The organism is Mycoplasmopsis canis PG 14, from assembly GCF_001553195.1.
Lineage (GTDB): Bacteria > Bacillota_I > Bacilli_A > Mycoplasmatales > Metamycoplasmataceae > Mycoplasmopsis > Mycoplasmopsis canis.
In genome coordinates, this window is sequence record NZ_CP014281.1 from 749,730 (window position 1) to 807,400 (window position 57,671).

A 57,671-nucleotide genomic window follows, 5' to 3' on the forward strand; every position below is an offset into this window, starting at 1 on the left:
CAACATCATATCCTTGTTGTTTTAATAAGTAGGCCGCAACTGAAGAATCAACCCCTCCACTCATACCTATAACTACTCTTTTTTTCTTTGTTTCCATTTCAACCTCACAAGCATAAAAACTTAATAATACTTAAGTTATAAAAAATTATATTGAATTTTTTTATTTTTTTATTTAATTATGCTAAAATTTATTTGCGTGGTCGCGTAGCTCAGCTGGATAGAGCACGAGCCTTCTAAGCTTGTGGTCAGAGGTTCGAATCCTCTCGTGATCGCCATTTTTTTATTGCCTTTTTTTCGAAAAATAATGTAAAATTTCTATAAATTTATACAAAAAAATATTTCATAAATATAGGAGGAAATTATGATAAAAATGTTTAGTATTTTGCCTACTAAAATCAAACTTCATTTTTTATTAGGTATTTTAATTTTAGTTGTAAATGTAGGATTAATCATGCTTACCCCTATTTTTATTTCGCAATTTCTACCACTCTTAATTAACGCAAAAAGCGAATATCAAATAGAAATATTTAAAATAGCTATATACACAACTGATAATTTTAGCAATGCTTTAACTATTTTGATATCTAGCACAGTAGGATTAATTATTGGGGGTGCTATAACATCCTTTTTAAGCCTAGTTATAATAATATGAGCAGGTGAAAATGCATCTAATTTTTACCGCGATGCACTATACATAAAATATCAAAAATTAAGTTTAAAGGATATTTCTCATTTTAGTATAGAAAGTTTAATGACAAGAATAAATGATGATGTTGCTGTTTTTTGAGATTTTCTAGTTGGTGCCACAACAGCTTTAATTAAAGCTCCACTTTTCATTGTTTTCGGTTTAACATTTGCTTTATTAACTGATCTAACTTTAACTTGAGCAATTGTTGCAATTGTTCCTCTTATAATAGGTTCAATTATTTATATATTAATAAAAGTAATGCCATTAATTATTAAAGGTAGAACAATTATTGATGCTAACACTAAGTCAGTTAATGAAATAATTCACGGAGCAAGATTAATAAAAGCTTACAACCTGCAAGATTATCAATTTGAAAAATTTGATCAAACAAACAAAAATTGATTAAGTAATGGAATAAAGATATTTAATTTATTTTCTATTAGTTTACCTTTTTTCTTTTTTGCTGTTAATTTAGTTGTTGTTTTTATTTTTGTTGGTGGATATAAACTTTTAGCAGATAACCCAAGCCAAGATGTTGCGAATTTGATAGCTAAATTAAATACCTTTATTGAATATGAATTTATGATGGCATTGGGTATATCAATGTTAGGTCAATTTTTAGGAACATTTTTTAGAGCAAGAGTTTCTTCGAAAAGAATAATCGAAGTTCTTGATGCTAAATATGATGATTTACAAGTAGAGCATGGTGAGTCATTACCTTTAAACGCCTCAGAATATAACATTGAATTTAAAAATTTTTCATACAAATATTACGAATCTTCCGAAAGTTATGCACTTGAAAATATTAACTTTGAAATTGGTGCCGGTAAAACTCTCGGAATTATTGGGCCAACTGGTTCAGGTAAATCTACTTTAGCAAATATATTAGTAAACAATATGAAATATAACATTGGAAATGTAAAAATAGCAAATAAAGAGGTGAACCAAATTAACTCTAATGAATTACACAAACAAGTGGGTATCGTATTCCAAGAAGCTTCTTTATATTCAGGAACTATAAAATCTAATTTATTATTCGCAAAAGATGATGCAAGCAATGAGGAAATAGAAAAAGCTGTCGAAACAGCTTGTGCTAAAGAATTTATAAATAGCTTTAGTGATAAATATGAACATATTGTTGAACAAAGAGGCAAAAACTTATCTGGCGGCCAAAAACAAAGGTTATCTATAGCTAGAACACTTCTAACTGACCCAAAAATCTTAATTCTAGACGATACAACAAGTGCTTTAGATAACATTACAGCTAAGAAAGTTATTAAAAATATTTCAAAAAATTATAACTGTACCACAGTAATAATTTCTCAAAAAATTAATTCAATTAGACATGCTGATAAAATTCTAGTTTTAAATAACGGAAAAATAATTGATTCCGGAACACACGAAAAATTGTTAGAAACATGTGAATGATATAAAGATGTATACCACAATCAATTAGAACAATAGAAAGGAAAAATATGAAAAAAACAGATAAAGTTTCATCATGACAAGCAATTAAATTGTTATTTTCTTTCGCAAAAGATTTTAAGAGCACAATAATATGAGGAACTATTTTTTCATTAATAAATGCAGTTGCTTATATTGCCGGAAGTTTTTTAATTGGTGCAATAGTTTCAATATTTTTCCAACCAATCGCAGAAAATCAACAAAGATTTGAAGATTTTGATATGACTAAATTCATTATATTCTTAAGTTCTTTAGCAGGTTGCTATATCATTTATGGAATATTTAGATATTTAGAAACTAGATTTTTCGTTAAAGTTAGTTTTGGTGCTGCTGCAAATATTAGAAAAAAATTAATTTCTAAAATGCTTAAATTAAATATTGGATTTTATGACAAAAATAAAGCTGGTGACTTGATTTCAACAATTATTGTTGATGTTACTAATATTGCTTTTTCATTAAATCAAGTTTTTTCCGCTGTTGTTAATGCCGCAATTAATATTTTTCTAGCAGTAATTATTATGTTTTTAGTTTCTGCTAAATTAACTTTAATTGTTATACCACTAACATTAATTATGTTTTCTGGTGTTATTTTATTAATCAAAAAATCACAACCACACTTTGTGCAGGTTAGAAATGCTTTTGGAAAATTAAATTCATTTGTTGAAGAAACATTATCTAACACAAAAATAACAAATTCTTTCGAAAAACAAAAACCATTATTGAATCAACTACAATCAATAACAAAGGAAATTAGAGATACTGCTTTTAAAAGTGACTTAATCTCAAGGAGTTTCGAAACCATTTATAATGTGATGTCAAACTCTATTATCCTTATAATTACAGGTATAGCAACATTATTTTTCTTTAACAAAGAACCAATTTGAGGCATACCAGGAATAATTGGTGACTCTACTTCAATAGCGACTCCAGGATTAATAGTTACATACATATCATTGAATTGAAACTTTTTAGGACCTTTTCAAAATGCATTAGGAACTATTTTTGGAGCTCAAACAGGTGTTGCTTCAACTACACGTGTTGCAAAATTACTAGAAGAAAAAGAACCTATAATTAAGAATCAGAAAATTAAAATTGTAAAAGTCGCTTTTAACGAAGAAACAAATGAATTTATAGAAACGAATAATGAAGATTTATTTGGATTTTATACATGAAAATTTTTTAACAATGAAACAAATAAATATGAATTAAAATCAGTTAAAGGAACTGTTGAGTTTGAAAACGTTTATTTTAAATACTTAGAAGAATCAGAAAAATATCAATTAAATAATGCTTCTTTCAAAGCTGAAAGAGGCCAAAAAATTGCTATAGTTGGCCCTACAGGAGCGGGTAAAACTACAATAATTAACTTGCTTTCAAAATATTATGATTACAATAAAGGTAGCATAAAAATTGATGGGTTTGAACTAAATGAAATAGACACAAATAATTTAAGAGACATCATGACAATTGTTCTGCAAGATTCGTTTTTATTTAATGAAACAATTATTGATAATTTGAAAGTATCAAATCCAAATGCTACAGAAGAAGAAATTATAAAAGCAGCTAAAATGACAAAAGCTCATGACTTTATTCTAGGAATGGAAAATGGTTATAGAACCCTTATAGAAAATAACGGAGCAAATATTTCGCAAGGGCAAAGGCAACTTTTATCATTAACTAGAGCTATTTTATCAAATAGAAATATTCTCATCTTAGACGAAGCAACCTCGAATATAGACTCAAGCACAGAAATGTTTGTTCAAGAATCTATGCTTCATTTAATGGAATATAAGACCTCATTCATAATAGCGCATAGACTAAGCACAATAAAAAATGCCGACGTTATTATAGTTATTGATAATGGAGAAATAATAGAACAAGGAAACCATCAATCACTAATAGATCAAAAAGGTTTTTATTATAATTTATACCAATCACAATTCGAAGGAAATAAAGATTAGCAGTGTAAACTGCTTTTTTTATATGGAAAATGTGGAATCGTTACCTCAAAATTAGTATTAGTACATAAAAGCGTATAATAATAAGGCATAAAAAATATAAAAAGGAATAAAAATATGAAAAAAAGACACTTATGAAACCTTATTAGTGGTGGTTTAATTTTATCTTCACTACCTTTATCAGTAATATCTTGTTCAAATCAAGATTCAGAACAACAAAAAGACTCATCAATTAGTAATTTTGTAGAAAAAAATGATCGAATATCAGTTATTGAAACTAATTCATCATTAAATTATGATGCTATAAAAGATAAAAAAGGAATAAAAATTGCTTTAATTAATGGTTCTGGAAATACATTAGATAAATCATTTAACCAATCTCATTGAGAAGCTTTAATCAAATTATCTGAAGACACTAGAAAAGATGATAAAAATCAAATAGAAATTACAGATATAAATCCTGGAACAACGGAATTAACTGAAGTTTATAATAATGCATTAGAAGAAAACCAAAAAGTATGAGTTCTCGCTGGGTATAATCACTCTGAAAAAATTAAAGCTTATTTAAAAAATGAAGAAAATGTTAAAAAACTAAACGAAAAAGGTGTAATAATAATTGCTGTAGATTTTCAGGTAGGACTTGAAAGTACAAGCAATTTTAAAAATTTATACGAAGTTACTTTCAATATTAATGAAGCTGCATATATAGTTGGAAACGCTTTATCAAAAGCATTTGCTAAAACATTCCCTGGGCAAAATAATTCAGACTCAAGAAAATCTGGAGTATATGGTGGAGGAAGTGGTTCTGATGTTGTAAGTTTTATATCTGGATATTTAAAAGGTATACTTAAGCACAATAAATCAAGTGAAACAACAAATAAAATTAACCAAATTGATCAAATTGCATTAAATGCTGGATATGAAGCTGGTGACCCGAATATGAATCAAGTAACAATCGGAATGATTGATAAAAAACCTAAATTCGTTTTACCTGTTGTCGCAGGTGGTGTTGCAATTATTCTAGATGAAATACAAAAAAGAAATCTTAATATGTATGTAATAGGTGTTGATGTTGATCAATCAAAAGCTTATCCACAACATAAAGGTAAATTTGCTACTTCAATTCAAAAGAATATTGGTCAAGCAGTATATGATGTAATAAATGAGTTTGTTTTTGGTATAAAAAACAAATCACTTGAATCAAAAGCCTCATCAACTGAATATGGATCAAAACATCTACATGGTAATTTTAGTGATAAATGGGTAGCTTATGCTCCTTCTACAGCATCAAACGAAAAACTTAGACTAGCAATTAATAATGAACTCGAGAAAACAGAAAAAGAGTTTCTAAAATTAAGTCAAGATGAAAAAGATTTCATAAGCAATTTCAAGGATTCTTCAAATAAGGAATATTCAGAAGAAAGTCTTAGCGAGTTAGTTGAAGCATTAGTAAAAGAAATCAATAAATAAAAAATGTGGAAAATGTGGAAATTTTAATGATTTTCACATTTTAATTTATAATTATTAAGATTTTATTCAATTACTTTTCAAATAAAATACGAATAAAATTTTAGAAAACTCAAAAAATATTTAGGAGAAAAAATGAAATTCAAAAAATACTTACTTTCTATGGCCGGAATAAGCTCAATCGCTTTACCTTTGGCTGCAATTTCTTGTGGAGAACCAACAAGTGATTCAGGATACCACAAACGTGAAGAAGAATACATTCAACCAAGCGAAAGAGTTGCTGTTATCCAAAGAAACACAAGTCTTACAATGGATTTAGCTACTTCAGAAAAAATTAAAGCTAAAAAATTAAAATTTGCTTTAATTACAGATACAGGAAAAGTTACAGATAAATCATTTAACCAATCTGCATGAGAAGCTTTAAACACCATTGCAGACCAAACACAAAAATCAGCTGATGAACAACTATTTGAATTCGTCGCAGTTGAGCCAACAGGTGATTCATATGATCAATCATATAATGCTGCAATTGATAACGGTGCAAATGTTATTGTTCTTCCTGGGTTCACACATGGTGATCACATTAAAACATTTATTAAAGCAAATATTGAAAAATTAAGAGCTAAAAAAGTTATCATTATCGGTATTGACTTTACATTAAAAGATGTTTCATACGAAAACTTCTATGCATTAAACTTTGACGTTAGCCAAGCCTCATGACAATTAGGGTACGCTCTTTCAAAATATCTTTCAGCACAATACTCTGATAATCAAGAAAATAGAAAATTAGCTTCATTAGGTGGAGGAGCATTCTTTGGAGTTACAGACTTTATTACAGGTTATTTAAAAGGAATTAAAGCATTTAATGATGCAAATCCAACATTAAAAACTAAACATGCTGATACTATTGATTTAAATGCTGGATTTAAACCAGATAACACACAAACAGCTGCAGTTACAAATATGTTAGGAACAGAAGCAAAAATTGTTTATCCTGTTGCAGGACCAGCTACATTAACTACTGTTGATCAAATTACTAAAAACGAAAAATACAAGGATAGATTAGTTGTTGGTGTTGACGTTGATCAATCAAAAGCTTTACCAGCTAATAAAGGTTACTTTGCTACATCAGTTCTTAAAAATGTTGCTCAAGCTACATATGATATTATTTTAGCTAAAGCATTTGAAATTTCAGAAGTTGAAACCAAAATAGCTCACATCAAACAAGGTGACACAAATAATTTCTATGGTGGATATGATGCAGGTTGAGTTGCTTTAGCTGAATCTACAATTGGTGATACAGCAAAAAGAGAAGCAATGAATAGCGCTATTAATGAAGCAAAAGAAAAATTTGTTGCTTTATCAACAGATGAAAAGGCATTTGTTAGTGCTCCAAAAGCAAGAAAAGAAGACACAAACAAAAATCAAAATGAAATTAAAACAGTTGTTGATGATTTAATTAAAATAGTAAATAATTAATAATTCTTTGTTAAAAAAATCGCTTTTTTGCGGTTTTTTTTCGCTAGACAAAAACAAAAAATTTTATATAATTTAAAATAGTTATTTATAACTATTTAGAAAAAACTGAAAGGGAGCATTATGAAAAAAATTAATGCAATAGAATTTGTTAATATTTCTAAATCTTTCGGTTCAATCAAAGCAAACCAAGACATTAGTTTTGAGGTTGAAAAAGGGACTATACATGCACTTATTGGAGAAAATGGTGCTGGTAAAAGTACACTTATGTCAATCCTTTTTGGTTTATATGAACCTGATAAAGGGACAATAAAAGTTAATAACAACGAAGTATTAATCAAAGGTCCAAACGATGCTAATGCTTTAGGTATTGGTATGGTTCATCAGCACTTCAAACTTGTTGATGTATACACAAACTTAGAGAACATCGTTTTAGGAGCTGAGGACATTAATAGAACTACTAAAGTTATTGATTTTGGTCCAGCAATTAGAAAGATAAAAACAATTCAAAATAAATTTAATTTACACTTTGACTTAAATAAACAAACAGGTAAAGAAACTGTTGCAACTCAACAAAAAGTCGAAATAATGAAAATGTTGTATAGAGATTCAGAAATTCTTATTTTTGATGAACCAACAGCGGTTTTAACAGATCAAGAAATTCAAGGTCTTTTAAATACTTTTAAATTATTTAGAGAACAAGGTAAAACAATACTTTTTATTTCACATAAATTAGGAGAAATAAAAGAAGTAGCAAATAACGCTACAATGCTAAGACACGGTAGAATAACAGGTAATTTTGCTGTTAAAGATGTTTCTATTGAAGAAATGGCCAACAGAATGGTAGGTGGCGAAGTAGAAAACGCTAGAAATGAATATTCTGACACATCTAAAAACAAAGTTATCCTTGATATTCAAAATGTTTCGACTGAAGGTGAAAAACCTTTAAAAAATGTTTCGCTTCAAATTAAGAGTGGTGAAATAGTTGCTATTGCCGGAGTTGAAGGTAATGGACAAACAGACTTAGAATATGTTGTAAGTGGTATGAAAAAACCTACAACAGGTTCAATTAAATTAGCTAGAACAGAATTAATTAATGAAAAAATTAATTTAATTAACAAAAAAAATAGAACTAAAAGTATTGTAAATTTTGTTTTATTTACTATGCTATTTATTTTAGCGACAGTTTTAATCGTCGCTACTCCTGAAGCCAAAGATATTAATGTTATTTATAAAATTATCGGAGGATTCGTATACTTATTAGCAGCATTATTTTTCTTTGCTTCTATTAATAAAGAAATAAAAACTAACAAAAATATTGAATCAATTGCTTTTGATGGTGTTGGTTCAAAAACAAAGAGATGAATCTATCTTGCAAAATCAAGCTTTGTAGTTACTTCAATTTTCTTAATAATTACACTTGTTGTCGGATTAGTTCTCTTAAATACAACATTTTTAGCTCCATTAGGATTAGCTATTATGTTTATTAACGCAGTTGCTTTAGCATGATTTGTAATTTTTATTTATAGAGCATTGACAAAATCTGTTTGAAAAAATGATGTTAAAAAGAATTGATGACACAGTGCAATTTCGGTTCTTATCACCTTAGGATATACTGTTGCATTCATTTTATTGGCTATAGTTGCTTTAGTAAGCCACTTTAATTTATTTTCACACGTTAATGTTTTAGTGTTTTACGTTGTTACATTAGCTCTTATGATATTTGTTTTTGCAATAACTGTTGTATATTTCTACATTTTAGAAAAACAATTTAAAGTTCTTGTTAAAGCAAAAGAAGATGATATTAATTTAGAAAACTTATCAGTATACGAAATTTCTAAATTAGGTCTTTCATTTATACCGAGCGATAGACATAAACATGGTTTAGTATTAGACTACAATATTAAATACAATACAGTTTTACGTAGATTATGAGATAGTAAATATGTAAGATTTGGTATATTTAAAGAAAAAGCTATTAAAGAAGAAACAAAAAACATTATTAGTAAATATGATGTTAGAGGTGCTAGAAATGGTATCTCTCAATCACGTCAACTTTCAGGTGGTAACCAACAAAAATTCATAGTTGGACGTGAAATGAATTCTCCTCATGATTTTATTTTAATAGTTCAACCAACACGTGGTCTTGATGTTGGTGCTATTAAAAACATCCATGAACAAATTCTTGAGGAAAAGAAAAACGGGAAAGCTATATTGCTTATTTCGTATGAATTAGATGAAGTTTTAGCATTAGCTGACAAAATCGCTGTTATAAATACAGGTGAAATTTTAGCAGTTAAGGAAGCTAAAGATCTAACTAGAACAGAAATAGGTATATACATGGCACACAAAAACGACGAGAAAGGAGCGAATTAATGAAAAAAGGATTATATTCTAATAATGCTTTGATTAACTTTGGTGAAAAATCAAGAAGATTTTTTATGTTCGAAGATAAAGCAAGCAGTAGAAGAAAAATTTTCGCTTCTGTTTGAGCAGTTTTCTTTGGTATTTTAGCCGCTTCTATTATTTATTGAATAATAGGAAGTACAGGTACCAATCCTCAAAAAACAACTATTTTTACATTCGTTCAATACATATTTCAAATTTCAACAAGAGAATCTAATAAAATAACATTTATTCTTTACTTTTTATTCTTTGCATTCTCAGGGTTAGCAATTTCAATAGGATTTAAATCTGGACTATTTAATATTGGGGTATCAGGACAAATGACATTCCCCGCTATTATATTCTTTACAATTGTAATTGCTTTAAAGTTAGATATAAATAAAATATCTACAGAATTCTTAGCAGGTATGTTTATAGTATTCATTATCATGGGTATGTTTATAGGACTTATTTCAGGAGTTTTAAAAGCATTCTTTAATGTTCATGAAGTTATTTCTACAATTTTCTTAAACTGAATATTAACATACGTTGCAAAATTCTTATTCACACAAGGAAACCAAGTTTTTGGTAAAGAAGCCTTTTCTTATTTTGACCCTATTAGCGGTACTCAAAAATTAGTTATTACAAGTAATCAACAAACAACTTTTATTTACTTCGGAATTGCTCTTTTAGCATTATTAGTATTCGCTATATGATTTATTTATAGTAAGACAGCTATCGGGTACAAAATTAAAATGGTTGGTCTAAATAAAACAAATGCTAAATATGTTGGGGTTAATGAAAAACTTCTAACAGTTACAATTATGGGTATTTCAGGAGCATTATCAGGTATTGCAGGATTTTTCTTAATTATTCTAAAAAATAATAGAATTGAGGCCGGACCCGCTCCTATGAATATAGGTTTTGAGGCAATAGCTATTGCTTTAATAGCCTTAAACAGCCCTATTGGTGTAGTATTCACATCAATTATATATTCATTAATTAACACTTCACAAATTGGATTTAGTTTCTTTAGAGTTAGCGAAAAAGTTACTGGTGACTTCTTCCCAATCATTACAGGTATTATTATTTTCATGTCTGCATTGGCAATAATATTCTATAAATTTAGAGTTATAAGATCGATTGTAAAATACCTTTACTTATTATTTAATAAAAACTATTGATACAATCTCAAGGTGTATCATGTAAGTAAATGGAAATACATTATCCCAGAAAGAATTAAATTATTTAAATTATACTTTTCTAATTTTAAAGCGCATATCGCATTTAGAAAGACTCAAAAAGAATACGAAGACTCAATCTATAAACAAATTAAATCTTCTAAGAAAATGGAGCAAGAAGAATTATTATCTCTTTACTCAAAACTTTCTAAAGAAAAATTTGCTCACCAAGAAAAAAGAAATAAAGCTGGTTTAAATAATTATAGAGATGAAAAAAACAAATACAAAAACCAAGTAAAAAATAGAAAACAATCATTTAAATTGGTTAAAGAAAGTTTATTCTTAGAATTCAATAAAAAAGTTCTCGAAAAATACAAGAGAGCATTTAAAATTCATGAACCTGCGGAAGGAGAAATTTAATATGGAATTAATTTTAGGTTATACATTTTTCTTCTTCACACTTTTACTTTTAGGTACTATTTCTGGTATTTTCTCAGAAAGAGCAGGTATTGTTAATATTGCCATAAACGGGTTTATGGTATTCGGTGCAGCAATATACTCAGTATTCAGTGTTATATTTACCGACTTCTTAAATATAACAAGCATGTGATCACAAATTCCTTTAACGATTCTTACAGGACTTGTTACTTTATTGTTTGGTATGCTATTTGGTCTAGCTACAGTTAAATTTAAATCAGATCAAACTATTTCAGGTTTTGCTATAAACATTTTAGCAGCAGGTATTGCAGCTATGGTAATCCTATTCTTAACTACACGTGTTCAAAAAGCAGGTTCTGTTATTGTTTTAGGTGGAAGGGAAGAATTAGCTCTTTCTTCTTCAATAGGAACATACAAAAACATAGTTTCTTTAAAACTAGTTATTGTTGTTATAGTAGCATTAGGATCATGATTTGCATTAAGAAAAACAAGATGAGGATTAAGATTTAGATCAGTTGGTGAAAACCCACAAGCAGCTGACGTTGCCGGAATTAATGTTAATAAAATAAAATGACAAGCATTAGCTATTGCAGGTTTTATAGCAGGTATTGCAGGTTCAATATTCGCACAAAGCCAAATTAACTTCTTCTCTTTAACTAAAGATGTTCAAGGGTTCGGGTTCATTGCTTTAGCAATTATGATTACTTCAAGATGAAAAATTACTTACTCAGTTATTATTTCATTATTCTTCTCATTCTTATTAGCATTCTCATTCTACGGTGTAAATGTACTAGGAGAATCACTATCAAGATACAGAGATCTATTAGCTATGATCCCTTACGTTATTACTCTTATTATCATGATTGCATCAAGTAAGAACTCATATGGTCCTGCTGCCGCTGGTATTCCATATGATAAAACAAAAAGATAATAAAAAACCACTTTCGTGGTTTTTTATTATCTTTTATTTAATTAATTTTGAGAATTGTCAAATTCATTTATCAAATGAAAGCATTAATTCATCTATAATTGGTTGTACTCTTTTGCTTCAATCAAGAACTTCTACTTTGGTTAAAATAAATGTCAAATCTTCAACAATAACTGTTGTAGCTTCTTTAAAATCAAATTCTTTTGATGGAAGCTCTTTGATTGTGCTCATTTTAAGCATTTCATCATAGCTTCCTAAAGCTAAATCACCTTTCATTACAATTTTTTCAGCGATTTCATCAACAAAATTAAGAACATCACCTCTTAATTTATCTACCTCTTCGTGAATTTCAAAAAATTCTAATCCTTTTATATTTCAATGAATATTGCTTAATTTTTGATACATTATTTGCAAGTTAGCTTGCAGATATTTTAAGTCTTTTGCTTCTTTCATGATCCCTCTTTTTTTAAATTTAAAAAATAGCTATAAAAATAATTATTACGACGGCAATGATCAAGATTGTTAAAAAAAGTATATAGAAAAATTTTTGCTTTGTTTTTTCCGCTGTTCTTCTTTTTATAAGTTTATTATTTGTTTCATTTCTAACTTCTCTTTCAAATAAAATTGTGTTATTTTTTTTAAAATTAATTAATTCTCCAAAAAGAATTTCTTCACTAAGTAACTCAATTTCTTTAATTAAATTTAATAAAATACTTTTTTCTATTTTAGTAAATTTATTACCTTCTATAATATTAGTTTTTCTATTATATCGAATATATTCGTTTACTATATTATTGAAAAAACCTCTAGAATTCACAAAATTAAAATTAATTCAAAAATATTTTCTTCAATTATTTTGCTTAATTAATTCTAAGGTTTCTTTGTATTCAGTAAAGGTACTTTTCAAATAATTAAAATTTAAAAACATATTTAAAACTTTTTCGTTATTAGTTATTCTAGCTCCGTTAAGAGTATGAGCTAATATGATAACTTCAAATTGATTAAGTCCATAAATATCTGCTTTATATTTTCTTATATATTCAGATTCAATTTTTTTTAGAGTTTCCTCTTCTATGTCATTGTATTCTTCTAAAATAAAATACTCAACCTCTTTTTTGTACACAGAAATTGCGTTACCCATTTTTGAGTACAAATGTTTGCCGTCTCAATTTCTAGTCCTAAACACTTCCTCAAATGAGCCATATGTTTCTAAATCTGATTTATATTTTCTTAAATTTGAATTATGCGTATAAAACCTTGAAATAAATCCTTTTTTAGAATTTGTTTTGCCAATATAAAACACTTCTCCAATAACAATTAAATAAATACCTTTTTTATATTTATTCAAACTCGTTACAGGTTTGGCTATACTCATTAATTCTTCAAGATTCTTTTTACTTGTTAAAAAATTTAAACTTGAGTTTGTCATTAAACTAATTCTTTTCCTTTTACTTCTAAATAAAGATCTTCAAGTTGATCGACACCGACATTCGATGGTGCTCCGGTAAATACATCTTCGTTCTTAGAATTTTTAGGGAAAGCTATAACATCTCTAATAGTTGAATGACCAGCTAAAAGCATAACTATTCTATCAATTCCTAACCCTATTCCACAGTGTGGTGGAACACCATATTCAAAAGCTTTTAAGAAGAAGCCAAATTTACTTTTTTGTGACTCTTCGTCAAGCCCAATTAAATTAAACACTGTTTTTTGTGTTTCTTGATCAAATATTCTGGCAGATCCTGAACCAAGTTCAAAACCGTTCATAACCAAGTCATAACTTCTAGCTTTAATTTCAGATTTATCTAATTTTTTGATCTCATCTAATGAATGATCGAATTGGGTAAATGGATGATGAGCTGCTGATCATGTGTTAGTTTCTTCATCGTGCTCAAACATTGGAAATCTTGTGATTCACTTAAAATTAAACTCATCTTTAGCTCATTTATATCATGAGTTTAATTCGACTCTTAGCGCTCCTAAAGCTTGAGAAGCTTTCTCATACTTATTAGCAGTAATTAAATATGTACCATCTTTTTCTTCCTGTTTGCTTACTACTTTTTTAACTCCAATTTCTGCTTTTGAAGCAAAATTAGAATGTGATATTTCACCGTTTTCTACAACAAAGTAAAACAAAGCATTTACACCATTTTTCTTAGCAATTTCTTCTAATGTTTTAAATTCTTTTTTAGATATTTTTTCAGCAATCTTTAATAATCTAATGCTTGGCGCTTTTTTAATGATATCAAAATCTGTTTCGTCAAAATATCCATTAATATCTCTAATCTCATTCCCGAATCTAAAATCAGGTTTATCACTACCATATTTTGAAATAGCTGTATCATATTCAACTCTTTCAAATGGTATTTTTATATCGACATTCATAACCTTTTTCATAACATGTTGAAACATTCTTTCGATAAAACTTTGAAATGATTCTACATCATTAAAACTAACTTCAACATCAAGTTGCGTGAATTCAGGTTGTCTATCTTTTCTTGAATCTTCATCACGAAAACATCTAGCTATTTGGAAGTATCTTTCAAATCCGGAAATCATTAATAATTGTTTAAATAATTGCGGACTTTGTGGTAATGCATAAAATGAATTTTCTTTTCTAGTAGGAACTAAAAAGTCTCTAGCACCTTCAGGAGTGGCTTTTGATAAAATTGGTGTTTCTATTTCTAAGAAATCTTCATTTTGAAAAAATTCTCTCATTGCAAAAATTACTTTATTACGTAATGCAATTGTTTTTTGCATTATAGGTCTTCTTAAATCTAAAAATCTATTTTGCAATCTTAATTCTTCTTTTACTTCTATATCATCTCTAATTTGAAAAGGCAGTTCATTTGCCGCCATTGAAAGTACTTTATACTCTTTTACTAATACTTCAATTTCACCTGTTGGTAAATCACTATTTATATCTTTACGTAAAACAACTTCTCCTTTAACTTCAAGAACTGACTCTTTTGTAAAATTAATTGGTTGGTTGAAAACAATTTGTGTAATTCCGTATTTGTCTCTTAAATCCACAAAGTTAATTTCACCAAATTTTCTCTTATTTGAAACTCAACCGTAAAGAGTAACTATTTCACCAATGTTTGACTTTCTTAACTCATTATTATTAATTTTTTTATTCATCATAACCTTCTTCCAATAGTTCGAATAAATCTTCCGCATTGACATCTTCAAAACTGCTATTTTCTACAATAAATTTGCAAAGTGTATCTAAGCCATCATTATTTCTTGTTAAATAAACTCTATCATTATTTTCTAAGTTTTTAGCAACTAATAAATCAGGGTTTTTAAAATCATCACTAACTATTATTTTAGCTTCATATTTTTTAGCTCTTTCAAATGCTTTTTTACTTTTAACTAAATCATATTCAAAAAATAAATCTAATCCATCCACATTTGTTAAAGGTAAATAAAAGTTTTGAAATAAATCTTTTACATTTTTTTGATCTTCACTAGCAACAAAATAAATGCCAACTTTATAGGTTTCTTTTTCGAAAAATTCCTTATCAAAAATTCCTTCTTCCAACAAAATATCTACAAGTCTGTCAATACCAAATCCGAACCCAACACTTGAAACTTCAGGTCCCCCTAGTTCTTTAATTAATTCAGAGTATCTACCACCACCTATTACTGTTGATTGTGAACCTGCATTTTTGGTTTTTGCTACAAATTCAAAAACTGTTTCATCATAATAATCTAGCCCTCTAACTAAATCATTAGATACTTCGAATTCTATCCCATTTTCTTCTAAAAAAGTGCACAAGTTTTCAAAGTATGTTTTTGAGTCATTTGATAAGTAATCTTTAATTTTAGGAGCTTTTTTAATAAAATTTAATTTTGAATCCACTTTATCATCAAGAATTCTTAAAACATTCCCGTTTTCTAATCTTTCTTGCGAAATAACTGACAATTGATCCTTAAATGGTTCTAGGTATTTTTTTAATGCTTTTTGATAATTTTCTCTTGAATCTTTGTCTCCAATAGAATTTATTTTTAAAACATAAGGTAATTCAAAATCATCCAGAATTTTTGCTGCTATCATTATTACTTCAGCATCTTTTAAGTAGTTTTTATCACCAACAAATTCAATACCTGCTTGATAAAATTGACGGTAACGACCTTTTTGCGGTTGTTCATAACGAAACATGGGACCAACATAGTAAAACTTTTGATTAAACAAAGTATTTCACTTGTTTTCGATATAAGCTCTAACAAAAGGCGCAGTCCCTTCTGGTCTTAAAGCTATATTTCTTTCACCCTTATCTTTAAATTCAAACATCTCTTTTTTAACCATATCAGAGCTTTCGGAACTTCTTTTAAATAATTCTAAAGACTCAATAATAGGTGTTTCAATAGCTTTAAAACCTGAATTTTGAACAACCATTTTAAACATATTTGACACTATATTAAACATTGATAGTTCAACAGAAGAATAGTCTTTTGTACCTTTAATTTTATTAAACATAAGATCTCCTTTATATTTTTTAAGTTGTAAATAATTTTATCACATTTTATATCTATTTTTATAGATATATTCCTTTTAATAAAGGTGATAAAAAGAGAAGTTTATTATGTTTAAACAACATATATAGCGTTTTTAGTACGAAAAAAAAGTTGTACAAAAATAATTACTTTATGATAAAATAAATAAGCAATATATATTTAATTGCAGAAAGTAGAATCACTTCTCACCTGATGGCCATAGCCTTGGGTTTAGCTACAATTAAATGCATCAAATGTTGATGCCTTTTTTGGTAGGTAGAGTGCGAAAAACTTTTTTAAAGTTATTTTAAGGAGAAATTATTATTCAATCAGATAAAAGAAAAAAGCCAGCTTCTGAACACTATGTTAATAACGATATCCCCTATTCAAAAGTATTTTTAATAGATGCAAATGGGGAAAAAGTCGGTGTAAAGACAAAAACAGAAGCATTAGAAATGGCAATAAGTCAAAAAATGGATCTTGTTTTAATTAGCGTTGATCCTAAGCCTATTGTTAGAATTTTAGATTATGGAAAATTCAAATACGACAGAAAGAAAAAACAAAAAGAAATCAAAGAAAAACAAACTAATATTCAAAATCGTGAAATTCGTTTGACACCAATGATTGGTGAAAATGATTTACTTACAAAAAGTAAAAAGGCTCGTGAATTTTTACTAAAAGGTGATCGTATCAAAGTTTCTGTAAAACTAAGAGGTAGAGAAATAGGGAGAAAAGACTTAGGTTTAACAGTTTTAGATCGCTTCTTTGCGTCTCTTGAAGATGTCGCAGAAAAAACAACAGAAGCTAAACTTGTTAATGAACGTTTTTTAGATATGAATCTCCAACCAAATAAAAACAAAATCGCTAAATACTTAAAAGATAAGAATCAAAATTCTTCCGATAATTCAGAAGATAATGATTCTTCAAAAGGAGAATAAAATGCCAAAAATGAAAACAAAAAGTGCTTTAAAGAAACGTATTAAAGTTACTGGAACAGGAAAAATCTTAAGAGAACAAGCTTTCCGTTCACATTTAGCACAAAACAAATCTACAAAACAAAAACGTCACGCTCGTAAAGCTGCTTTAATGTCAAAAAGCGACCTTAAAAGATTTAAAGCTTTAATCTAATCTTGCTAACTTTTAGTTTCAAGATATTAAAATAAATTACACGAAAGGAAATTAAATATGGCAAGAGTTAAAGGTGGAACAGTTACAAGAGCAAGACGTAAAAAATGATTAAAATTAGCTAAAGGATACTTTGGACACAAATCAATTGGTTACAAAGTAGCAAAACAAGCTGTTGTTAAATCATGAACATATGCTTTCAGAGACCGTAAACAAGTAAAAAGAAACTTCCGTAAATTATGAATAGCACGTATTAATGCTGCTACAAGAGCAGAAGGATTAAGTTACTCAAAATTTATTAATGGACTTAAAAAAGCAAACGTACTTGTTAACCGTAAAATGTTATCAGAATTAGCAATTCATGAACCAAAAACATTTTCAATGTTAGTTGAATTAGCTAAAAAAGCTTAATGAAAATAAAAAAATGAACAAATAACTTGTTCATTTTTTTATTTATTTTTGTGTTCTAAAACAATTTTATCCAATTTTCTTAATCAATGATTAGCTCCACTTTTAGTGATAATTTTATTTGTTTCTTTGCTTTGTTCATTCACTAAATCATTTAATGAAAATCAAGGATTCTCTATTTTCAATCTAAAAAACACTAATTGATCTTCAGTAAATAAATTTTCAAGATTGTTTTCAAAAACAAAGTTTATATTGTTTATATGTTTAATAGAGCTATCAGCAATTTTTTGAAGATTAGAAAAATCAATATTATTAATCCTATTTAGTACATTATCTTTATCTCTGTGTATTTTCAAATTTTGAAGCTCAAATCAAGCTTTCTTGGCTCCTATTGCCGACAAAAAATCTAATAACTCATCTACTTTTTTAATATACAACACAAATCTTTTTTGTTTTCTTAGAATGTTGAAATTAAAATCATATGAATTTAACTTCTCTTTAATTAAATTAGATTTTTCTTCCGATAAAGTTGATATTTCAAGGTGATATGACGTTGAATCTTTGCTAGAAATACTTCCACTACCAACAAATACGCCCGAAAAGAAAAAGGTTAAATACTCTTTATAATCAAAATCACCATCAAAAACAAAATTATTTTTTTCAATTAATATTTTGTGCTTTCATTCAGGTCTTGTTACAAATGATATTTTGTTTTTTTCTAGCTTTGCAAGGATTTTACCTTTTATATAATCATTTTTTATATTTAAAATATAATAGTTGTCATCTTCTTGCGAATTAGCAAAAATAACACCTTTGAGGAAAAAATAATTTTCTTGTTCTTTTTTAGCATTTATTATTACTTCTTTTTTTATTTTAGAAGAAAAAGAAAGGTTTTTTTGATTAGACATAGTAAAATAATTTTATTAAAAAAAATAGAAAAATTAAGTATTTTTATATTTTAAAAAAACTAGCAATAGCTAGTTTTAAAAATTATTTAACAACTTCTTCTGAAAATTTTTCATTTTCAACTACTAAGTATTTGTCACCTTTTTGTATTCCGTATGGTTTAAGAGCTTCTAAAGCTTTTGATGTGTCTTCTTTAATAAGTGGGAATAGTTTCTTAGAATCAACTGAAACAAAGACACCTGAATATGAACCAAAACCACCTAATAATTTTTCGTCATCTAAAATACCAATTGTTAATGAGTTTGGACGGAATTTAGCAACACGTTTTAATAATTCACCTGTTCTTGAAAGAACAACGATGTATTTGTAGTCTCCATTTTGAGCTTTCTTAGCAATTTCATAAGCGATTTTTGAACGTTTATCTTTTTGATCTGAATTTGCTCATACTTTTTCAAGTTGTCTTTCGTAGTAATTTCTTGAGTAGAATTCTTTTTCAGCACGTTTTGAAATAGCTGTCATTGTTTTAACTGCTTCAACTGGGAATGAACCATTTGCACTTTCACCTGAAAGCATTGTTGAATCAGCACCTAATTCAACTGCATAATAAACGTCTGTAACTTCTGCACGAGTTGGGTGTGGTGAATTTTCCATTGAGTCCAACATTTGAGTAGCAACAATAACCATTTTTCCAGCTTCACGACATTTTCTAATCATTTTCTTTTGGAAGTAAGGAACGTCATAGTAAGGAATTTCAAGACCTAAATCTCCACGAGCAACCATTATACCATCTGATGCTTCAATAATTTCATCGATGTTCATGCAACCTAAGTGAGATTCAATTTTAGAAATAATTTGTACGTGACTTCCGCCGTTTTCGTTTAATAATTGTCTTAATTCATTAACATTTTTTGCTGAGTTAACGAATGAAGCTGCAACATAGTTAATTCCTTCTTTAATACCAAATTTAACGTCATTAATATCTTTTTCAGCTAAGAAAGGTAATGAGAAATCAACTCCAGGTAAATTAACACGTTTATTTGTTTTTAATTTATGTGTGTTTTCTGCTTTAACTTTTACATAACCTTCACCAACTTCAATAACAACTGTTGATAATTTACCATCATCTATTAATACTTGATTACCAACTTCTAAATCTTTTGCCATATCATATGCAACTGTGATTTCTTTTGAAGTTCCTTCTAATGATTGGTATTTATCTGATGTTGTGTGAATTAAAATTTCTGTTCCAGCTTCAACAACTTGAGCACCATCTTTCATTTTTCCGATACGGATTTCTGGACCTTTTGTATCTAACATTAAAGATACTGGAATTTGTAAATCTTTACTTACTTGTTTTGCAATTCTGAATTTATTTGCTTGTTCTTCGTGTGAACCGTGGCTAAAGTTAGCACGAATTGTTGTAACACCATTTTCAACTAATTGACGTAATGTTTCATAGTTATCACTTGATGGACCAATTGTAGCCACAAGTTTTGTTCTTTTATCAGTAATTTTCATTTAAAAATACTCCTAATTAAATATTTATTTTTATGTTTAAATTTTAGCAAAATTTTTTCTTTTATGAAACTTTAAGTTAAATAAAATAAACTCACTTGATTAGTCAAGCTTAATTGTTAATTAAATTAGCAAATACTTAATTTTCTTTTGAAAAACTATAAAAAAGTTAAAATTTCTAAAAGAAAAATAGAGGAGGAAACATGAAAAAGACAAATAAGAGAAAAAAGAACAAATTATTAAGTATTATAGGGAGTATAGCAATAATAATTGCGAGTGGAGTAACTGCTGGGTATTTTTTAATAAAACAAAATAACACCCAAAAAAGCAATGCAAGCACTCAATCAACAAACATAGAATCAAGTAAAACTAATAACCCAAACCAACTCAAAATAACTTCTTGAAATATCGCTAATTTCGGCGCGTCTTCAAGTAAAAAATTAGGGTTCAGAATTCAAGCGTTGAAGGAAATTATAAAAAAAGAAAATTTAGAATTTATTTCAATTCAAGAAGTCGGATATGAAGATTGAGAAGGTGTAAAAAAATTAGTAGAAGAACTTGGTGATGAATATTCTTTTGCTAAATCACCAATGGGACTTATTAGCGAAGAACGCCCAAATAGTAGGGAATCATATGCCATTATTTATAAAAATAATAAAGTTAAACTTTTAAATGATAAGGGTTACTTTAAAGGTAAAAATATCCAATTCACTAGACCGCTTTGATATTCAAAATGGGAAATAATTCAAAATGGACAAAACTTTTGGATCATAAATGGACACTTGGATGCGCCCGGAAAATCTTCCACAAAAGGTGTTAATGAAGCAGAAAATCCGACAATTAATAATTATAAATGAAAAGGACAAGGAGACCAGGAGGTAAGAGAATACTTAGATATTAAGTATGCTCTTGAAGAATTAAAACAAAAAGATCCTAATTCACTGATTATATTTAACGGGGATACTAATATTAAAAAAGAAAACTTTAAATTTTCTAGTGATTTTTACACAAATTTGGGTTATGAAATAAATTATGATACAAATATATATAATGATTTATATGCAACTAGTTTAAATAATGGAAAGAATTATTCAAATCCGTATGACAAATTTATTGCTTATGACCCAAATAATGTCTTTATTGAAAGCAAGTTTGAAAAATTTGATTTATTAAATGTCTTTAAAGATGTTTTGGATCGAAAAAAGTATAGTGATTTATTTAAACAAACATATAATGATAAAAATAAACAACAAAAAAGTGATCCTGATATGGTCAAAAAGATATCGGATCATACATTCATTAATGCATACATTGAAATCAAATAAAAAATACTTAATTAATTCACGTTTAAATAATTAAATTAGATTATTACCTAAATGTATTATAATAATTATTATGGATAACAAATATACTGCAGAAAGCATTAAACAACTTAAGGGGTTAGAGGCTGTTCGTAAACGTCCAGGTATGTATATCGGATCTACAGATGTTTATGGATTACACCATTTATTATGAGAAATAGTAGATAATGCAATTGATGAAGCATTAGCCGGATTCGCTAACAAAATAGTTGTTAAACTAAGAAAAGATGGTTCAGTTCTCGTTTCTGATAATGGGCGTGGAATTCCTGTAGAAAAAGCAAAAAACGAAAGTAAAACTGCTGTTGAAATTGTTTTTACTGAGTTGCATGCTGGAGGAAAATTTGACTCAAACACCTATAAAGCATCAGGTGGGTTGCATGGAGTTGGTTCCAGTGTTACTAACGCATTTTCATCTAAGTTAATTGCCACTATTGCCAGAAATGGAAAACTATATCAAACTGAGTTTGAACAAGACAAAATAGTAAAAAGAACTCATGAAATCGGAACAGCAAAACATACAGGAACTACTGTAGAGTTTTGACCGGAGTATAAATTATTTAAAAAAGCTAAACTAAGTTTTGAAAGAATTTCTGAAAGATTGCAAGAGAGCTCGTTCTTAATATCAAATTTACAAATAGAATTGTATGATGAAGAAAGTGGTTTAGAAAGAAAATTTCAATATAAAAATGGTTTAGAAACTTTCTTAGATTTCTTAAATAACTCTAAAACTAATATTTCTGATCCTGTTTCTTATTCTGATTTAAAAAAAGGTATTGAAGTAAGTTTTTCATTTCAATGAAGCGATACATACAATGAAGAACTAATTCTAAGCTTTGTTAATAATGTTAAAACAAAAGATGGTGGGACTCACGTAGTAGGGGCAAAATCTGCTTTTAATAAAATTATGAACTTATTTGCTCATAGAGAGGGAGTCTTAAAAGGTAATAATTCTTTCGAAATTAATGATATTATGGAAGGTTTAACTTGCATAATATCAGTAAAAATCCTTGAAAACTTACTTGAGTTTGTGAGCCAAACGAAAGATAAGTTAGGAACCCCAGAGGCTAAACCTGTTGTTGAAGAAATTATTTCTTTATATCTTGAAACATGAATACAAGATAATAAAAAAGTTGCTAAATCTGTACTTGATAAAATTAAAAAAGCTTATGACGTAAGAATTGAAACCAAAAAAAGAAGAGATGAGGCAAGAACTTCTAAGAGAACTCTTTCTGAGAAAAAAGTTATAAGTGATAAACTAACTCCAGCAACAACGAAAAAAGCACATGAGAGAGAATTGTTTTTAGTCGAAGGGGATTCGGCTGGTGGTTCAGCTAAAAGCGGAAGAGATAGGAACTTTCAAGCTATTTTACCACTAAGAGGTAAGGTAATAAATTCTGAAAAAACTAGTTTAACAGAATTACTGAAAAATGAAGAAATTGCAACAATAGTAAATGCTATTGGTGCAGGTATTGGCAAGGATTTTGATATATCTAAATCCCAATATGGTAAGGTCGTAATTATGACCGATGCGGACACCGACGGTGCTCATATCCAATGTTTATTATTAACATTTTTCTACCGTTATATGAAGCCATTAATTGAAAATGGAAAAATTTATATAGCTATTCCTCCCCTTTATAAACTTACAAATAAGGCAAAAAAAACAATTCAATATGTTTGAGATGATGAGGAACTAAGGGAAATTTTACAATCACAAAAAAGTAATACCGAAATCCAACGTTATAAAGGATTGGGTGAAATGAATGCTGATCAATTATGAGAAACAACTATGAATCCTGAAACAAGAACATTAATTAGAGCTACTGTTGATGATGCTTCTCTTGCGGAAAGACGTGTAAGTACTTTAATGGGTAACGATTCTTCAAAAAGAAAAGAATGAATTGATAACAACGTAGATTTTGATGATTATGATGATTATTTAGAAAAATTCGCTATAAAATAACATTGATAAAAAAAGATAAATGCCATGTGTGGTCATTTATCTTTTTTGTTTTTATAAGTTTCTCTATTTTGATGAAATTTCGGTTTTAAAATCTTTATAAATTTGAGAAATGCTATTACCTGTTAATGAGGCATTTATTACTCTTGATAAGAATACCCCTAAAGAAACTATTTCTAGTTTTTTAAATTTTCTTGCTAATTCATAGTTATCAATACTATTTGTAACTATAACTTTTTCAACTGCTGGATGATTTTCAAAAATTTCAAATCCTTTAGTGAAAATACCATGAGTAGCAGCTACAATAACTTTTTTAGCTCCGTTTGCTTTTAGAGTCTCAACTGCTTTAAGAATTGTTCCTCCAGTGTCAATTATGTCATCAATAATTACTGCATTTTGGTTATCAATATTACCAAGAATACCCATAACTTCCGTTTGGTTTGTACCAATTCTTCTCTTATCAATAATACAAATTTGAACAGTATCAGCAATTAATTCTGCAAGTTTTCTTGCCCTAACTGTTCCACCATGATCAGGAGAAACTACAGTAAACTTCTCACCAGTTTCCTTAAGTGCAATAGCTATTGGATATTGCCCTTTTAAATCATCCACAGGAATATCAAAAAAACCTTGAATTGATGGGTTGTGCAAATCAACACAAGTAATTTTTGTTGCTCCTGCTTTTTGTAAAAGATCAGCAACTAATTTAGCACCAATAGGTTGTCTTCCACTCGCTTTTCTATCTTGTCTTGCGTAACCATAGTAGCTTAAAACTACATTTATTGTCTTAGCACTACCTCTTTTCAATGAATCAATAAACAATAATAATTCCATTATATTATCATTTACTGGTCTACTTGTGCTAGCAATGATAAAAACATCTTTATCACGTACTGTTGGTTCAGAAACAAGCATAACCTCACCATCAGCGTATACTGTCCTTTCAATTTTAGAAAGTTCCATACCTAATAAATCTGCTACTTCTTTAGCTAAATTTATTGAATTGTTCATACCAAATAAAACTGTATTTTTCTTGTCCATTTAAAAATCCTTACCTAAAAAATGATTATTTACATTTATATTTTACCAAGTATTTTGCTTTCAAATTAAAAAATATTATTTTTGTGCAAAAATAAAAAAACTAAAAGCCTAGTGAAGCTAAACTTCTAGTTTTTATTAGCGTTGTCTGTTTTTTTTGTGTGATTGTAAATAATCTCCACTAATTCTTCTTTAGTCATTTCTTTGTAACCGAAAATATTTAGCATTTCAGACATTTTATAAAGTTGTTCGTTTGGTAAATCAAGAAGTTTTTTAATAGTCTCTGATTTAGCAATGTCTTCTTTGTTTTGATCTGAATTACTTGAATCGCTATTATTTGAATCGTTTGTTGAACCGTAATTCATTCAAAATGGACTATTCATTTCTGAATTCTTCATGCTTTTATTAAACTCTTCCATAAAAGCCTTTGTTTTAGATTCAAAATCAGCAATTACAAATAATCTCTTAATTTTTGCGACATTATTCACTATAAAGAATAATTGAATAACACTTAAAACAAAAATAATGATTTTAACAACTAAATTTAAAACTACTAATGTATCAGAATGCATTTTTTCAACAGAAAAAATTTGGATAATATTAATTAAAGATAATATACCATGGATTCTTGCTAACATGATAGCTGCACCGGAAAGTTTTATAAATGTTTTTTGTTTATAAGAATTTACTAATGTATATGAAAAAAACACAATAATTAAAGACGGTATAATTAAAGAAAGAAATTCAAAAAATAAACGAAATCTATAGCTATATTCATAATTGACTTGTTGATTTTTAACTTCTGTTGTTCTTTCTAAAAACCTAATAAATTCTGTTTTTGCTGTTGATAAGTATATCGGATAAACAAAAGTTAGTATTAGAATTAAAGCTCAGAATACTAAAAATAATCCAATTCAAAGTCTAAAATGTTTTTTCTCATTTGATCATAAATCTTCTCTATTTATGTTAGAAAAATCTATTTTAAAAATGTTTTTCATTTATTCTCCTTTTAAAAACTCTTTAAAATCAAAATCAGCTACCTCAAACTCTTTAGATGGCATTGAATAAAATTCCATTTGTTTTTTGGTAATTGGGTGTTCAAATTCTAATTTATAAGCGTGCAGTCTTTGACCAAACTCATCTATGTTTTTATTATACATTGGGTCTCCATAAATAGGATTACCAATATATTGCATGTGCACTCTAATTTGATGAGTTCTACCTGTTTCTAATTCACATTTTATAAGTGACTTAGGTTGATTATTTATGTAAAAACTCTTTAATAAAGTAACATTTGTAATCGCTTCTTTTGAGTTCAAATTCGTCACAGCCATTTTTTGTCTATCTTGCGAATTACGACCAATAGGTAACTTTAATCTCATTTTTTTATCTTCTAGAATACCATCACAAATAGCGATGTATTTTCTATTGATATCATGCTCCGCAAATTTTTGAGCTAACAAATTGTGAACTTCATTATTTTTCGCTATAACTAAAAGACCACTAGTATCTTTGTCAATTCTATGTACTATTCCTGGTCTTAGCAGACCATTTTCGTTTGATAAGTTATTTTTAAAGTGGTATAAAAGACCATTCACCAATGTCCCTGAAGAATGCCCTGGGGATGGGTGCACAACTAAACCACTTGGCTTATCAATAATACAAATGAATTCATCATCATATACAATATTTAAATCCATCTTTTCAGGTTCTATTTTAAGTTCTTTATCAATTAATTTAACAATCTTTATAACTTGGTTTTCTCTAACCTCAAATTTTGGTTTATTAACTTGCATTTGATCTGCATAAACAGCACCTTCTTCAATAAGTGCTTTAATATCATTTCTTGAAATTTCAGAATTATTAGAAATATATTTATCTATTCTGTCTTTATATTTTACTATTAGTTCTACCATATTTTACAATTATAGCAAATTATTAACTTATGATAAAATTATATATATGTTAGGATTTTTAGAAAAAAGAATGCAAAAGACACTAGAAAAAGTGTCTAAAAAAATTAATTTAACTGAAGCTGATATTTTGGAAGTAACTAGAGAAATAAAATTAGCACTTTTAGAGGCTGACGTTAACTTAAAGGTAGTGAAAGAATTTATTAATAATGTTAAGGAAAAGGCTTTAAATGACCCGAACTTGAAAAAATTAAATCCTTCTCAATACTTTATTAAAATTTTACACGGTGAATTAGTTTCTATTTTAGGTGGTGAAGCAAAGGAATGAAAAATAGAAAACAAACCTCACATAATTATGATGTGTGGTCTACAAGGTTCAGGAAAAACAACCTCATCAGCTAAATTAGCTTACTATTTAAGAAAAAAGAAATATGTTGAGAAACCTCTTGTGGTTGCAGCCGACATTTATAGACCTGCCGCTGTTGACCAACTTGTTACTTTAGCCAAAAGTATTCAAGTTGATTATTACGAAGAGGGCGTTAATGTTTCAGTAGATCAAATAGTTGAAAATGCATTATTGCAAGCTAAAGAAAATAAAAATGATTTGATTATTATAGATACAGCAGGAAGACTTTCGATTGATGAAAATTTAATGGAAGAATTAAGTAGAGTCAAAAAAATAGCAAGACCTAATGATATTTTCTTTGTTGCAGATGCTCTTTCTGGTCAAGACATAATAAATGTTGCACAAACTTTTCATGATAAATTAAAATTATCAGGGACTATAATTAATAAATTAGACTCAGATGCTCGTGGTGGTGCAGCATTAAGTTTAAGATATATTTTAAATCTTCCTATAAGATTTATTGGTACTGGGGAAAAAGTTTCTAATCTTGATTTGTTCCATCCAGATAGAATGGCAGACAGAATCCTAGGGATGGGTGATGTTATGAGTCTTATCGAAAAAGCTCAAGATGTAATTGATGAAGATAAAGCAACAAAAATGGTTTATAAAATGTTTTCAGGCGAGTTTACTTTAGATGACTTACTAGAGCAAATTCAACAAGTTAAGAATCTAGGTAAATTTAGTAAAATTTTAAAAATGTTACCTGGTAATCTATCTTCGAAAATTAATGAAGAGCAACTTGAAAAAGCTGAAGAAAAAATGTATTATTTTCAAATATTAATGTCTTCTATGACAAAAAAAGAAAGACAAAATCCCAAATTACTAAGACAAGCTTCTAGAAAAGAAAGAATATTAAAAGGTAGTGGTAGAACAGCGCAAGAATTTAACAAACTTCTGGCCGATTATGATGCAATGGTCAAAAGAATGAGTGAATTGGGTAAAAAAATGAAAACTGGTGGCGGATTCGATCCTAAAATTTTTGGTATGTAAAAACAAGTGCAAAGTCACTTGTTTTTTTATCATTAAAGCTATGAATGTAGTAGGTAAATCAAAAAAAATTATATTTTACAAACTTGTGTTATTAAAAATGTAAAACTAAAAAAATTAAATTTATATTTCTTGCTTCATCAATATAAATAATTAATTAAATTTCGTTTTTAGAATTAATATTTTGTATTTTTAAAGAATTTTTCTTAAAGGTATCTATAATATTTTCAGAAATAAAAGATTTATTGTAAAAGATTTGAATTATTTTTAAATTTTCCTCATTAGCCTTTAAAATTTTTTTATTATTTTTAAAAATCTTATATGAGTAAATAAATTTAATTAAAGCATAAATAATTGAAGAAATAAAAACAATTCCAGAAAGTAACACTAAAATAAGTCACGAAATAAATCAATTATAGTTATCTAATATACTTGCAATCCATTTATCATGAATTCAAGTAGCAACCTGTCATAATCCCGAAACCGATAAAAGTGATGTTCCAATAATTACTCATAATGCTAAAATAGATTCTCTAAATGATTTATTGTTGTTTTTTCTATCATTTACAGTAAATTTTTGTTCATTTTTATATTTATCTATTTCTTTAATTAGATTAATAAATTTAATTTTTAAATTTTCACTTAAAGCTGAAGGGATAACAGAAAGTTGTTCAACTAAATTAGTATCATATATAGTTATAAAAGATCTTGGGACTGATTTATAATATTTTCCTTTTTCTTTTAATTTAAATGAGTCAGATAACTTATTTTTTATTAACGCATTCTGACAAGATTGATGGTAGTTATAACCCCATATTACATAAGCTAATGCTTTACTATAATATAATTGAAAATCTCAATAGTTATTATTTATTTTCGAAGGTAAATTATCAGCAATTTTTTCTCTAAAATGATTAGTTGCTTTTATTCTTATATTTTCTTGGTCAAATTCAAAAATATCGCCATAATAATTAATTTCACGAATATTCAATTCATCTACAATTTCTTCAGATATTTCATTTAAATTAAAAACTGATACCTGCTTTAATTTATTTTTTATGTTTGCTCTAGCAAATTTCATAAATTCTTCATTTTTAATTTTATCTAAAGAAAAATCCTTATAAAGATTCGCAAATATTTGATCAACAATACACATTGCATTTTCTAAGCTGTAAAAACTAGTTTGATGTAAATGAGCTAAATAAGTTTTTTTTATAAAGTCTTCATCTTTTTTATTAATATATTGTAATAAACTAGATGTTTTTATAATCAATGAATCATCAGGCATAACAAATATATCCATAAATGAACTAAAGTTATAGATATATTTGTAAGCTATTTTATCACTTTTATAAATGATGTTTTTTTCATTTTTTCTATGATTAATTTTTTGTTTTAAGAAAACAGCTTTTTCATACCTTTCTTCAATTAAAGACATTTTCATTTTTAAATTTAACTCTGAATCCATATCATATTCATAATTATTTTCGTTTTCATTTTTATTATTAAATATAGTATTTGAACTCTTAAATAATAAATTATAAATGTCATCTAATAACATATCATTTTTATCATTTTCTTTATCGCTTTGATATTTTAAAATTAAGTCCTTAACACTGATTTCAGCAAATGTTTCTACATAAATATATTCTTTTTTATTTTTTTGTACATTTTTAATCATAGTTAAATTATAATAAAATATTTTATAAATATATATTTTTACCGCTACAAATTGGGGTATATAAAATAAAAAAATATTTTTCTTGACTTTTTTATGTTTATGCTATAATATTAAAGCAATTAAAAATGAGTTGCCCAGGTGGCGGAATGGTAGACGCAAGGGACTTAAAATCCCTCGATCGCAAGATCGTGCTGGTTCAAGTCCAGTCCTGGGCACCAAAAATGTGCGTCCTTAGCTCAGCAGGTAGAGCAAATGGCTTTTAACCATTGGGTCAGAGGTTCGAATCCTCTAGGACGTACCATTTCATGAAAATGACCAAACAAGCTTAAGCTTGTTTTTTTTTTTTTTTTTGTATAACAAAAAATAAAAGAAGGAACTAAAATTGTATAAAAAAATTACCTAAAAAGGTAATTTTGGTCACAAAGTGAAATGGTGCGAACGAATGGACTTGAACCATCGACCTCACGATTATCAGTCGTGTGCTCTAACCAGCTGAGCTACGCTCGCATAAGCAAGACTATTATACCATAAATGCATAAAAGTCAAACTTTATTATTAAAATTAACGTTTTGAGAATTGTCTTGCACGACGAGCTGCACGTAATCCTGGTTTTTTACGTTCTTTAGCACGAGCATCTCTTGTAAGCATTCCTGCAGATTTTAGTGCTGCACGGTAGTCTGCACTAGCTTCTAATAAAGCACGTGCAATACCTAGTCTAATAGCACCTGCTTGCCCACTTAAACCTCCACCTGCTACAATAACAGAAACGTCAAATTGTCCTGTTGTTTCTGTTAATGCAAATGGTTGATTAGCATCTTTTAAATAAATATCTGATGTTAAGTATTCACGAGCATCTCTTTTGTTAATTAAGAATTTTCCTGAACCTTTTGTCAACTTAACACGAGCAACTGAAGATTTTCTTCTTCCTAGCCCTTTGTACTCTATGTTTTTACTCATAATTATTTAACCTCTAATCTTTCTGGTTGTTGTGCTTCATGTTTGTGCTCTGTACCTGCATAAATAAATAAATTACGACGTTGTTTGTTACCTAATTTTGTATGAGGAATCATACCGTGAATAGCTTTTTCAATTAAAGCTGTAGGTCTTTTTACTCTTAATTTAGCTGCTACTATACTTTTTAATCCACCTGGGTATCCTGAGTGAGAGTAGTAAATTTTGTTATCCTCTTTTTTACCTGTTAAAACAATTTTTTCGGCATTAATAATAATAACATTATCTCCCATATCAGCATTTGGTGTAAAAGTAGCTTTATTTTTTCCTCTTAGAACTGAAGCAACAAATGCTGCTAAACGTCCTAAAACTTGCCCTTCAGCATCAACAACGTATCATTTTTTGTCTGCTTTTTGAGAATTCACTATTGTTGTTTGTCTCATATTTTCCTCCACGTTAATTTTTGTAAGTCAAATGTAAATATATAAATTGCTTAGTTATTATACCACAATAATAGAAATTAATTGAAAAATTTAATTTTGCAGAAATTGCTTATAATAAAGGCACTAATTATATAATTTGTAAAAATTTATTATAATTATTTAAAAATAAAAAGTAAAAAGTTATTACTTTTGATATAATTTTATTAATTGCCGTCATAGCTCAGCAGGTAGAGCACATCCATGGTAAGGATGGGGTCGCTGGTTCAAGTCCAGTTGTCGGCACCATTTTTTTATTTTAAAATAAAAAAACGAGATATTCAATCTCGATTTTTTATACTTTATTTATTGATAAAATCACTTAATTCATGTGATAAATCATCAAAAGTTCTGAATCCTAAAAGGTCACCGACCATTTTACCATCTTCATATAATTGAGTGTAAGGAATTGATCTAACACCTGCTTGATTAGCAAATTCTCTATTTTCTTCAATGTTTACTCTTAAAATTTCAACACCTTTTTTTTCTGCTAGTTCTTCTAATGTAGATTTATACATTCTACATGGCCCACATCATAGTGCATGAAAAACTAATAGTTTTTTACCTTCTTTGATAGATTCTAAAGCTTCTTGTGTATTTACTTCACGTAACATAAGTACCTCTTTTCGTTTTTATAATTATACAATAAAAAATAAAAAAAGTTAGTTTTTTTGATAAATTTATGCAAAAAAACTACTTTTATTAAATTTTTAACTATTTTTTATTTAAAGCTAATTGAACAAGTGTTTTAACCATAACTCCTGTTGGTCTACCACCTTGTTCTGCTGTACCAGCTACATCAAGATGAATATATTCAACATCTTCTGTAAATTCTTTCAAGAACATTGCTGCAGATGAACTTCCGCCACCATTTCCTGATAAATCAGTATTTTTAAGATCTGCAACTGGCGAATTTTTAATTTCCTTAGCAAAGGCCTCATCTAAAGGCATTCTTCACACAAGTTCGTGTTGTGTATCTGCGGCTTCTTTTAAATCTTTTCAAGCTTGTTCAGTAGTTGCTCAAACTCCTGTGTATGTGCTTCCTAATGCAACTAAAATAGCACCTGTTAAGGTTGCAACATCAACTATTCTTGTAGCTTTTAAATTTCTTACTGCGTATGTAATTCCATCCGCCATAACTAAACGACCTTCCGCATCAGTGTTATTTATTTCAACTGTCTTACCATTCATACTTGTTCAAACAGAATCAGGTAATGAAGCATCTCCATTAACTCTATTATCTGTAATACACATAACGGCTGCAACATTTGTATTAGGTTTTAATTGAGCAATAGCTTTCATTGCACTTGCAACAAAAACAGATCCAGACATATCGAATTTCATTCCGATCATTGAACGTCCTGGTTTAAGAGAATAACCACCAGAATCAAAAGTTATACCTTTACCCACATAAACTGTTTTATCATTTGAGTTTTTGTCTCCGTTATATTCAATAACAACGACTCTTGGTTCATACATACTTCCACGATTTACTGAAAGTAATAGTCCCATACCTAATTCTTCAATTTGTTTTTTATTTAAAACTGTTAATTTTAAATTGTCATATTGTTTTAAATCATTTAATACTATTTCTGCTAACTTTTCTGAGTTTAATACGTTTGGAGGTGTTATTTGTAAGTTTCTAGCAAAGTTAACTGATTCAGATAATATTAATGCCTTTTCTAACGCATTTTGGTATTCTGATTTATCTTTTGAAGAATATAAACTTAATTTGAATTCTTCTGGTTTTTTTGATGTTTTTGCATTATAAATATCTGCATGAACATAGTTATATGCATTCACAAATGCTGAAACTACGTGAGATAATTCTAATTTTTCACTAACAAATGAATCTAAGTCAATTTGATAATCTCTTGATTGCGAAGCAAAAAAACTTCTTGCAAATCCGTATAAAGATTCATAGTTATAATTTTTTTCTTCACCTAAAAACACAAATGCTTCATTAGATGAAAAATATTCTGTTACTACATTGTTTTTTTCTATTAAATTTTTTGGTAATTCATTACCTTTAAAAATTGCCTTTAAAAGTAATGAACCATTCTTTGTATTATCTACAGTTTTAATTGTCATAATTTCCCTTTCATAAATTGATATATCTATATTTTACATTATTTAAAATTCTATATCATTACATATTTTATTTATTTTAAATAACCAAAATAAATAGACAAAATTTGATAAAATTATCCTATGAATAAAAAAAGAAAAATAATTATCATAGGAGCATTATTAGGAACTGCAGCTGTTGCTGGTATTGGGGTTACTACTGCTCTTTTAAGTAAAAATAAAAATGTAAAAGAAATAAATATTGAGGGAGTTAGTTTTAAAAATGTAAAACAAAATTCATTTGAAATTGAATTTAATGCATTTCATATTAGTGAAAGGGATTTGATTACAATTTTCTTAAATGAGCAAAAAATAGAATTTAAATTTAATGATTTAAAACAAATTAGCAATGATAGATTTAGCTTGTCAATAAGCAACTTAAAAAGTGATACAAAATACACTTTATCTAAGATAGAAATATCTAAAAAAGTATTTACTTTTAATAATAAATTTATTAATACATTAAAAGAAGATAAAAAAGATCCAAATGAAAAAAGCGTAACAATAAATGGTGAAGTTGATATTTTAAAAGTTGATTCTACAAGTTATAAAATATCAATTCCTGTGCAAAATGAAAAAAGCGGAAACTATAGTATTAAATTAAATGACATTTTAGTAAATGGGCAGTTAGAAGAAGGGAAGGTTGTATTTAAAGCTTCTAATCTAGCCGCAAATACAAAATATACATTAAATGAGTTTAAGTTTAATGAAGAAAATATTGAGTTACCTAATAAAGATATTTCATTTGTAGTTGAGGGAACAACAACAGAGCAAAATGAATATAATATTAACGTACAAAGAATTACAAAAAATAGCGCTACTGTAATTGTTACATTGGATAATATAGAAAGTGCAAACAATTTTAAATTAGAAGTGGGTGGAAACCAATATAACCAAACTAGAGTTGAGGATAATTCAATAATTTTTCAATTAGATAATTTGAATAAAAATACAAAATACTCTATAACTAAATTGATTAATGTAAATAATGAGTCTAAATCTTTAACTTTCGAAAATCAATTTTTCAACACTTTGAATGAAGAAAATTTTAGTGTGAGAAGTATTGATATTATTGAAAAATCAGATGAAAATGCGAAAGTAAAAATAAATTTTGATACTCATGTTTTTGCTTCTGAGGAAAATAAAACATTTCAACTTGTTGTCTCTGACCCTAAAGACAAAGTTTTAACATATTCTTCTGATGATTATAATAGCGAAAATGGATCAATAACCTTTGAACTAAATAATTTAGAATTTAGTTCAAACTATGAAATAAAAAATCTTTTTATAAATAATAAAAACATTTCGATTAATAATTCAAATAAAACTGGATCAAATTGATTAAATGACTCACAAGACCTTGTTTTTTCAACAAATTTTTATAGTAAAGAAATAACTTTTGCTTCGTTTTCATCTTCTATAGATACTTCTTCAAGAGGAAAATTAATATTAAATTTTGAAGAAATTACTAATATGTTCGAAATGAAAGAAGATAGTTATCTGTTTAAAATTGAATTTAGAAATAAAGAAAATAATAAGACATTTTATTCTTGAGCAGATCTAGGAAAAGATAAAAATAATAATCTAAAAAATATAAGTTTTGATTTAGTTGATAAAAATAGTTTTGATTATGAATCCGAAGAAAATTTATATGAATTACCAAAAAATTCGAAATTGGAAATTTTATCAGCGAAAATCGATAAAAGTGATAATTTAGATGTTTTAGACCCTAGAATAACAATTCGCTTTATCGGAAGTGAAAGCGAAATTAACACTGACTTAACATTTGATAAATACAAAAATACATCATTAAGTTATGAAAAAAGCAATAAGACACTAAGTGTTTCAACAACAATTGAAAAAGTAGATTCATCTCAACCTAATTCTGTTCAGTTTGAATTACTATCTGACTTTGGTGCTTCATGAACTTTAAATGCTAATAAAAATGAAAACAATTTATGAAGCGCTAATATCGATCAATTAGATTTTAATGGAAAAATATATTTATCAAGAGTGCTTATAGATTCAAAAAATCTAAGAATAGATTCTGATAATAAGGGAACCATTGAAATTACCAACACCACAGCCGATCAACCTATTGAAATATCAAATATTAGCGCAAGTAGAGATCAAGAAAATAATAATTATTCAATTATTTCATTAACTTTAAATAAAGTCATTAAAGAACTAGATGGCTATGTTACTCACCAACCTTTACTAAAAATATTTGAAGAAAATGATCAAAATAATTTAATTAGTGCTGACTTTATTTCAAAAGAAAGTAATACTTATAAATTTAAAGTATTTTTAAACCCTAACCGTTCATATAAAATAAAATTTGCTAATATAAATGATAACTACTTATATAGCGATATATCATTTAATGTTTCTGCTGCAAATAATGAAGAAAAAACAGTAGATCAACTAAATGCAGAATTAAGTAAAATTACTTCACTTAATATGAAGCAAATGTGATGGGCTTATGGAGCTAAGCAAAAATTAATAAATAAATCTGCGTTAATGAATCTAACAAACTTGTCAAGCGCAATTAACATTAATGATAATGTTGATGTTTTAATTGATACAGCTTTTAATAAATACGATGATATATTTGGTAAGTTAAGTATTCGGCTAAAATTAACATCCGGGTCAGATTCTACAGATTTTAAAGAAATTACTATAAATAATTTATTTTCTAAAAATTACTTTAGAACATTTGATCATAATCCTGATTTTTATAATCAAATTATTAAAGTTTCTAAAGAAGGAAGCGTTAAATTAACATCTGATTTTGACTCTTTATTTGGAGAAGAATTTAATGATACTAATGATTTAGCTCATAGTTTTGGAAATCCTGTAAAATGAGTTGAATTAAAAAATACTAATTTATCACAATTCTTGGATATTGATGAAAGATTTAGAAGTTACGATGACTCTAAATTTACAATTTATTTTGTTAAATTTAGTGACATAAAAAATGTTTACGAACCACATCAAACCACTCAATATGCTATGCAAGGATTCATGAATTATAGAATAAACTTTTGATTTGATAATTACGATGCAAATAATAAAAACCTAAAGCCTGAATCAAAATACAAAGACGCTTCACCTGCTATGATTATTGGTGGATTTAACGGAACTGAAACAAATATAAATAAAGATTTATGACGTAGCATTCATAAGAACTTAACCGAAAATTCAATTCGTGAGTGAAATGAATTTAATAGTAAATATGGATTCAATCAAAAATCTAAGTCAAAAACTATTGATGAAATTATTTCTGAAATAAACGATATTCAAGATAAAGAACAAAAATGAAAAAAATTACTTGAGTACTCAAATTTAAAAGCAATTATTGACCCAACAGTCTTTTTTGTTAAAAATTCATTTAACCCACCAATAGCTAAAGACTTTTTTAAGTTTGAAGTAACCTCTCTTGAAAAAGTTACTTTAGGCCAAAATAATTACTTAAAAGTAAATTTTGTTATTAAATCTATTTTAATTTCATCAAAACATAAAAACTATGATAATTACAACATTATCCATAATAAAGAATTATCTGTCCACTTACTTAAGAAATAATACTTAATAAGTTAAAATAAAAAAACGTATCTCACCATTTTTTGGCTGTATACGTTTTTTTGTTCTTTTTTTACTTTTTATTTCTTTTGAAAATAAATGTATAAACAATACCTGAAATAATTAAGATAGAACTTATTGAAGCTCCCATAATTAATCCTAATTTTGAAACTTTTTTATTATCATTATTTTTATTTTTAGGAGTTTCGATTGGTTTTGCATTTTCTTGTTTGATTTTTTCTAATAAGAATTCAAGATCTGAAATACTATTAGCGTCCTTAAGATTCTTCTTAAATAAAGAAACTTTTCTTTCATTCTTTACTTTAAGTAGTTCTTTTTCTATTTCTTGTACTAGTTCATTTTTGATTTCGTTAAGGATTCTTTCATTGAGATCTTCATAATCTTTTTCGTTATCAATACTTGCAATTAAATTGCTTAAAACATTTTTTGCTTCACTATTTTTAACACGTGACACAAGATTATTTAATTTATTTTTAAAGTTCTCAATTTTTCTAGATGCTTCTTGTTTGATGATTTCATTTTGTATTAAATCAATAATATTTGAAACATCTGCTACAGTTGTTGCATTCTCTATTTTTTCAGCAAAGTCTTTTTTATCATCTAATGAATTTAGACTATTTTTTGCTTTTCTTTTTGCTTCATTAAGTTTTGTTTCATCAAACTTAAGACCTTCTTTTGCCTCATTGAATTTAGATGTTAATAAATCGATTTGCTCTGGGGAAACATCATCTAAATTAATTACACTTTTAATTTCATTAACTATAGAAGCGTATACTTCGAATGTTTCCTCAGTAAAAAGTTTGTCCTCATTATCTCTAGTGTTCTCAACTAATGTTTTTAATGAATTTATTTTTTCATCTCTATCACTAATTGCTTTAAAAGTAGTTTCTTGTAATTGATTTAGAATAGTTCTAACTTGAACTTCTGTAACATTCTCTGCTTCAATAATTTTATCTAGTTCTAATATTTTTTCACTCAATGGTTGAGATAAATTATTTCAGTTAAATCCATAATTATCTATAAAAGGATATGATTTAGTTTCTTTAAATGAATTGTATTCATTGATTAAAGCACCTAACTCAGTTTTTTCTAACTGATCGAATAATTTATTGAACTCTTTATTTAAATCCGCATATTGAGTTGGGCTTATTGAATTATCAGAAAGCTTTTGCTTAATTTCATTAACTTTTTGTTGCAATGTTAAATAACTTTGCTCTGTGTAATTATTTTTAATTAGTTTTTCAAATTTAGCAACATTTAATTCTGCAATTTGCTGATTTAATTTTGAATATTCTAAAGCACTTCTTGCGTTTTCAACATTTCTTTTAAGTTCATCTAGTTTGTTTTGTGTTAAATTTTCTGTTTGAGTTAGCTCGTGTTTAATTGCGCCAAGAGCTTTATTATATTCGAAGAATGAACTATCTGTATATGATTTATCTTCATTATTTAAAGCTGATGAAACAATTTCTTCAAGTTCTCTTTTATCTGCTTTAACTTGAGCTTCGTTAATAGCTCTTTGCAATGCTCTTTTAGCGTTATCAACTGTTTCTTGTGTGACGCTTGCAGAATCTAATACACTATCTGCAGTCGCTTTCTCTTTATTAAATTTATCTTTTGATAACTGAATTCAATTTTCAAAACCAGTTGGTACTGTTGAAGAAAGAACTCTTAGTTCTTCTTTATTTACTTGAACATTATTTTTTTCTACATAACCTAAAACTTCGGTAATAATCGGTTTTTTATCTGTTCATGAAAAATTAAATCCAACTATTTTCATGCCTTCTTCTTTAGGTAAATTGAATGAAGTTACTGAGTTAGATAAAACACCTAAAGAAACTTCTTTTTGAGTGGATGTAGTTGTATCATATACGATAGCCTTTATTGTTGTGTTGATTCCTGATTCACCTTCAGAAATTACTCTAAGGTTTTTTCCAACAAATTCTTCTGGATCAACATTTAGTGTTACATTTCCGTTGCTTTTAGCTGGTTTATATGAAGTATCAAAATTGTTATCTAACATATTCTCTGGTCTTGACTTAGCATCGATTTCAACAAAATTCTCCCCATCAAATCTAGGATCTGTTTCTAAGGAAATATATTCTCCTCTATTAACTACAATTTCATTAATAATAAGTGCTCTTGTTGGGTAATTATTTTTAATAAGTAGTTTAATATATCTAGCTTTTTTGTTTGCTATATTGTCATTGCCTCAATATTTGATATTTGGGTAATTTGAATCAACTTGACCATATCCAGAAGCTTGCAATGTTCCATTAAATGTTTCAGATCCTGCATCGTTGATACTAAATACAGTTTCATATTCACCATCTTGAGCATTACTTATTTGAACATCTATATTTCTAGGAAAATCAACTGTATTATCAGAAGTATAAATTCTTAGAGAATGTAAATCCACTTCTGTCCCTAAGTCATAAATAGCATAATTATTTGCCGAAGGGTTACCACCAAATTTTGTTTGAGATCTAAGGTCAGTATCAAAAGCATTACCATTATACCTTGTATCTCCTCATGATGAGTTAGTAGGAATATTAGAAGTTACTAATCTACCAAAAATTGCTTTAGGTTCAGTTATCACAGTTAATTTGTTAAATGGAACAGAAATAGGTTGTTCAGAAGTATTTTGAAGCATTATATATCTAAAGTTTCTTTTTTCTGGTAAATTAGATGGATCAAGATCAATTCATGTATAACCTGAAATAGAAGCTTTTAACTTAATGTTTTCTGTTTCAGTAAATGATGCTTCAACAGATTTTATTTTATATAAATCTTTAAGATCAATACCTAAATAACCGTTTGCAGGAATTTCGTAGTTTGTAGTTTCTGTTTCTTTATCTTTTGTTCAAAGCTTAAATGTATCTTCATCTTTTAGTGTTAAAAGATGAGAATTTTCTTGAATAGTTGTGTGTAAGTATTTAGAACTAGGTGTTTCTCTATCTGTAATATCGACAGATTTTAATTTTCATCATGTAGTTGTATTTCTGTTTGAAATAATGCGAATTCCGGTCATTACACCAGCATTTGATGGGACTTTAAATATTTTTTCGGTTTCTCCACCATCAAATGATAACTCGCCTAAATCTGTAACTTCACCATTAAACAATTTTTGTACTTTAAGGTGCGACATTTTGTCACCTGTATCTTGTAATATCCTAATAGAACTAATTTCTTTAGGTATCCCAAAAAGCACATCTATACCATCACCGTTTTGAATATTTTGACCATTATTTCTTGACATTCAAGCTAATGAATTGTCATCACCATCTAATATGTATCTGAGTCTGTTATTTCTAGCTCTATCATTTATAGCGGCATTTGTAGCTATGTTAATATTATGTCCACGAATAGAATTAGGTAATATAAGACCATTTTGTGGCCCGCCAGCTTTAAACGTACCTAGCCTTCATCATACTTGTACTTTTTGTTTATTGACAATTCTTAATTTATTAGTTACAGCATATCCAGAAATAATTTGTTTAAGAGAGTTATCAATGTTGGCTGAACCAAATTTCTTTCAAGTAGATGAACTCTTATCTCAATATTGAACTTCAGCATTTCTTAAAACATCATTAGAACGGCTACTTCCTTGCTCGATTAAAACTTTAGTTATAACTTTTTCTTCATCATATTTAATTGCTAATGTCGATTCTTGATCAATGAAATCTTTCCCCTGCCCTGTTTTTAATCATCATTCTGATGAATGATTATTGTCCAAAATATTACTCTGTGATTGACCTGCATTAACTAAAGTTGTATCATCATTGCTTATTGTTGCTCCAGAATAGTAAGTTGGAACAATATTTATTTCTCCTTTATTTACAAGAAAATTCTTTAATCTTAATCAACCATTATCATTGTTATTATTTGTTGTAGATGTTGAAATCAATCTAATAGCAACAACATTTTCAATATTTAAAGATGAAACTTCATAAGGCGAAACATCATTTCTAGGCTTGGATATTTCGGATGAACCTTGCACTTGTTGTCAATCGGCAGAACCTTCTAGTTTGTACTCAAATCTTGCATTGTAAAAGTGATCTGTACCACCAGCCATTTGAATAAATATATCTTTTAAATTAATTGGCTTATTAAAGTCTGCTTGAATGTAATCATTTGTTTGAATCTTGTTATTACTTCTTTTATATATAACATCAGAAGTATTCAATGGATCCAATGCATTTTCTGCAGGTGCACCAGTTGAATTGCCTAAGTTTGATGTAATTGTTGTTACTAATTCAACTCCATCTGGATTTAAAGTTTCAGATTGTTTATCAGACATAAATTTAAGGATTTTAGATGCAAATGGTTGAATGTGTTGCACACCTACTTCTGCATATTCTATATGATTTAAGTATAAAAAACCATTTGAAGTTCTAGCTTGAGAAATTAATTCTTTAGCATCTGCTAAATAATCACTAAAATCAGAAACGTTATTTGATTTTAATTCTTTTAACGCATCAATAGCTTTAACTAACCCCTCAAATAATTGATGCGCTGAATTAATTCATGGATTCATTTGGTCGAATAATCTTCTATTTACGGATGTTTCTTTAAGTGTTTTAGCATGGTTATGAAGCTCTAAAAACTCAGTTCTTAAAGTATTTAACTCATCTTCGGTATAACTTAAATCATTTAGTTTATTTAATAAAGTTGTTAATTTTGGAGCTAATTCTACTGATTCTTGAAGAGCAACAACTCTGTTATCCATATGCTGATTAATCATATGTTTTGACAATTCACGTAATGCACGTGATTCATCATTTTCAATTAAAGAATTATTAGCCACATATTTAAATGAATCATTATAAACATTATTAATGTGTTCATCTGTTTTTCAAATGTTTCATGAATATTCTGCACCACCAAAAATAGCTACTTTAGATGGTTCATTTTGTTGCATTGGGTTAAATATTATCCCTTGCACTTTTTCAGGGTCAACATTCTTATGTAAAAACTCTTTATAACCGCCCATTATTAAATGGTTTTTTGAATTATCAGAACATGGTCAATTAATTCATAGCAATGGCCCACGTCCAGTGTTGTTTGTAAAATTATTAGTAAAGGTTTCTGAAACTTCTCCCCATATTTTTCCTCCTGTCATTACTATTTGTACTTCTTCAGGGAAGTTTCTAAAATGCGATTCTCCTTGTCCTGCATACTCGTGAACAACGTATGGTAAAGTTACCTTCATATCTGGATATTCATTATTTTTAAGTTCCTTTAATCAAGCAACCATATCTTGTAATAATTTTAGTTGTAAATCTTGATTTGGTTTTGTGAAATCGTCCGCTAAAATACCAATTTGCCTAACTCCGACTTTGATAACTTGCATAAACTTTGCTTTCAATGCTTGAAGATCAGTATCGTATGTATTTTGTTCTAATCTGTTTGATTTAAATGGGTGTAGTGTGTAAATATAACGAACTTTAGTTTTATTACCTTCAATAGCTAAAGGTTTAATTTTATTTTTGAGTTCTTCATCGGTGTAAAGTTCTCTTCACTTATCGATATGTTTCGGGTCATCTTTTGGTGCATAAAAGTAACCATTTAATTTGTAATAACTACCTCACTTCATGTAACTTAGTCTATCATCTGTTGTTCATGGGTTCCCATAGTATCCTTCAATTACACCTCTTGTTTTAATATCAGCATAATCTTCTATTTTAAACTCTTCTATTTCAGTTCCATTTAATTGATTAAAAATATGTCACAATGAAGTAACCCCATAAAAACTTGCATCACTTTCAGAAGCATATAAGGTAATAACATTACTTTGAGAATTTAAAACATAACTATCAGTTTTGTTAAAAATTCCATCTGAAAAAGTAATAGAATTGCTTGATACATAGTCATCTACAAAAGTATCTTTGTTATTCTTTAAACCAATCAAAATATTAGTTTTGTCTTTTACTATTCTTCTTGATTTTTGATAAGAAATATTTTTCAATTTTAATGTTTCTTCAAATCTTGCCACAGTAGCTTCATCAATGCCGTGTTCCAATACTAAATTTATAGAAGGTGTAATAATAAATCTTTTGTTCAAATATTCAATAGAATGTACTGTTGGATATATTTTATACTCTTTATGATTAACTCTGCTTGTAGTTTCTGCTGAACTAGTTGCTTCATTTGTACTAATAAAAGCAACAAGTCCGCTAGATATAGCTGCACTAGCTATAAATTTTATAACTTTTTTAATATTCATTTTTAAACTCCTATTCATTATATATTATAACATATATGGAAATATTTGCATTTAGATGTAATTAACAAAAAAACCAGCAAAAGCTGATTTTTTAATAATAATTAGTTGTTAGGTCAATCGCTTGTAATGAATTCTCTAGGGAAGTGATATGTAGGATGTGGATTAGGGTTATTCATTGTGAGAACTCTTTGGAATCCAGCGGCAATAAATTTATTTCTAATAATGTTTAAAGCATTTGCTCTATCAGTTATTAAAGCAATTTCATTAATTCATTTGTATTTATCATCAGGGTTCATATCACTATCTGCTATATTTCTAACTCATCAGTTAATTATATCGGTTTGGAATAGACCGTTTAGCTCATTACGAACGAATGCATTATTTCCTGTAATTCTAATCAGTGAGTCAGCAACATTCTTTTTAGATTCAATCGTCGGTGCTCTAAGGAAATCTGATAAGTTTGCTTCCACTTGTTGAGAGTATGCAGAATTTCTATCTGCCCCATTTAAAATATTGTCTCTTACAAGACCAACATAGAATCAATCTAATTGAGCTTGTCTTCTTATTGTGAAGTATGTTCCTTTTAAGAAGTCTCTTTCAGCACGTAATCCACCATCTCTATCTTGTGCATTAGTAACATTTTGTTTTGCAATATCAATAGCATTTTGTGGGATTGTACTGTTAAATCCTCTACCATTATTAGCTTTTTCGAATGGTTCTTCTTGTGACTTACTTTGAATTCTATTTTTTATAGGATTTTCTCAAGATCTATCTACATAAGTTTTATCCCAGTATGTATCCAAGTAACTTTGTAATGCTTCTTTAGCTCTTCTATAATCTTGCTGTGTTCTCGCATTTTCTATAAGATTTTCCACTCTTGTATGATCAGAAATTCTTGAATCACTTTCTTTATAAGCTCTTGATTTTCATAAATCATCATATAATTCAGATTTTAAAATACTTCTTAATTCATTATTTCTACCCTCTGCATCATAAGGAACAAACTTCTGTTTAGTTAAATCATTTAACTCGGCTGTTTTTTGTTTATTTATATAAGTTTCGGCCTTATCTAATTCTGAACTTGTTTTAGCTCTTTCAAGTAAATTAGGTAAGTTCTCTATTGTGTAAATAAACTCTTCTCCTGTACCACCTCCAACGTGTTTTTCTTTAATCCCTCCACGGCTTTCTAAATCTCTTTTTATTAAATTATTAAATTCATTTTTTAGACTATTTTTTCTATTAGCTATTTTTGCTTCTTCTTTAATACTATTAAGTTCTGTTGCACTAGTTGCTGCATTGGCTTCATTAGTTAATCTTCCTTTATCGAAAGTTCCATTTGCTATCTTGTTTATTTCTCTAATAGCTTCGTTTCTTTCGTTTGTAAGATCTCTTGCTTTAGCGGCAATTGCTTCTTCTTTAATTCTGTTAACTTCTTCAAGAGTTGTTGCAGAATTCAACCTTGATGTTAAAGAAGATTTTGAAGAGTTAGAACTTGATAATTTATCTACTTCGGTTCTAGCTTCGTTTTTAGCTACATCTAATATTCTTCTATATTCAGTTTCAGCTTCTCTTTTAATTGATTCATATTCTGATTGAGCTAAAGTTGTTGAGTTTAAACGATTTAGCAATCTATTTTTAACATCATTATTTGCTGGTAAAGAGTTAACTTTTTCTCTAGCTAAATTCATTGCATTTGCTTTTGCTGCTATAGCATCAATTTTTGCTAAATTAGCATTATTAGGAAGTCTTGGGTCAGTATTTTGTACTGCATCAACTTCTGCTTTAAGACTATTTCTTTGAGCATCTGTTAAATGTGACATTCTATCTATTTCTGATTTCTTATCAGATTTCTTTGTTAATAGAACTTGATTTTCTAAATTGCTTATTGAAAAATCATCAGTTCTATCTGGTCTTGTTTGATCTAATCTATCTAGTAATCCATGAGTACGCCCAAAATTACTTTCGATTATGTTTTTGTAAGCTGATAAATCATTATGTCATGTTGAAGGTAAAACTCTATTAACTTCTGCGACTGTAGTTGCAGAGTTTAAAAGTCTTTTAATAGCATCTTTTGCTTGACGACCGTTTTCTGTATTTCTATATGGTAAATTGTCAACAGCTGCACCTTTACCTGTCATAGCACTCTTTAACTCATTGATTTTGGTCTCTTTGTTACTTAATTCTTGTAGACTTGTCAATCTATTAATTTCTGACTTTAAAGTTTCTACTGCTGGTACTGAATTTCCTCCTGGGAAAGCAATACTTTTAGCTAGGTTAATTAAATCAACTTTTTTCTTTTCTAAGACTGCTCTTTCTTTTATGTTATTTAATTTAGAAACTTCATTACTTGTATTTACATTATTAAGTTCATCTTGTAATTGTCTTCTAACTTCATTATCGCTTGGTAAATTATTAACAGCGTCTTGAGCACCGTTGTTGTAATCTCTAACAGCAAGTCCTCCTCTTGCAATTTTTAGATTTCTTGATTCATTAAATAATTCAGTTTTAACAGATTCAAGACCTTGAGCATTTAAAACACCTCTTAATCTTCTTTCAAGATCTAATCTTTTAGCGTTTCCTTGAGGTAATTTTGAAACAGCAAGAACTAAAGCTTCCTTGTATATACTATCCATTTCGTCTAATTTATTTTTCTCAGGAAGTTGGTTTTCTCCAGTATTTGTAATGGCATTAATCCTTTGATTAAAACTAGACTTTTCACTATTTTCTAAATTTTCTAAGTTGTTAACTAAAGCAACAGCTCTATTTTTCTTGGTTAAAAGAATTTGATTATTTAGTTCACTTACTGTAGAAGTCGTATCTGTTGGATGAGTTTTATTTAATCTTGCAACTAAACCACCATTTCTTCCAAAGTGTTCATAAAGAGTATTTTTATATTTCTCAACCTTGTCACTTCAATCATCAGGTAGAATTTCATTCACTCTTGAAGCAGTAGTTGCTCGATCTAATGCGGCTTTAAGAGAATTTTTTGCTTCGGCATTGTTATCTGGGTAAGGCAATGAATCAATTGCTGTTTTCTTAGTTTCAATTAAATTCTTAAGTGCAGTAATTTCAGTTTCTTTTTCTCTCAATGCTTCATCAGTAGTTAGTGCTTGTACTTGAGCCTTTAATGTATTTTTTGAATTTAAAGCCTCAGTTCCTTCAGGGTGCGGATATCCAATTGAATCGATAATTGATTTAATTTGTTCTTTTTTGTTTTGTAAGCTTGCTTCAGCTTTAATGCTGTTAATTGCATCTTCGCTATTAGCTTCATTTATTCTTCTTACAAATTCACTCTTTTGAGTTTGGTTTAAATGTGATAACTCATGTTTCACAAAATCTATTGCTCTTGCTTTTTTAATTAATAATTCAATAGGTGTAAAATCATCTAAACTATCAACTCTATTAAGTGCAGCTCTTATATTATCTAAACTTGTTGTCTCCCTAATTGTTTGTATGTCCTGTCTAATTTCTGCCATTTTTCTCTTAAGACTTTCATTTTCTTGTCTTCTTGCGTTTATAGCTTCTAAATTAGGGGATTGATCAATCATATTCTTTAGAGTGTTTATAGCTGTTGCGGCTGATGTATTATCTGGATAAGCAATAGTATCAACGTGAGCTTTCGCATTTTCTTTTTGAGCTTTTAGAATAACTTCATCTAACTTACGCATCTTTGTATCAAAATCAGCAATTGGTTGTGTTTTTTCACTTGCAGGTATAGTTACCGCTTCTGCTTTTAGATTAGTTTTTTCGGTGGTATTCAATGAATCTAAAGCATCTATTAAAGGATTAAGGGTGAATTGTCTTTTTGTTTCATAAAGATTTCACATTAATTCATTTTCATCTTGTTGATTAGAACCATCTAAAGCATTAATTCTTCTCTTTAATCCGTATTCCTTTGCATCAGAAGGGAATGGATTTAATGTTGTATTTAAAATACCAGTATATTTTTCAAGTTTAGAAGAAAGGTCCGCAGACACTAATTGATCAATATCTGATTTTTCTGTTAAATTATTTAACCTTGATTTTAAGCTATTTGCTCCTACACTATTTGCACCATCAGGATAAGGTAATGCATTAATAGCAGCTACAGTTGTTGAGATGGATGAATGGAGCTCTTTCACTTTAGCTAGTTTTTCTTCAATTTCTGCATTACTATTTAAACTTCTTGCTTCATTAATTAAAGTTGTTTTAGCAGCAGCTCTTTGATTAGGGTAAGGCAATGCATTAATAGCAGCTTCTAAATCTTCTCTTTTTGCACTTGTTAAAATATTTTGCATTTCAGAAGATGATTTATTATTAAGATCATTAATTAAACTAGTTTTTCTATCTTGTGATAAGTTTTCTAATGCATTAATTTTATTTGCAACATCAGTTTTTTCAGCTTCTAATATTTCATCTATTTTTCTAGATAAACTATCTAATTTTTCTATAGTTTCAGAAGAGTTTAGTTCATCATTCAATCCACTTTGTTTATTCGGCGAAACTTTATTAATTTTATTGACTAAATCTAAAACCTTATCATTTATATCATTTAATCTATTATTTCATTCAGGTAAATTTGTTCCGGTTTCAATAGATGAAATTATAGATTTAACCGCTGCAGATTCAGTACCTGCAGGATAAGGCAATAACTTAGCACGTTCTTTTAATCTATTAACCTCACCAGCTTGGAATTCTTGTTCTGATTGTGTTTTTGCACTTTCAATGTTGCTTAATAACAATCTAAATTCTTCTTCTGTATCCGCTCTATCCAATTCATCTTTAAGGACTTGTTTTCTGCGATTTGCTTCATCGACTGAAATATTATTATTATTATGAATTTCATCTATTTTTTGCAATGCATTAGCAATTTTGTCAGGAAGAGCATCAATATCTGAAGTTAGTTGATTCAATTTAGTTTCATCATCTGCATTTTCAATTCTTCTAAACAAGTCTGAAATTGCGGTAACAATATTATTGTTTGTTGAATTTTTACCTGGATAACCTAATTCTTTAGCTTTTTTTCTTAATTCTTCTTTTTTAATATCAAGTTTTACAGATTCAACACCAGCTACATCAGTTTTTGTTGCTAATATTTTAAATAATTCATTTTTAGCTTCTTGATCATTTAAAGAATTAATTGAGTTTTTAAGTTCATTCAATTTTGTCTTTAAATTTCTTAATTCTTCTTCTTTTCTATTTAAATCTGTAGATGGTGTATTATCAATACTGTTTGAAATTGAATTAATAGATCTTTCGATTAAGGAAACTACTTCTGGAGTCCTTGAAGAACCTTCATCAACATAATCACTGACGATTATTATTGTTTTTAAAAGATCTTTATTAGCTTCAATTTTTGCATTCTCAACAATAGAATCTACATTTAAATAATTATCTGCTGCGTTAATTAAATCTTTGAATTTATTCTTGTTTGTTTCGGTTAAGTTAGGGATTTGATCAATTTCTAATTTTCTTTTTTCTTTATATTTTTCTTTAGCGGCATTAATTTTTTGCATTAAATTCGCAAATTCTTCTACTTCATTTGATTTTCTTAACTCTTCTATTAAATTAACTGGGTCTGAGCCTTCTGTTTCCCTGAATGCTGTTTTATATTCTTCTGGAATCTTATTTAATTCCTCCTTAGCAGAAGCTATAGATCCTCTTATTCTATCTAAATCATTTAAAACTTGATCCATCTTCTCGTTTGTACCGTCAGCATAAATAGACTTAATATCATTAATAGCTTGCGCATCATTTGCGCCGGTTACTTCATTACCATCAGAATTAGGGTAAGCTAATGCTTCAACTAATCTATCAAGATTTTCTTTTTTATTAGCAGTATTCTGTTTTGCGATAGCTGAATCAAGCATATTGTTTAATTCAGTAAATTCTTCTGGAGTATCTGCTTCATTAAATTTTGTTTTGATTTCTTCTGTTTGATTAGCTTCAGATAAACTATCATATTTTTCTTTTGCTTTAATTAATTCAGAAGCAATCTCACCAATTTTAGTTTCAAATTCACCAGCTTTTTCTAATGTTGTTGGAGCTTCTTCAGTATCAGTTGCATTAATTCTTGTAATAACATCTTGAACCCCTTGAGCAGCTGAACCATTTAAATATGGTAATCTTTTAGCTCTTTCTTCAAGATCTTTTTTCTTATCAAGTAATTTAGCAGCATCTACAATAGCTTTAATTTCGTCATATGTATCAACATCTGCGACGTCTATTGCATCTTTCTTAGCTTGTTTTTCATCCTCTGTTAAGTGAGATAATTTATCAATCTCTGCTTTTGCATTTGTTTTGTCAGCAGCTTTTGCTTCACTTATTGCTGTATTTAGTAATGTAAATTCTTCATCAGTATTTATATTAGCATCTTTAATTAAATTAGATTCGTTTAATTTAGCATTAACTTCAGCTTGTTTTTCAGGAGAAAGTTTAGTGATTTCTGTCTTAGCTTCGTTAATTTTATTTGTTAGTGTTTCAAATGTATCTGTTATCTCTTTAACTTTTGCTAACTTCTTAAGTTCAGTATCTAAAGAAGGGTCATTTTTGATCTCATCAATTTTATTGTGGATTTCTATAATAGCAGGTACATCTACTCCACCAGGATAAGGCAATAATGATGCTTTAGCTTTCGCAATAGCATATTGATCACCTTCTTCAATTGCTTTTTGTAAAGCCGCTTTAGCTTTAATTTCTTCTAATTGTTTTTTCTTCTCATCTAATTCTGATTGTTCATTTGTTGCGTTTTGAATAGCATTTACTTCTAAAGTTAAAGTGTTATTTTCGTCATGGTTCTTAATGTTAGCAATTTCTCTTAAAACCTCTGCTTTTTTAGAAATAACTTCTAATGCAAGGATATTCCCAGCTGATTCAATAGCTTTATTAAGTTTAGTTTTTTCAGGGTTACTTTCTTCAAGAGCCGCTAAATCATCTGAACCTTTTACCGCTTCTTTTTTAGCGTTAAAGATAGAATCAGCATCAGATTTTATTTTTTTCAATTCATCTTCTGTCACATTTTTAGCATTTGCTTTTTCTAATAGTCCTTCGTATTCTTGTGAACCTTTTGTTTTTTCAACTGAAGCTAGAGCTTCTTTTTTAAATTCATTTAACGCTTTATTCGCCTGGTTTTTAATATATTCTAGCTCGTTATCTGATTTATTTTTATCTTCAAGTTCTTTTAATAATTTTTCTTTTAAAGGATTATTACCAGAAAGTTTAGCTACTGCATCTTCTGCTTTCTTTCTGTTGCTTGTTCCGTTTTCTTCTTCAGCCTTTGCTTTGATTGCATTGTATTCATCTTCTGTTGTAGCATTTGCTAACTCAGATTTTAATTCTTGTTTTTTAACAGGATCTTTAATTTTTTCAATTTCAGCTTCTGCTGCTTTTTTAGCTTCTTCTAAATGAGCTTCTGCTTCTTTTAAGATTTCCAACACTTCTCTTGGTTCTGAAGCACTTTTTAAATCAACTTTTAATTTATCTTTTTGAGGTCCGTCAGAAAGTTTATTGATTGTGTCTTTAGTTTTATCTTCTAAAACATCAAGTAAAATAGCATTATTTACTTCTTTTGAAGTAGCATCAAAGTTAGCTGATGTTGCTTCATCAACTTTTGTTTTTAATTCTTCTTTTTTGTTTTCAGGTAATGTAGAAGCATCAATTTTATCTTTAAGAGATTTTTTGTTAGCAGCTAGTTCTGCTTGAGCTTTGATTTCATTTCTTGCTGCTTCTTTAATTTCATTAATTTTTTCTTCAGTTGTAGCATTTGTTAATTGATCTTTTAAATCTTGTTTTTTAGCTGGGTCAGTGATTTGGTCAACTAATGATTCTGCTTCTTTTTTGTTTAATTCTAGAATTTTCTCAGGAGTTTGATCTTTATTCAATTCTGCATCAACTTCTGATTTTGTTGTATCAAAGTTAGCTGATGTTGCTTCATCAACTTTTGCTTTTAGTTCATTCTTTTTATCAGCATCTAATGTAGAAGCATCAATTTTATCTTTAAGAGCTTTTTTGTTAGCAGCTAGTTCTGCTTGAGCTTTGATTTCATTTCTTGCTGCTTCCTTAATTTCATTGATTTTTTCTTCAGTTGTAGCATTTGCTAATTGATCTTTTAATTCTTGTTTTTTAGCTGGGTCAGTGATTTGGTCAACTAATGATTCTGCTTCTTTTTTATCTAAATCTTTTGATTGAGCTTCTTTTCCTGCTCTTTCGTATGCAGCATAATTTAATGCATCATTTTTAATCGCTTCAATCTCTGCTTGTGTTTTTGCTTTTGCTAATTCTTCGTTTAAAGCATTTTTCTTATTAGTGTCTTCAATTGAGTCAATAACTTTTTTCGCTTCTTTTCTAGAATCATCAAGAATTTTTTCAGCTGCGTCAATAACCCCTAAAATATCTTCGATTGAGTTGCTTGAATCAAGTTTATTTTTTAAGTTATTCTTTATTTCCCCATCTTTTAATAACTCTACGACTTCTTTGGCTTTATTTCTAATGTTTGATTCAGCAATAGCGTTATTAACATCATTTTCAGCCTTTATTGCAGATTCTAAATCATTAACTTTATTAACTTGTTCTTTTAATCTTTCTTTTCCTGCAGCACTTAAATTGCTTGATTCATCAATCTTAGCGATAAGCGCTTCTTTTTTAGCATCAACAAAAGCTTGATTTTTAATAGTATCTTCTACTTCTTTTTTAAGTTCTGCAACTTCTTCAGGAGTTGAGGTACTGCTTAACTTATTAGTTAATTCTTCTTTTTTAGAAGAATCAGTAACATTAGAAATTAAATCTTCTACTTCTTTTTTGTCTAATGCTAAAAGCTCATCAGCATTATCTGTTGATGATTTGATTTTATCATTAACTTCTTTATTAACTGAATCAAAATTAGTAGATGTAGCTGCATCCACTTTTTCTTTTAGTTTATTCTTTTCTGTATCAGATAATTTTGAAGCATCGATTTTGTTTTTTAATGCGTCTTTTTGCGCTTTTAATAAGTCTTTTTCACCTTGACTTAACAATTCTTTTTCAGCTTCAGCTTTGATCTTATCAACAGATAAAATATCATCAGCTTTTTCAAGTTCTTTTAAAAGTTTATCTTTTAAAACTTGATCTTGAATTTTGTCTATAAGTTTTTTAGCTTCAGCCTTTTCAGTATTGATGTCTCTACCTTTTTGAAGTGCTAAGGCTAGCTTTGCATCATCATGAACTTTCTTACGTTCAACGTAATCTTTAGCTTCATCTAATCTCTTTAAAAACTTTTCTCTAATTGGTGAAGAATTGAGTTGATTAATAACGCTTTTAATTTCGTTTGTTTCTTCATTAATTTTATTTTCTAAATTATTTAATAAATCAGAAATTGCTTGTCCATTTGATTTTGAATATGAACCATATTTTGGATCATTAATCTTGTTTTCAAAATCTTTTCTATCTTTTTCCGAAATAACTAAATTAATTTTATTTTTAATTTTATTTTTAAGTTCTTCGTAATTTTTAGCATTAACCTTGTGCTTTTGTCTTAATAGCACTCAAGTAGCTGTAGCTGTCGAGGCTAATAACGCAACACCTGATAAAGCTAAAAATATAGCTTTTTGTGTTTTGGTTTTCATAACACACCTTTCTTAATTTTTTATAATTTTATATATTTTAATTATAACGTGCTATAGTATAGCACTTTTTTTAATTTTTAATATACCCTATTTTTCTTGCTGAAAATATCTTAAAATGCTATAATAATTTAATTTTATTGTCTGTGAAAATTCTCGTAAAACACTTTAAATATATAATATTATGAAAATATTTCTATTTTTAAAAAAGTTTTAAATTAAAAGGTGATAATGTCTATATTTAAAAATAAAAAAATTGTTTTTTATGAAAAATCTATTTTTATACTTTTTTTATGAAAAAATAAACCAAGCTTTTTAAAAATCATAAGGACTAAATAATTGATTTTAAAAAAGTTGGTGATCTTATAAAAAATAATTGAAAAATTAGTTTTTTTAATATATAATATAAAACATATACACTTATAAAAATATAAAGGAGCAAATATGGCAAGAGAAGGATATACATTAGCATGTCAAAATTGCAAAATGGAAAACTATATTTCTAAGAAAAATAAAAAGAATCATCCTGAAAAAGTTGAATTAACTAAATACTGTTCAAGATGTAATGCTCACACAAATCATAAAGAAAAAAAATAAACATATATAAAACACTCGAACTTCAAGTTTGAGTGTTTTTTATCTCCCCAAAAACTTTTTTAATGAATAAAAAAACAAAGCATTGTAATACTTTGTTTTTTTATTTTAAAAATTATTCATCTAATTCAAGATCAACTGTATTGTTATCACCTGGTTCTGTTATAGGATTTAAGCTTTCTGGGTTAACGTCTTTGGGATCTACTACATCACCAAGATAGCCATAAATAATTGTTGGTTTTGTTTCTTTTTTAGGTTCAACAACTGGTTCTGTTGGTTCGATAATAGGAACATCTAAGTTACTTGTATTAAGATGAGGATTTAAAACAGTTTCAGAATCCTTTTCTAGATTTTTTAATAAAGGTAGGTTCTCCGCTTCTTTTTCAGCTTTGTCTCTATCTTCTTTATCTTTTAAAGGATCCAATTCAATATCCACACCTTCAGGTTCTTTTATTTTTGGATTTATATTATTTACGTCAAGATTTTTTAAATCATCTTCTGTTAGTCTACGAGCCCCTATCTCTTCGTCGGTTCCTGTAGCGTTCGGGATAGAATCGTAAGTAGGTTCTGGTTCTTTTTCTAAGACTGGTTCTTCAAATTCTTCAACTTTAAAATGTGGGTTAAGATTGATTGATAAATCATCTTTGGGTAAAGTGTTAACAGGAGGGAGTTTCTTGCTTTCTTCCTCTGCTTCTTTAATTAATTCTAATTCTGTTTTCGCAGGATCTAAGTCAATATCTAAGGTTTTTAATTTATCAAATTGTGGATTGATATTATTTACGTCAAGATTTTTTAAATCATCTTCTGTTAGTTTACGAGCCCCTATCTCTTCGTCGGTTCATCTTGCGTTTTGGATGGGTTCAGTTGGTTCTTCTTCTTTTTTAGTAGCGTCTTCGAAAATAGGCTCTTCAAATTTATTTTTATCTAAATGCGGGTTAAGATCTACACTTGCATCATCTTTGGTTAACGATTCAATTGAAGGCAATTTTTTAGCTTCTTCTTTTTCTTTTTTAAATGGGCTTTCAGTTTCTTTATCAGCAGGCGCAGGATTTAATGGTTTAGCAGGATCTTTTGCATGATCATTTGGTTGTTCTTCTTTTTTAGTTTCAGGGTTTTTAATTTCATTTGGATTTGTGCACGAAATAGTAATCGGTATCAAAATACTGCTTGATGTTAATGTTAGTAAATAAAACGGCTTTTTTATTTTTTTCATAATAATTTTCTTTCTTAATATAAAACTTAAGTAAATCAAAGTTAATTTACAATTAAATTTTATTACAAAAGGAAATTAAAAAAAAAAAAAAAACTGTAATTTCTCAGAAAATGATAATTTTCCATGATTATAAAAAAAGATGCTATAAAGCATCTTAAATTATTTTTGGACATCTATGATAAATTCTACTAGGGTTGATATCAACTCTCCTTGTGGTTCGCCAAATCTATCAGCCGTACCAGCAACATCACAATGAATAAAATCTATATCTTTTGTAAATTCTTTTAAAAACATTGCTGCTTGTGAAGAATCTTGTTTAACTTTGCTTGATCAGCTTGCTAAATCAGCAACTTTTGAAGAAGAATTTCCTTTATGAAAATCTTTATGTAGTGGCATTCTTCAAACTTTTTCTTGAGCTTTTTTTGCTGCTTTTTCAAAAATCTCTCACTTATCTTCGTTTGTTGATCAAATTCCAGAATATACATTAGAAAGAGATGTAATAATGCTTCCGGTTAAAGTTGCTACATCAAGAATTGTTGTTGGTTTTAATTTATCTGCAGAATAGTAAATTCCATCAGCTAAAACCAAACGTCCTTCAGCGTCAGTATCAACAACTTCTACTCATTTTCCACTCATTGATTGATAAACATTTTCCGGCAATGAAGCATCTGCATTAATTCTATTATCTGTTATACACATAACTGCTGACGCATTAACTTTAGCACCTAGCAATGCCAATGTTTTAACAGCGTAAGCAGCTATAACAGATCCAGACATATCATATTTCATTCCATCCATATGGTAACCTTTGGTGTTAACACCACCAGTATCGAAAGTAATACCTTTACCAACTATAGAAGTATGTTCTTTGCTTCCTTTGTTACCGTTATAAGAAATTACCACAACCCTTGGTTCATGTGTACTTCCTTTATTAACTGATAATAAAAGACCCATATTTAAATCTTGAATTTCTTTCTTTGTTAAAACTTCTATTTTTAAATTGTTAATTCCTGAAAAATCATTAACAATTTCAGATGCTAACATTTCAGAATTTAAAAAGTTTTCTGGCATTATTTGTAAGTTTCTTGCTTTTGTTACTGATTCAGAAATTATTTGAACTTTCTTAATGATTTCTTTAACTTCTTTTGATTCATCTTTAACTAAAATAGATAAAGTTTTTTCTTTTGCTTTTGCACTTTTTTCGTTTGTTTTTTTGAATAATTTAGCTTGTGCAAATTCCGTATTAAAAATAAACATCCTTAATAATTCTTTATAATCAAAGAAATTACTAAAAGATTCTAAATCAATTACGTAATCTCTTTCTATAGAACCCGCAAATGATTTAAATCAATTTGAAAATTCAAATCAAGTTTGGTGATCTTTATCAAAATAAACATATGATTCATTTAATTCTAACTCATCAGTTACTTTAAAATTCTTTTTTCCGACATAGATTGGAAATGCCGAACCTTCAAATGCAGGTTTTAATAATTGCTCTTTCTTTGTATAATCTTTAATAATTTTTAACATGTTTCCTCCTTTAAGTTCTCTAAATATTTTTCAATAACTATCTTAGCACTTTCGCGATATGCTTTTTGCAGACCACCAAAACCTAACATAATTCCACCAAAATATCTAACAACAACTATAATGACATTACTAATATTTTTTATTCTAATTAATTCATAAATAGGTCTTCCGGCCGAATTGCTTGGTTCTCCATCATCACTAAATCCGGCATTTTCAACTCCATCTTTAATTATTTGATAAGCATAACATACATGTCTTGCTTTTTTGTGTTCTTTTTTTAATGTACTTATAATACTCTTTATTTGCGTTTTATCATCTACTTTATATATGAAAGAAAGAAAAGTAGATTTTTTAACTATTAATTCAGCTTGAATATTAGTCAAATGTAATCCCTTTCATATTTTTTACTCACTGAATAAAATGTTTTTCTGCTTTATCAATATCAATTTTACCTTGTTCTTTAAAAAACTTAAATTTTGCAGCATATTCTCAAAGCAATCCATATATTTCAACTTTATCATTTGAGGGTTTTAAACCAAGTTCTATTAACTTATTTGGGTAATATTTAGATAATAAGGATCAAATTTCGGTAGCTACGAATTCTGTAGGGAAATTTTCTACCTTTATTGCACCAATGGCTAATAATTTAATAGCAGGTTCCTGATCTACAAATTTTGGAAGCAAGATACCCGGGGTATCTAGAAATAAATATTCACCGTTTATAACTCATTTTTTCTCACGAGTAACTCCTGGAAAATTAGCAACTTTTAAAGAAGATTTTTCAGAAACCAAATTAATTAACGTGCTTTTGCCGCAATTAGGGACACCAACAACAAATGATTTAATTTTAGTTTGAATCATCCCTTTAGCTTGGTTTCTTTTTATTCTTTCTTGGCTCATTTCTTTCAATTTCTTTAGAATTATTTGTTTTGAGCTAGCTTTTCTTAGATCTAATCATAGAAGGTGCTCACCTTTAAACTTTGATGAAATAATATTTTTTTTATCATTGTCCATTAAATCACTTTTGGTTATTATAAATAATCTAGGTTTTTGTGGAACGATTTTATCAAAGTCTTCATTATATGAACTAATAGGCGCTCTAGCGTCTAAAACTACGATGAAAATATCTGCTAAATTGGCTGTGTCTTTAATTTCACGAAAACCTTTAGCCATATGACCGGGGTATCATTGAACTAGGTTGTTATATTTTTCTTGATTATTTTCTATGTTCATCATTTACCTCCATTTGCTTTAAATTAGTTTTCAATCTTTGGATTTCGAATTTTAATAATTCAATTTCCTTAATATTTTCTTCGTTACTTTTTTCTAATCCGGAAACTTGTTTTTTAAAAGCACTATTTTTTTTATCTAAAACTTTAATTCAAGAAACTAAATAACTAATAAAATTATCAATTTCTTTTATATTGTAACCTTCTAATGCTATAGTAAATTCTTGATTTTCAATTCAAGAAATTAACTGATCGACTGTTGCAAGGTCCTTTTCCATTATTACTCCTTATTATAAACTTTATTTAAAACTATTCCAGCAGCTATAGCAACATTAAGACTTTCAAATTCAATTGGAATATAA

Annotated in this window: 38 protein-coding genes and 5 tRNA genes (2 of these 43 cut by a window edge); 19 read left to right on the forward strand and 24 right to left on the reverse strand. The window is 28.0% G+C overall.

Going from position 1 to position 57,671, the window contains the following annotated elements:
• Positions 1-97: the start of a tRNA 2-thiouridine(34) synthase MnmA gene (gene mnmA, locus AXW82_RS02965; RefSeq protein ID WP_004795289.1), read on the reverse strand. The gene continues 1,028 nt to the left of window position 1, outside the view; 97 of the gene's 1,125 nt are visible here — the first part of the coding sequence; it begins with the start codon at positions 95-97; its stop codon lies off the left edge, out of view.
• A gap of 101 nt (positions 98-198) precedes the next feature.
• Between mnmA and AXW82_RS02970 the strand changes: the two genes are divergently transcribed.
• The 8 genes from AXW82_RS02970 to AXW82_RS03005 all read left to right on the forward strand — a co-directional run bounded on the left by AXW82_RS02970 (position 199) and on the right by AXW82_RS03005 (position 11,988).
• Positions 199-275, forward strand: a tRNA-Arg gene (locus AXW82_RS02970).
• Positions 276-361: 86 nt separating this feature from the next.
• Positions 362-2,152, forward strand: a complete 1,791-nt coding sequence (locus AXW82_RS02975) for an ABC transporter ATP-binding protein (RefSeq protein ID WP_004795287.1) — start codon at positions 362-364, stop codon at positions 2,150-2,152.
• An 11-nt stretch (positions 2,153-2,163) separates the two neighbouring features.
• Positions 2,164-4,113 carry an ABC transporter ATP-binding protein gene (locus tag AXW82_RS02980; protein ID WP_004795285.1) on the forward strand — a complete coding sequence of 650 codons (1,950 nt, stop codon included), beginning with the start codon at positions 2,164-2,166 and terminating at the stop codon, positions 4,111-4,113.
• A 114-nt stretch (positions 4,114-4,227) separates the two neighbouring features.
• Positions 4,228-5,580 (forward strand): BMP family ABC transporter substrate-binding protein, encoded by a 1,353-nt coding sequence (locus tag AXW82_RS02985; protein ID WP_004795284.1) that lies wholly within the window; start codon positions 4,228-4,230, stop codon positions 5,578-5,580.
• A gap of 132 nt (positions 5,581-5,712) precedes the next feature.
• Positions 5,713-7,056, forward strand: coding sequence for a BMP family ABC transporter substrate-binding protein (locus AXW82_RS02990; RefSeq protein WP_004795281.1), 1,344 nt, complete (start codon positions 5,713-5,715; stop codon positions 7,054-7,056).
• Positions 7,057-7,176: 120 nt separating this feature from the next.
• Positions 7,177-9,429, forward strand: coding sequence for an ATP-binding cassette domain-containing protein (locus AXW82_RS02995; protein WP_004795279.1), 2,253 nt, complete (start codon positions 7,177-7,179; stop codon positions 9,427-9,429).
• Positions 9,429-11,039 (forward strand): ABC transporter permease, encoded by a 1,611-nt coding sequence (locus AXW82_RS03000; protein WP_004795276.1) that lies wholly within the window; start codon positions 9,429-9,431, stop codon positions 11,037-11,039. The genes AXW82_RS02995 and AXW82_RS03000 overlap by 1 nt, the downstream gene beginning before the upstream one ends.
• Before the next feature lies 1 nt (position 11,040).
• Positions 11,041-11,988: an ABC transporter permease gene (locus AXW82_RS03005; protein WP_004795274.1), complete on the forward strand. Its 948-nt coding sequence runs from the start codon at positions 11,041-11,043 to the stop codon at positions 11,986-11,988.
• 33 nt (positions 11,989-12,021) lie between these two features.
• Here AXW82_RS03005 and AXW82_RS03010 read toward each other — a convergent pair whose 3' ends face one another.
• Genes AXW82_RS03010 through hisS form a run of 4 tightly spaced genes read right to left on the reverse strand, consistent with a single transcriptional unit; the run spans position 12,022 to position 16,468 of the window.
• Positions 12,022-12,438, reverse strand: a complete 417-nt coding sequence (locus AXW82_RS03010; protein WP_004795273.1) for a Dps family protein — start codon at positions 12,436-12,438, stop codon at positions 12,022-12,024.
• 19 nt (positions 12,439-12,457) lie between these two features.
• The gene (locus AXW82_RS03650; protein ID WP_004795272.1) at positions 12,458-13,414 is read right to left on the reverse strand and encodes a hypothetical protein; all 957 of its coding nucleotides are present in this window, start codon (positions 13,412-13,414) and stop codon (positions 12,458-12,460) included.
• Positions 13,414-15,126 (reverse strand): aspartate--tRNA ligase, encoded by a 1,713-nt coding sequence (gene aspS / locus AXW82_RS03655; protein WP_004795270.1) that lies wholly within the window; start codon positions 15,124-15,126, stop codon positions 13,414-13,416. The genes AXW82_RS03650 and aspS overlap by 1 nt, the downstream gene beginning before the upstream one ends.
• A complete protein-coding gene (hisS, locus tag AXW82_RS03025; RefSeq protein WP_004795268.1) occupies positions 15,119-16,468 on the reverse strand; it encodes a histidine--tRNA ligase in 1,350 nt (449 codons plus the stop codon). Before hisS ends, aspS begins: the two co-directional genes overlap by 8 nt.
• 340 nt (positions 16,469-16,808) lie before the next feature.
• Between hisS and infC the strand changes: the two genes are divergently transcribed.
• From infC to rplT, 3 genes are read left to right on the forward strand one after another with little or no spacing between them, the layout of a single operon-like run.
• Entirely contained in the window at positions 16,809-17,423 is a 615-nt protein-coding gene (gene infC / locus AXW82_RS03030; protein WP_080571112.1) for a translation initiation factor IF-3, read from the forward strand.
• A 1-nt stretch (position 17,424) separates the two neighbouring features.
• Positions 17,425-17,613 carry a 50S ribosomal protein L35 gene (gene rpmI, locus AXW82_RS03035; protein ID WP_004795264.1) on the forward strand — a complete coding sequence of 63 codons (189 nt, stop codon included), beginning with the start codon at positions 17,425-17,427 and terminating at the stop codon, positions 17,611-17,613.
• Positions 17,614-17,670: 57 nt separating this feature from the next.
• Positions 17,671-18,021: a 50S ribosomal protein L20 gene (gene rplT / locus AXW82_RS03040; RefSeq protein ID WP_004795262.1), complete on the forward strand. Its 351-nt coding sequence runs from the start codon at positions 17,671-17,673 to the stop codon at positions 18,019-18,021.
• Positions 18,022-18,059: 38 nt separating this feature from the next.
• On the opposite strand, the gene whiA is transcribed toward rplT, so the two are convergent.
• Both whiA and pyk read right to left on the reverse strand, forming a co-directional pair.
• A complete protein-coding gene (gene whiA / locus AXW82_RS03045) occupies positions 18,060-18,926 on the reverse strand; it encodes a DNA-binding protein WhiA (protein WP_004795261.1) in 867 nt (288 codons plus the stop codon).
• Between the two features lie 82 nt (positions 18,927-19,008).
• Positions 19,009-20,442: a pyruvate kinase gene (gene pyk, locus AXW82_RS03050; protein WP_004795258.1), complete on the reverse strand. Its 1,434-nt coding sequence runs from the start codon at positions 20,440-20,442 to the stop codon at positions 19,009-19,011.
• 200 nt (positions 20,443-20,642) lie between these two features.
• Between pyk and AXW82_RS03055 the strand changes: the two genes are divergently transcribed.
• Together AXW82_RS03055 and AXW82_RS03060 are read left to right on the forward strand one after the other, a co-directional pair.
• The gene (locus AXW82_RS03055) at positions 20,643-21,764 is read left to right on the forward strand and encodes an MnuA family membrane nuclease (RefSeq protein ID WP_004795257.1); all 1,122 of its coding nucleotides are present in this window, start codon (positions 20,643-20,645) and stop codon (positions 21,762-21,764) included.
• Between the two features lie 70 nt (positions 21,765-21,834).
• Positions 21,835-23,763 carry a DNA gyrase/topoisomerase IV subunit B gene (locus tag AXW82_RS03060; RefSeq protein WP_004795256.1) on the forward strand — a complete coding sequence of 643 codons (1,929 nt, stop codon included), beginning with the start codon at positions 21,835-21,837 and terminating at the stop codon, positions 23,761-23,763.
• A gap of 63 nt (positions 23,764-23,826) precedes the next feature.
• Here the strand turns inward: AXW82_RS03060 and AXW82_RS03065 are convergent, their stop codons facing one another.
• The 3 genes from AXW82_RS03065 to AXW82_RS03075 all read right to left on the reverse strand — a co-directional run bounded on the left by AXW82_RS03065 (position 23,827) and on the right by AXW82_RS03075 (position 26,714).
• On the reverse strand, positions 23,827-24,801 hold the full coding sequence (locus AXW82_RS03065) for a ribose-phosphate pyrophosphokinase (protein ID WP_004795255.1): 975 nt from the start codon (positions 24,799-24,801) through the stop codon (positions 23,827-23,829).
• A 125-nt stretch (positions 24,802-24,926) separates the two neighbouring features.
• Positions 24,927-25,796 (reverse strand): hypothetical protein, encoded by an 870-nt coding sequence (locus tag AXW82_RS03070; protein WP_004795249.1) that lies wholly within the window; start codon positions 25,794-25,796, stop codon positions 24,927-24,929.
• Positions 25,797-26,714, reverse strand: a complete 918-nt coding sequence (locus AXW82_RS03075; protein ID WP_004795247.1) for an RluA family pseudouridine synthase — start codon at positions 26,712-26,714, stop codon at positions 25,797-25,799.
• Between the two features lie 46 nt (positions 26,715-26,760).
• Between AXW82_RS03075 and ffh the strand changes: the two genes are divergently transcribed.
• Positions 26,761-28,107: a signal recognition particle protein gene (gene ffh, locus AXW82_RS03080; RefSeq protein ID WP_004795246.1), complete on the forward strand. Its 1,347-nt coding sequence runs from the start codon at positions 26,761-26,763 to the stop codon at positions 28,105-28,107.
• Between the two features lie 154 nt (positions 28,108-28,261).
• Here the strand turns inward: ffh and AXW82_RS03085 are convergent, their stop codons facing one another.
• Positions 28,262-29,785, reverse strand: coding sequence for a hypothetical protein (locus AXW82_RS03085; RefSeq protein WP_004795244.1), 1,524 nt, complete (start codon positions 29,783-29,785; stop codon positions 28,262-28,264).
• A 132-nt stretch (positions 29,786-29,917) separates the two neighbouring features.
• On the opposite strand from AXW82_RS03085, the gene AXW82_RS03090 reads away from it, so the two are divergent.
• Positions 29,918-30,003, forward strand: a tRNA-Leu gene (locus AXW82_RS03090).
• A 7-nt stretch (positions 30,004-30,010) separates the two neighbouring features.
• A tRNA-Lys gene (locus AXW82_RS03095) sits at positions 30,011-30,086 on the forward strand.
• A 129-nt stretch (positions 30,087-30,215) separates the two neighbouring features.
• On the opposite strand, the gene AXW82_RS03100 is transcribed toward AXW82_RS03095, so the two are convergent.
• From AXW82_RS03100 to rplM, 3 genes are all read right to left on the reverse strand, one after another.
• Positions 30,216-30,292: transfer RNA gene (locus tag AXW82_RS03100), tRNA-Ile, on the reverse strand.
• 54 nt (positions 30,293-30,346) lie between these two features.
• The gene (rpsI, locus tag AXW82_RS03105) at positions 30,347-30,742 is read right to left on the reverse strand and encodes a 30S ribosomal protein S9 (RefSeq protein ID WP_004795241.1); all 396 of its coding nucleotides are present in this window, start codon (positions 30,740-30,742) and stop codon (positions 30,347-30,349) included.
• A gap of 2 nt (positions 30,743-30,744) precedes the next feature.
• Positions 30,745-31,179 (reverse strand): 50S ribosomal protein L13, encoded by a 435-nt coding sequence (gene rplM / locus AXW82_RS03110; protein WP_004795240.1) that lies wholly within the window; start codon positions 31,177-31,179, stop codon positions 30,745-30,747.
• A 209-nt stretch (positions 31,180-31,388) separates the two neighbouring features.
• Between rplM and AXW82_RS03115 the strand changes: the two genes are divergently transcribed.
• Positions 31,389-31,464 (forward strand) — tRNA-Thr (locus AXW82_RS03115).
• Positions 31,465-31,517: 53 nt separating this feature from the next.
• Here AXW82_RS03115 and AXW82_RS03120 read toward each other — a convergent pair.
• A complete protein-coding gene (locus AXW82_RS03120; protein ID WP_004795238.1) occupies positions 31,518-31,829 on the reverse strand; it encodes a thioredoxin family protein in 312 nt (103 codons plus the stop codon).
• A 100-nt stretch (positions 31,830-31,929) separates the two neighbouring features.
• Positions 31,930-33,306, reverse strand: coding sequence for a M17 family metallopeptidase (locus tag AXW82_RS03125; RefSeq protein WP_004795236.1), 1,377 nt, complete (start codon positions 33,304-33,306; stop codon positions 31,930-31,932).
• Between the two features lie 120 nt (positions 33,307-33,426).
• On the opposite strand from AXW82_RS03125, the gene AXW82_RS03130 reads away from it, so the two are divergent.
• On the forward strand, positions 33,427-36,927 hold the full coding sequence (locus tag AXW82_RS03130; RefSeq protein WP_004795235.1) for a hypothetical protein: 3,501 nt from the start codon (positions 33,427-33,429) through the stop codon (positions 36,925-36,927).
• A 70-nt stretch (positions 36,928-36,997) separates the two neighbouring features.
• On the opposite strand, the gene AXW82_RS03135 is transcribed toward AXW82_RS03130, so the two are convergent.
• Together AXW82_RS03135 and AXW82_RS03140 are read right to left on the reverse strand one after the other, a co-directional pair.
• Positions 36,998-43,168, reverse strand: a complete 6,171-nt coding sequence (locus tag AXW82_RS03135) for a beta-N-acetylglucosaminidase domain-containing protein (RefSeq protein ID WP_004795232.1) — start codon at positions 43,166-43,168, stop codon at positions 36,998-37,000.
• 101 nt (positions 43,169-43,269) lie between these two features.
• Positions 43,270-52,746 (reverse strand): GA module-containing protein, encoded by a 9,477-nt coding sequence (locus tag AXW82_RS03140; RefSeq protein ID WP_004795231.1) that lies wholly within the window; start codon positions 52,744-52,746, stop codon positions 43,270-43,272.
• 441 nt (positions 52,747-53,187) lie between these two features.
• Between AXW82_RS03140 and rpmG the strand changes: the two genes are divergently transcribed.
• Positions 53,188-53,340: a 50S ribosomal protein L33 gene (rpmG, locus tag AXW82_RS03145; RefSeq protein WP_004795228.1), complete on the forward strand. Its 153-nt coding sequence runs from the start codon at positions 53,188-53,190 to the stop codon at positions 53,338-53,340.
• Between the two features lie 112 nt (positions 53,341-53,452).
• Here rpmG and AXW82_RS03150 read toward each other — a convergent pair whose 3' ends face one another.
• From AXW82_RS03150 to AXW82_RS03175, 6 genes are all read right to left on the reverse strand, one after another.
• A complete protein-coding gene (locus AXW82_RS03150) occupies positions 53,453-54,550 on the reverse strand; it encodes a hypothetical protein (protein WP_004795224.1) in 1,098 nt (365 codons plus the stop codon).
• Between the two features lie 159 nt (positions 54,551-54,709).
• Complete coding sequence (locus AXW82_RS03155) at positions 54,710-56,080, reverse strand: M17 family metallopeptidase (protein ID WP_004795223.1); 1,371 nt, start codon at positions 56,078-56,080, stop codon at positions 54,710-54,712.
• Positions 56,074-56,463 carry an IMPACT family protein gene (locus AXW82_RS03160; RefSeq protein ID WP_004795222.1) on the reverse strand — a complete coding sequence of 130 codons (390 nt, stop codon included), beginning with the start codon at positions 56,461-56,463 and terminating at the stop codon, positions 56,074-56,076. Before AXW82_RS03160 ends, AXW82_RS03155 begins: the two co-directional genes overlap by 7 nt.
• On the reverse strand, positions 56,456-57,313 hold the full coding sequence (gene ylqF / locus AXW82_RS03165; RefSeq protein ID WP_004795220.1) for a ribosome biogenesis GTPase YlqF: 858 nt from the start codon (positions 57,311-57,313) through the stop codon (positions 56,456-56,458). The genes AXW82_RS03160 and ylqF overlap by 8 nt, the downstream gene beginning before the upstream one ends.
• The gene (locus AXW82_RS03170; protein ID WP_004795219.1) at positions 57,297-57,587 is read right to left on the reverse strand and encodes an MAG0865 family DivIVA-related protein; all 291 of its coding nucleotides are present in this window, start codon (positions 57,585-57,587) and stop codon (positions 57,297-57,299) included. Before AXW82_RS03170 ends, ylqF begins: the two co-directional genes overlap by 17 nt.
• Positions 57,588-57,589: 2 nt before the next feature.
• Positions 57,590-57,671, reverse strand: the 3' end of a protein-coding gene (locus AXW82_RS03175; protein ID WP_004795217.1) for a TrmH family RNA methyltransferase. The gene runs 644 nt beyond the window's last position; 82 of the gene's 726 nt are visible here — the last part of the coding sequence; its start codon lies off the right edge, out of view — the gene reads right to left on this strand; it ends in the stop codon at positions 57,590-57,592.